Annotated in this window: 53 protein-coding genes (1 of these 53 cut by a window edge); 20 read left to right on the forward strand and 33 right to left on the reverse strand. The window is 69.5% G+C overall.

The genetic code is table 11. From position 1 onward, the window contains the following. Nucleotides 1–215: 215 nt before the first annotated feature. Both ABT009_RS37915 and ABT009_RS37920 read left to right on the forward strand, forming a co-directional pair. Nucleotides 216–788, forward strand: a complete 573-nt coding sequence (locus tag ABT009_RS37915) for a hypothetical protein (RefSeq protein WP_351305628.1) — start codon at nt 216–218, stop codon at nt 786–788. Next, nucleotides 770–1,498: a hypothetical protein gene (locus ABT009_RS37920; protein WP_351305629.1), complete on the forward strand. Its 729-nt coding sequence runs from the start codon at nt 770–772 to the stop codon at nt 1,496–1,498. Before ABT009_RS37915 ends, ABT009_RS37920 begins: the two co-directional genes overlap by 19 nt. A 13-nt stretch (nt 1,499–1,511) precedes the next feature. Here ABT009_RS37920 and ABT009_RS37925 read toward each other — a convergent pair whose 3' ends face one another. Beyond that, the gene (locus tag ABT009_RS37925; RefSeq protein WP_351305631.1) at nt 1,512–2,444 is read right to left on the reverse strand and encodes a DMT family transporter; all 933 of its coding nucleotides are present in this window, start codon (nt 2,442–2,444) and stop codon (nt 1,512–1,514) included. A gap of 69 nt (nt 2,445–2,513) precedes the next feature. On the opposite strand from ABT009_RS37925, the gene ABT009_RS37930 reads away from it, so the two are divergent. From ABT009_RS37930 to ABT009_RS37940, 3 genes are all read left to right on the forward strand, one after another. Further along, the gene (locus ABT009_RS37930) at nt 2,514–3,122 is read left to right on the forward strand and encodes a TetR/AcrR family transcriptional regulator (protein WP_351305633.1); all 609 of its coding nucleotides are present in this window, start codon (nt 2,514–2,516) and stop codon (nt 3,120–3,122) included. A gap of 137 nt (nt 3,123–3,259) precedes the next feature. Continuing rightward, nucleotides 3,260–4,198 carry a hypothetical protein gene (locus ABT009_RS37935; RefSeq protein WP_351305635.1) on the forward strand — a complete coding sequence of 313 codons (939 nt, stop codon included), beginning with the start codon at nt 3,260–3,262 and terminating at the stop codon, nt 4,196–4,198. Beyond that, the gene (locus ABT009_RS37940) at nt 4,182–4,685 is read left to right on the forward strand and encodes a hypothetical protein (protein WP_351305637.1); all 504 of its coding nucleotides are present in this window, start codon (nt 4,182–4,184) and stop codon (nt 4,683–4,685) included. The genes ABT009_RS37935 and ABT009_RS37940 overlap by 17 nt, the downstream gene beginning before the upstream one ends. 71 nt (nt 4,686–4,756) lie before the next feature. Here ABT009_RS37940 and ABT009_RS37945 read toward each other — a convergent pair whose 3' ends face one another. The 4 genes from ABT009_RS37945 to ABT009_RS37960 all read right to left on the reverse strand — a co-directional run bounded on the left by ABT009_RS37945 (nt 4,757) and on the right by ABT009_RS37960 (nt 7,764). Next, complete coding sequence (locus ABT009_RS37945; RefSeq protein WP_351305639.1) at nt 4,757–5,692, reverse strand: GNAT family N-acetyltransferase; 936 nt, start codon at nt 5,690–5,692, stop codon at nt 4,757–4,759. Between the two features lie 115 nt (nt 5,693–5,807). Next, nucleotides 5,808–6,155, reverse strand: a complete 348-nt coding sequence (locus ABT009_RS37950) for a YciI family protein (RefSeq protein WP_351305641.1) — start codon at nt 6,153–6,155, stop codon at nt 5,808–5,810. Continuing rightward, on the reverse strand, nt 6,152–7,087 hold the full coding sequence (locus ABT009_RS37955) for a Vgb family protein (protein WP_351305642.1): 936 nt from the start codon (nt 7,085–7,087) through the stop codon (nt 6,152–6,154). Before ABT009_RS37955 ends, ABT009_RS37950 begins: the two co-directional genes overlap by 4 nt. Continuing rightward, entirely contained in the window at nt 7,084–7,764 is a 681-nt protein-coding gene (locus tag ABT009_RS37960; RefSeq protein WP_351305643.1) for a CatB-related O-acetyltransferase, read from the reverse strand. The genes ABT009_RS37955 and ABT009_RS37960 overlap by 4 nt, the downstream gene beginning before the upstream one ends. Nucleotides 7,765–7,901: 137 nt before the next feature. On the opposite strand from ABT009_RS37960, the gene ABT009_RS37965 reads away from it, so the two are divergent. Next, the gene (locus ABT009_RS37965) at nt 7,902–8,795 is read left to right on the forward strand and encodes a LysR family transcriptional regulator (protein WP_351305645.1); all 894 of its coding nucleotides are present in this window, start codon (nt 7,902–7,904) and stop codon (nt 8,793–8,795) included. 26 nt (nt 8,796–8,821) lie between these two features. Next, on the forward strand, nt 8,822–9,001 hold the full coding sequence (locus ABT009_RS37970; protein ID WP_351305646.1) for a hypothetical protein: 180 nt from the start codon (nt 8,822–8,824) through the stop codon (nt 8,999–9,001). A gap of 241 nt (nt 9,002–9,242) precedes the next feature. On the opposite strand, the gene ABT009_RS37975 is transcribed toward ABT009_RS37970, so the two are convergent. After that, nucleotides 9,243–10,517 (reverse strand): multidrug effflux MFS transporter, encoded by a 1,275-nt coding sequence (locus ABT009_RS37975; RefSeq protein ID WP_351305648.1) that lies wholly within the window; start codon nt 10,515–10,517, stop codon nt 9,243–9,245. A 79-nt stretch (nt 10,518–10,596) separates the two neighbouring features. Here ABT009_RS37975 and ABT009_RS37980 point away from each other — a divergent pair, with 79 nt between their 5' ends. Then, nucleotides 10,597–11,070: a MarR family winged helix-turn-helix transcriptional regulator gene (locus ABT009_RS37980; RefSeq protein WP_351305650.1), complete on the forward strand. Its 474-nt coding sequence runs from the start codon at nt 10,597–10,599 to the stop codon at nt 11,068–11,070. 137 nt (nt 11,071–11,207) lie between these two features. Here ABT009_RS37980 and ABT009_RS37985 read toward each other — a convergent pair whose 3' ends face one another. From ABT009_RS37985 to ABT009_RS38000, 4 genes are read right to left on the reverse strand one after another with little or no spacing between them, the layout of a single operon-like run. After that, nucleotides 11,208–11,978: an SDR family NAD(P)-dependent oxidoreductase gene (locus ABT009_RS37985; RefSeq protein WP_351305652.1), complete on the reverse strand. Its 771-nt coding sequence runs from the start codon at nt 11,976–11,978 to the stop codon at nt 11,208–11,210. Then, nucleotides 11,975–13,276 carry a histidinol dehydrogenase gene (hisD, locus tag ABT009_RS37990; protein ID WP_351305654.1) on the reverse strand — a complete coding sequence of 434 codons (1,302 nt, stop codon included), beginning with the start codon at nt 13,274–13,276 and terminating at the stop codon, nt 11,975–11,977. Before hisD ends, ABT009_RS37985 begins: the two co-directional genes overlap by 4 nt. A 47-nt stretch (nt 13,277–13,323) precedes the next feature. Then, on the reverse strand, nt 13,324–14,271 hold the full coding sequence (locus ABT009_RS37995; protein WP_351305655.1) for a VOC family protein: 948 nt from the start codon (nt 14,269–14,271) through the stop codon (nt 13,324–13,326). Beyond that, nucleotides 14,268–15,233: a fumarylacetoacetate hydrolase family protein gene (locus ABT009_RS38000; RefSeq protein ID WP_351305657.1), complete on the reverse strand. Its 966-nt coding sequence runs from the start codon at nt 15,231–15,233 to the stop codon at nt 14,268–14,270. The genes ABT009_RS37995 and ABT009_RS38000 overlap by 4 nt, the downstream gene beginning before the upstream one ends. A gap of 233 nt (nt 15,234–15,466) precedes the next feature. On the opposite strand from ABT009_RS38000, the gene ABT009_RS38005 reads away from it, so the two are divergent. From ABT009_RS38005 to ABT009_RS38040, 8 genes are all read left to right on the forward strand, one after another. Further along, the gene (locus tag ABT009_RS38005) at nt 15,467–15,805 is read left to right on the forward strand and encodes an antibiotic biosynthesis monooxygenase family protein (protein ID WP_351305659.1); all 339 of its coding nucleotides are present in this window, start codon (nt 15,467–15,469) and stop codon (nt 15,803–15,805) included. A gap of 35 nt (nt 15,806–15,840) precedes the next feature. After that, complete coding sequence (locus tag ABT009_RS38010; protein WP_351305661.1) at nt 15,841–16,965, forward strand: FAD-dependent monooxygenase; 1,125 nt, start codon at nt 15,841–15,843, stop codon at nt 16,963–16,965. Continuing rightward, on the forward strand, nt 16,962–17,966 hold the full coding sequence (locus tag ABT009_RS38015) for an amidohydrolase family protein (protein ID WP_351305663.1): 1,005 nt from the start codon (nt 16,962–16,964) through the stop codon (nt 17,964–17,966). The genes ABT009_RS38010 and ABT009_RS38015 overlap by 4 nt, the downstream gene beginning before the upstream one ends. Continuing rightward, nucleotides 17,963–18,931, forward strand: a complete 969-nt coding sequence (locus ABT009_RS38020; RefSeq protein WP_351305664.1) for a cyclase family protein — start codon at nt 17,963–17,965, stop codon at nt 18,929–18,931. Before ABT009_RS38015 ends, ABT009_RS38020 begins: the two co-directional genes overlap by 4 nt. An 11-nt stretch (nt 18,932–18,942) precedes the next feature. Next, nucleotides 18,943–20,337, forward strand: coding sequence for an FAD-binding oxidoreductase (locus ABT009_RS38025; protein ID WP_351305666.1), 1,395 nt, complete (start codon nt 18,943–18,945; stop codon nt 20,335–20,337). A 3-nt stretch (nt 20,338–20,340) separates the two neighbouring features. Continuing rightward, the gene (locus ABT009_RS38030) at nt 20,341–21,297 is read left to right on the forward strand and encodes a fumarylacetoacetate hydrolase family protein (protein WP_351305668.1); all 957 of its coding nucleotides are present in this window, start codon (nt 20,341–20,343) and stop codon (nt 21,295–21,297) included. A gap of 198 nt (nt 21,298–21,495) precedes the next feature. After that, the gene (locus tag ABT009_RS38035) at nt 21,496–22,512 is read left to right on the forward strand and encodes a LysR family transcriptional regulator (RefSeq protein ID WP_351305670.1); all 1,017 of its coding nucleotides are present in this window, start codon (nt 21,496–21,498) and stop codon (nt 22,510–22,512) included. A 38-nt stretch (nt 22,513–22,550) separates the two neighbouring features. Next, nucleotides 22,551–23,321 carry an SDR family NAD(P)-dependent oxidoreductase gene (locus tag ABT009_RS38040; protein WP_351305672.1) on the forward strand — a complete coding sequence of 257 codons (771 nt, stop codon included), beginning with the start codon at nt 22,551–22,553 and terminating at the stop codon, nt 23,319–23,321. A 326-nt stretch (nt 23,322–23,647) separates the two neighbouring features. Here ABT009_RS38040 and ABT009_RS38045 read toward each other — a convergent pair whose 3' ends face one another. From ABT009_RS38045 to ABT009_RS38055, 3 genes are read right to left on the reverse strand one after another with little or no spacing between them, the layout of a single operon-like run. Beyond that, nucleotides 23,648–25,195: an MFS transporter gene (locus tag ABT009_RS38045; protein WP_351305674.1), complete on the reverse strand. Its 1,548-nt coding sequence runs from the start codon at nt 25,193–25,195 to the stop codon at nt 23,648–23,650. 9 nt (nt 25,196–25,204) lie between these two features. After that, complete coding sequence (locus ABT009_RS38050) at nt 25,205–25,636, reverse strand: VOC family protein (RefSeq protein ID WP_351305676.1); 432 nt, start codon at nt 25,634–25,636, stop codon at nt 25,205–25,207. Between the two features lie 6 nt (nt 25,637–25,642). Further along, on the reverse strand, nt 25,643–26,413 hold the full coding sequence (locus ABT009_RS38055) for an SDR family NAD(P)-dependent oxidoreductase (RefSeq protein ID WP_351305678.1): 771 nt from the start codon (nt 26,411–26,413) through the stop codon (nt 25,643–25,645). Between the two features lie 273 nt (nt 26,414–26,686). Here ABT009_RS38055 and ABT009_RS38060 point away from each other — a divergent pair, with 273 nt between their 5' ends. Then, on the forward strand, nt 26,687–27,409 hold the full coding sequence (locus tag ABT009_RS38060) for a DUF6250 domain-containing protein (RefSeq protein ID WP_351305679.1): 723 nt from the start codon (nt 26,687–26,689) through the stop codon (nt 27,407–27,409). A gap of 34 nt (nt 27,410–27,443) precedes the next feature. On the opposite strand, the gene nhaA is transcribed toward ABT009_RS38060, so the two are convergent. Continuing rightward, on the reverse strand, nt 27,444–29,339 hold the full coding sequence (gene nhaA / locus ABT009_RS38065; protein WP_502990039.1) for a Na+/H+ antiporter NhaA: 1,896 nt from the start codon (nt 29,337–29,339) through the stop codon (nt 27,444–27,446). Between the two features lie 193 nt (nt 29,340–29,532). Here nhaA and ABT009_RS38070 point away from each other — a divergent pair, with 193 nt between their 5' ends. Continuing rightward, nucleotides 29,533–30,237, forward strand: a complete 705-nt coding sequence (locus ABT009_RS38070) for a nucleotidyltransferase domain-containing protein (RefSeq protein WP_351305681.1) — start codon at nt 29,533–29,535, stop codon at nt 30,235–30,237. Between the two features lie 68 nt (nt 30,238–30,305). Here ABT009_RS38070 and ABT009_RS38075 read toward each other — a convergent pair whose 3' ends face one another. The 16 genes from ABT009_RS38075 to ABT009_RS38150 form a co-directional block, all read right to left on the reverse strand. After that, nucleotides 30,306–32,213 carry a cellulase family glycosylhydrolase gene (locus tag ABT009_RS38075; protein WP_351305683.1) on the reverse strand — a complete coding sequence of 636 codons (1,908 nt, stop codon included), beginning with the start codon at nt 32,211–32,213 and terminating at the stop codon, nt 30,306–30,308. 125 nt (nt 32,214–32,338) lie between these two features. Next, a complete protein-coding gene (locus ABT009_RS38080; RefSeq protein ID WP_351305685.1) occupies nt 32,339–33,559 on the reverse strand; it encodes an NAD(P)/FAD-dependent oxidoreductase in 1,221 nt (406 codons plus the stop codon). Continuing rightward, entirely contained in the window at nt 33,556–34,869 is a 1,314-nt protein-coding gene (locus ABT009_RS38085; protein ID WP_351305687.1) for an FMN-binding glutamate synthase family protein, read from the reverse strand. Before ABT009_RS38085 ends, ABT009_RS38080 begins: the two co-directional genes overlap by 4 nt. Before the next feature lie 14 nt (nt 34,870–34,883). Next, nucleotides 34,884–35,567: a GltB/FmdC/FwdC-like GXGXG domain-containing protein gene (locus ABT009_RS38090; RefSeq protein WP_351305689.1), complete on the reverse strand. Its 684-nt coding sequence runs from the start codon at nt 35,565–35,567 to the stop codon at nt 34,884–34,886. Then, nucleotides 35,555–36,427, reverse strand: a complete 873-nt coding sequence (locus ABT009_RS38095; RefSeq protein WP_351305691.1) for a class II glutamine amidotransferase domain-containing protein — start codon at nt 36,425–36,427, stop codon at nt 35,555–35,557. Before ABT009_RS38095 ends, ABT009_RS38090 begins: the two co-directional genes overlap by 13 nt. A gap of 76 nt (nt 36,428–36,503) precedes the next feature. After that, nucleotides 36,504–37,865 (reverse strand): type III glutamate--ammonia ligase, encoded by a 1,362-nt coding sequence (gene glnT / locus ABT009_RS38100; protein ID WP_351305693.1) that lies wholly within the window; start codon nt 37,863–37,865, stop codon nt 36,504–36,506. Nucleotides 37,866–37,932: 67 nt separating this feature from the next. Beyond that, complete coding sequence (locus ABT009_RS38105; protein ID WP_351305695.1) at nt 37,933–38,934, reverse strand: heme-dependent oxidative N-demethylase family protein; 1,002 nt, start codon at nt 38,932–38,934, stop codon at nt 37,933–37,935. Then, nucleotides 38,931–39,872: a PDR/VanB family oxidoreductase gene (locus ABT009_RS38110; protein WP_351305697.1), complete on the reverse strand. Its 942-nt coding sequence runs from the start codon at nt 39,870–39,872 to the stop codon at nt 38,931–38,933. Before ABT009_RS38110 ends, ABT009_RS38105 begins: the two co-directional genes overlap by 4 nt. Then, entirely contained in the window at nt 39,869–40,384 is a 516-nt protein-coding gene (locus ABT009_RS38115) for a dimethylamine monooxygenase subunit DmmA family protein (RefSeq protein WP_351305699.1), read from the reverse strand. Before ABT009_RS38115 ends, ABT009_RS38110 begins: the two co-directional genes overlap by 4 nt. Before the next feature lies 1 nt (nt 40,385). After that, on the reverse strand, nt 40,386–40,745 hold the full coding sequence (locus ABT009_RS38120) for a cupin domain-containing protein (protein ID WP_351305701.1): 360 nt from the start codon (nt 40,743–40,745) through the stop codon (nt 40,386–40,388). Between the two features lie 363 nt (nt 40,746–41,108). After that, nucleotides 41,109–42,458 carry an ammonium transporter gene (locus ABT009_RS38125; RefSeq protein WP_351305703.1) on the reverse strand — a complete coding sequence of 450 codons (1,350 nt, stop codon included), beginning with the start codon at nt 42,456–42,458 and terminating at the stop codon, nt 41,109–41,111. A 213-nt stretch (nt 42,459–42,671) separates the two neighbouring features. Then, complete coding sequence (locus ABT009_RS38130; protein ID WP_351305705.1) at nt 42,672–43,358, reverse strand: helix-turn-helix domain-containing protein; 687 nt, start codon at nt 43,356–43,358, stop codon at nt 42,672–42,674. A gap of 109 nt (nt 43,359–43,467) precedes the next feature. Next, a complete protein-coding gene (locus ABT009_RS38135) occupies nt 43,468–46,518 on the reverse strand; it encodes a trypsin-like peptidase domain-containing protein (protein ID WP_351305707.1) in 3,051 nt (1,016 codons plus the stop codon). A gap of 7 nt (nt 46,519–46,525) precedes the next feature. Beyond that, nucleotides 46,526–46,837: a trypco2 family protein gene (locus ABT009_RS38140; protein WP_351305708.1), complete on the reverse strand. Its 312-nt coding sequence runs from the start codon at nt 46,835–46,837 to the stop codon at nt 46,526–46,528. 315 nt (nt 46,838–47,152) lie between these two features. Beyond that, a complete protein-coding gene (locus ABT009_RS38145) occupies nt 47,153–47,653 on the reverse strand; it encodes a hypothetical protein (RefSeq protein WP_351305710.1) in 501 nt (166 codons plus the stop codon). Nucleotides 47,654–48,079: 426 nt separating this feature from the next. Continuing rightward, complete coding sequence (locus ABT009_RS38150) at nt 48,080–48,805, reverse strand: hypothetical protein (protein WP_351305712.1); 726 nt, start codon at nt 48,803–48,805, stop codon at nt 48,080–48,082. A 208-nt stretch (nt 48,806–49,013) separates the two neighbouring features. Between ABT009_RS38150 and ABT009_RS38155 the strand changes: the two genes are divergently transcribed. Further along, a complete protein-coding gene (locus ABT009_RS38155) occupies nt 49,014–49,487 on the forward strand; it encodes an arsenate reductase ArsC (RefSeq protein ID WP_351305769.1) in 474 nt (157 codons plus the stop codon). Between the two features lie 569 nt (nt 49,488–50,056). Here the strand turns inward: ABT009_RS38155 and ABT009_RS38160 are convergent. The 3 genes from ABT009_RS38160 to ABT009_RS38170 form a co-directional block, all read right to left on the reverse strand. Next, nucleotides 50,057–51,523, reverse strand: a complete 1,467-nt coding sequence (locus ABT009_RS38160) for an APC family permease (protein WP_351305714.1) — start codon at nt 51,521–51,523, stop codon at nt 50,057–50,059. Continuing rightward, nucleotides 51,524–52,891, reverse strand: a complete 1,368-nt coding sequence (locus ABT009_RS38165; RefSeq protein WP_351305716.1) for an aminotransferase family protein — start codon at nt 52,889–52,891, stop codon at nt 51,524–51,526. It lies immediately after the preceding gene. Between the two features lie 178 nt (nt 52,892–53,069). After that, the gene (locus ABT009_RS38170; RefSeq protein ID WP_351305718.1) at nt 53,070–54,077 is read right to left on the reverse strand and encodes a LuxR C-terminal-related transcriptional regulator; all 1,008 of its coding nucleotides are present in this window, start codon (nt 54,075–54,077) and stop codon (nt 53,070–53,072) included. A 459-nt stretch (nt 54,078–54,536) separates the two neighbouring features. Between ABT009_RS38170 and ABT009_RS38175 the strand changes: the two genes are divergently transcribed. After that, nucleotides 54,537–56,725 carry the 5' portion of an ATP-binding protein gene (locus ABT009_RS38175; RefSeq protein WP_351305720.1) on the forward strand. 124 nt of this gene lie beyond the right edge of the window, so the window shows 2,189 of its 2,313 coding nt (coding positions 1–2,189); its start codon is at nt 54,537–54,539; the stop codon falls past the right edge of the window.

Consider the following 56,725-nt stretch of genomic DNA (forward strand, 5'->3'; position numbering starts at 1 on the left):
CTCAAGTCCCTCGCCGACTACCTCGCCAGGATCGCCCCACCCAACAGTCAAACCGGAACCGACTAACCCTCAGGATTTCCGGCGCAGCACACTAGTTCGACGAAGCAGATCAGGGAGTCCGAGCCTGATGCCAGCCACGGTGACGGAAGATCCCTTGGGCCTCGACTGCGTGTTCTTTCGACGGTTCCCGGGCACAGTGCCTGCTGCGGGAAGACGTGCTGCCGGTGCTCGCGCGGCAGCTGCTGCGGGCCTTGGCGGATCTGGTCGTGCCGCACGGCGGGCTGGGCAGCGCGGGCACGGTCAAGGGACGCCTGTCCGGGATTCATCATCTGCTGCGTGGCCTGCACCAATTGGGTTTCACTGGAGACGCGGGTGCGCTCACCCGCACAGTGCTGGCCGAGTACTGGATGGGGCAGGACAACCGGCATGAGGCGCATGACCGGATGCTGTTGCGGCGCTTGGACGATCTGGAGGGTGTGCTCTCCCCGGACGTGCGGCGCATGGTGGACGGGCGAACGTTCCATCCGCGGCTGATCCGCAACCGGCGGCCGTTGCCGACCTACTCCGAGCGGGAGTGGAAGGCGCTGACCGAGGCAGCCGAGCGGTCGGTGGCTCAGGCGTGGGCCGCACACCGGCAGGCGCTCCAGGACGCGGTCCGTGGTTCTTGCTTCGGCGAGCACGCCAGCGGGCCGCCACCCGCCGCCATCCTGCCTCCGCCGATCGCGACCTGCGGCGCCGTGTCAGCGTCGCCCTGGACTTTCTGGCCTGGATGGACCAACGCGGCTTAGCTCTTGCCGACCTCGCCCAGGAGCACATCGACGACTGGATCGCCGGAGCCACCAGTCAACGCCGCTACCTGATCCGGTACTTCCTGAAGTGGACCACGAGCCGTCGGCTCACCCGCGAGCTCACCGTCCCCTCTATCCCGAGGCAGGAGCCCCAGAACCTGCTCGATGAGGACGATCGATGGTCACTCCTCCAGCGCTGTCTGACTGACGATGTCCTACCTACGGACGTCCGGGCGGCCGGCGCGATCTCCCTGCTGTTCGGTCCGTCCAGCGAGCGCCTTTGCCATCTGACGCCCGAGCACCTCAAGTTCGGCGACAAGCACGCCCACCTCGTCCTGGGCCGCCACCCCGTGTTGCTGCCTCCACGACTCGCCGAGCTCCTTCGCGACCTTGCCGAACAGCCCCAGCTACGGCGGCAGCTCTCGCGAGTCCACGCGGGCCCCAGGTGGCTCTTCCCGGGGATGGTCCCGGGCAAGCCGATCTCGACCCACGGCATGACCCAGAAACTCAACCGGCACGGCATCCCGGTTCGCACCGCGCGCAACGCGGCGTTGGCCTCCCTCGCTGCTGATCTCCCCAGCCCGATCCTCGCCGACGTGACCGGGATGCACCGCCACACAGCACTCCGCTGGGTCGCCTACGCCAGGCGCGACTGGGCCGAATACCTGGCGGCCCGGGCCGCAGACGACGAGGAAGCTCGTCCTCTCTAACCAGGCAGAGGTATCAGGCGCCGTACTTGGCTGGCCTCGCGGCCTCGCCCGTGTCCGCATCCCGCGCGCACACCCTGGTGGATGAGGTGTCACCGCGATGGACGATGACGACTGCTGCGAGGCCGACGGCCAGGCCGAGAGCGGTCTGCGGACCGAACGTTTCGCCGAACATGAGGGCTCCCCAGACTGCCGTGACCGGGGCCATGAGGAACATGAGCGTGTTGACCTTGGTAACTCCAGAGCGCCTCAGGATGAGCCAGTACAGCCCGTATCCGCCGAAGGTCGACAAGGCTACGAGCCAGAGGATCGCGGCCCAGAACGAGAGTTCAGCGGGCGGCTTCGCGGCTCCGACGCTCACGGCAAGTGCCGTGAAGATGACGGCACTGGTGGCGCAGTGGACGGTCAGCGACACCGCGGGCGCGACCCGCGTGCGGGAGCGGCTTTCGAGGAACGTGGCCGCCACCAGCGAGAACATGCCGAGGAAGGGGATGAGATAGGCCCACCAGGCCGCACCGGTGCCGACCGCGGCATCGGCCATGGTGACGATGGCGACGCCACTCACCCCCAGGCACAGGCCGAGCCACTGCTTGTGTGAGACGTGCTGACGCAACAACGGTCCGGCAAGTGCTCCGGCGACGAGGGGCTGGACGCCGTCGATCAGGGCTGTGGTGCCGCTGGAGACCCCGAGTTGGATCGCGTAGTAGACGGTGAGCAGATAGCCGCTCTGCGACAGCATGCCGATCATGGCCTGCCGGGCCACATCCCGCACCGCGAGGTCCCGCCACGACGTTCTGGAGACGGTGGCAATGACGATCAGAATGACGGCCAACGGCAGGAACCGCCACATCAGGATCGTGACCGCAGACGCACTGCCCGCGCCGAGCTTGGCTCCGATGAACCCGGAACTCCAGCAGATCACGAAGGCGATCGAGAGCAGGAAGTTCACGCCTCACCCTCCACTAAACAGATCGGTATACCCATCGACTCACTATACAGATCGGTATACTCCTGAGGTATGGGCACTACCGAGAGGCCGCGACGGATCACGATGACGCCTGCCGCACGGCGCGTCCTGGAGGCCGCCGCGAGGCTGTTCTACGAGCGCGGCATCCATGCCGTCGGGGTGGACCTGATCGCCGACGAGGCCGGGGTGACGAAAAAGACCCTCTACGACCGGTTCGGTTCCAAGGAGCAGATCGTCGTGGAGTACCTCGCGGATCGTGATGAACGCTGGCGGGCCTTCCTCGCCCAGCGCCTCGACGCCGCACAGCCGGTGTCGGCAGCGCGCGTCCTGGCCGTCTTCGATGCCTCACGCGCGTGGTCGGCGAAGAACAGTTCGAAGGGGTGCAGCATGGTCAACGCCCACGCCGAGATCAGCGATCCGTCCCACCCGGCCTACGCAATCATCACCGGGCAAAAGCAGTGGATGCTCGCCCTGTTCACCGACCTCGCCGGGGACATCACCCCGGACGGGGCCGACTATCTGGGCCGAACGCTCATGCTGCTTCACGAAGGAGCGCTCGTCGCCCACGGCCTAAACATCCTCGCGGACCCCATCAGCCATGCCCGCGAACAGGCGCAAGCTCTCCTTGCCGCCACTGGGAACTCCGCAGCGAAGCGGTGAGGCGACACCCGAAAGATCGTTTCCGTGAGCCGGAAAGAGGGGGAATAGCGCACGGTCGGAATAAGCCCCCTCCGCCAGTACTGATCGAACTCCCCCTCGACTGCCAGCTCGCGCCCCGCTCCAACGGTCCGGACCGGGTGCGGCACCGCCTCAAGAGCAAGGTCATCAAGAGCCGCGGTCACGGCGGGAGTTGGGACGAGTGGGTCGTGGTCCCCGAGGCATACGAGGCCGCCGACATCGCCCGCAAGCTCGCCGACCCCGGCGCCGCACACCTCTTCCCCGCCCATCTCGACCTATGCGGCCGCTACCGGGACCTGCGGGAGTGGATCAACAGCGACGAGGGACAGCGGCTGGGCCTGCCGCACCTGCCCAACGACGCCATCACACCCCGCGTCCTGCGCCGCACCCTGGCCGTCGAACTCGCCCACCGGCCCGGCGGCCTGTTCGCGGCGAAGCTGCAGCTCAAGCACCTGTCCGTCACCACCACCGAGGGATATGCGAACCGTCCCGGCGGAGCACAGGCCGTCTTCCTGGCCGAGGTTGGCAAGGAAGAAGAGTCCCGCAATCAGACGCTGACGCTGCAGGCGTTCCGCGACTACCAGGCCGGCTGTCGCCCCTCCGGGCCCGGTGCCCGGGACCTGCTGGCGTTCTTCGCCAGTGTCGAGCGCCAGCTGGAGGAGCTGGACGTGACGGCTCCGACGGTGAAACGAAGCGACCAGGAGCTGATCAACCTACTGGCCGGACGGGCCGGGGCCCTGCACCTTGGGCTGGCGAACTACTGCTGGTTCCTCGATCCCGGCAAAGCACTGTGCCTCAAGCTCGCCCGCAGCTCCGACCGCAGCCGGCCGCTGGCCGGAATGTGCGACTCGGCCCGCTGCCCGCAGGCCACCCACCACTCCTGTCACCGCGATGTATGGGCGACCTCGGCCGCCACCAGCCGGGCCTTCATCAGCAAGATCGGACGCGGACAGAGGACCGAGCGAGCACGACTCACCGTCGAAGCCGAACGCGCCGAACGCATCGTCGCCGGCATCGACGCCGCAGATCACGGAGAGTCCCATGGGCCAGATCAGTAGCACCGAACGCCGACGCGCCGAGGAAGCGATCCGGGCAGCCATGGACCGCCTCCTTCGCGGAGAACTCCCATCCGGCGGCCGATGCGACCTCAAGACGCTGGCCGCGGAGGCCGGGATCAACCGCACCGGCTTCTATCCGAAGAAGGACCCCAACGGCACCGTACGGGCCGGCCCATACCAGCACCTCGCCGACGAATTCGTACGCCGACTGAAGGCACTGCACGAAGCGGGCACACTCCCGGACCCCCGAGACGCCCAGATCGCTCGCCTGAAGGCCGAGAACGACACCCTCCGGGACCGTATCGCCCGCCAGAACGCAACGCTCGAGAACCTGACCGAGTTCAAGATCCTTGCGCTGTCCCGCATCGCCGCCCAGCACGAGGAGATCACCCGGCTGCGCAGCCCTCAGCCCGCCACCGGTACGCCACTCGTGGCCCGCCTTACGACCGTTCCCGGCGGCAGCCAGACCATCGGCTCCTGCAGCTGACGCACATGCGAAGGTCTACTGCGCGGGGCGAAGGTCGTTTGGGGAGAGATCCGGAGGCGCAGCAGAGGGGGTCAGTCCCAGACCAGGTTGAGGGAGCGTTCGAAGGTGACGTATCCGGCACGGGCGAAGGCTTGCGCCATGGGGACGTTGCCGAGGTCCGTCGATGCCCTGATCCGGTCGACGCCCTCGGCGGCCAGGATGCGGGTGCCCTCGGCGAGGATCTCGTCGATGTAGCCGTTGCCGCGGTGTGCGGGCAGGACGCCGATGTACGCGATGATCGGGTGGTAGCTGTTGCGGGCCGGGACCACGAAGCCCACCGGACCGCCACCGTCGGGCAGTTCAGCGATGCGCCACCATTCGTGCGGGCTCTTGAACCTAGCGAACTCTCCGTCGTAGTGCCGTTCCGCCGCCTCGCGCGGGCTCAGTCCGGATGCTAGGTCCGCCTGGCCGTGGGCGTCGAGGGTGCCCTCCATGACCGGGGTCATCAGGGCGAGGAGGTCCTCGCGGTCGGCAACCGGGCGGAAGACGAGACGCTCCTTGGGTTCCGGGAGCAGGGACGACGGGGTCCACTGCAGCCGCAGCCGCTCGACCAGCAGCCGTGCGCCCGTGCTCTCCAGCACGCGCGTGCGTGATTCGACCACCTCGCGGGCTGCGGGCTCATGATGCCAGTCGGGCGGGACGAAGCGGCCGTACTCCGGCAGCTTTGCGCCCGCCGGGAAGACGGTCGTCGTCGCCGTCTTGAACAGCCGCAGGCCGATCTCGTCGCGGTCGGCCCGGGGCAGCGTGTCGTCGATGTCGAAGAAGTCGAACTGCAGCGGGATGTCACCGCCTGGGGTCGTCCACCAGGCGAGCCGGGCGAGGAGACGGTCGCCGTCCAGGGCCACCCAGGTCCACTCGGGGCGGCGGCATCCGTTGGCGAAGTCGTCGGTCAGTTCGTGGTCGAGGACGTAGGAGAGCCGGCAGAAGAGGTCGATTTCCTCGGGGCCGGTCAGAGGTCGGTAGCTCACCGATGTCAGTGTCAAGTCAACTCCTGTGAAGGGGTACAGCGCTCTGGAACCGGTGTGTGGTGCTGGTCAGGCACGCCGGGTGTCCGGGCAGAGGGCGTCGTGAGCCGCATGGTGGTCAGGCCGATTCGAGGATCGGGCGGATTTCGAGCGCCTCCGGGGTGGGGAAGCCGCGGGCCAGCTCGATGGCCTCGGCGTGGTCGGCAACGTCCAGTACGAACCAGCCGCCGAGGGTTTCCTCGCCGCTGTGGACGGGCCCCTCGGTCACCGCCACGGAGCCGTCCGCCGTCTTGCGCACGGTGACGGGGCCCTGGTGCTCTGTGTCGAGGGCGTCGCCGCCCGCCAGCTTGCCCGCCGCCGCGAGCTCGCCGATCCACGTCTCGTACGCCTTCCGGTAGGCGTCGCGGTCGGCCTGGATCCGGGCGCGTGACGCATGCGTCTCGAAGATCACGAGGGCGTATTTCATGAGGGGTTCCTCTGTTCGGTGTTCCTGGTGGTGATGTTGGTTGTGGTGGTGGTCGGTTCGATGCGGGCCAGTGCGCCTGTCTCCAGGGCCGTCCACACGGCGCCGTCCGGGCCCACCGTGATCCCATGCGGCTCGGAGGCCGGGGTGGGCAGGTCGTGGACGGTGACCGTGCCGTCGGAGGTGATCGAGCCGACGCGGTTGCCGCCCCACTCGGTGAACCACGCCGTGCCGTCGGCGTCGGTGGTGACGGCGTGCGGCCGGGCCGAGCGGTCGGGCAGCGGGTACTCGGTGATCCGGCCGTCGGGCATTCTGCGACCGATCTGACCGGCCGCAATCTCGGTGAACCAGACGCCGCCGTCCGGGCCCGCGGCGATACCCACCGGCGCGGCCGCCTCGGTGGGCAGCTCGTGGACCGTGATGCGGCCGTCCATGCCGATGTGGCCGATGGCGTTGGCCTGGTTCATCGTGAACCACATCGCGTCCCCGGCCGCGGCGATCGCCGAGGGGAACGCGCCGGTGCGGGGCAGCGGGTACTCCGTGACCGTTCCGTCGGTGGTGAGGCGGCCGATGCGGTCGGCGGCGGTCTCGGTGAACCACAGCGCGCCGTCCGGCCCCGCGGCGATGCCGAAGGGACTGCACTGCGCGGTCGGCAGCGCGAACTCCGTCACCCGGCCGGCCGTCGTGATCCGGCCGATCCGGTGCGCCCGGTACTCGGTGAACCACAGTGCGCCGTCCGGCCCGTTGCTGATGACCGTCGGACCGCTGTCCCCGGCGAGCTGATGTCTGGTCGGCTCCTGTCCCGGGACGAGCCGACCGATCTGGCCGCTGTGCACCAGGGTGAACCACAGCGCGCCGTCCGGGCCGGTGGTGATCGCGTACGGGCCGCTGTCGCGACCGGACACCGCATACTCCTCGACGGTCCGCGTTGTCACTGCTGCTGCTCCAGACCTTCGGCGGCGGCGATGCGCTCGATGTCCTGCGGGGAACCGGCCATGATGGTGCGGGCATGCGCGGTCACCAGCTCGACGGGCCAGTCCCACCAGGCGACGCGCACGAGCCGTTCGATGCCGCTGTCGTCGAAGCGCTGTCTGATCGTCCTGGCCGGGTTCCCGCCCACGATGGTGTAGGGTGGCACGTCGGCGGTGACCATCGCACCGGCCGCGATCACGGCACCGTCGCCGATCCGTACCCCCGGCATCACGGTGGCTCCGTATCCGAACCACACGTCGTTGCCGACCACCGTGTCTCCGCGGCTGGGCATGCCGGTGACGATGTCGAGGGTCTGCTCGGCCCACTGAACGCCGAACATGGTGAAGGGGAAGGTGGACACCCCCATCGACGGGTGGTCGGCGCCCGCCATCAGGAACCGGGTGCCCGTGGCGATCGCGCAGTACTTGCCGATGATCAGCCGTTCCGGACCGTAGGCGTACAGCACATTGCGCTGCGCGAAGTCGGTCGCGCCGTCGGGGTCGTCGTAGTAGGTGAAGTCACCTGCCACGACGTTCGTCCCGGCGACCAGTGGCTTGAGGAAGACGACCCGCTCGTGGGCAGGCAGCGGATGGATGGTGGCCGGGTCAGGTGTCCGGGCAGCGCTCGGGTCAGATGTCACGCGGGAATCTCTCCGTGGGGGTTCGTGCTCGGTGGGCGGGGCCCGGGGTTACCCAGCATGCGTACCGGGCAGCCCGGGAACAACAGCCGATCTTGCTATGGTCGTTAACCCAGAGGTTCACGAATCCGGGGGACAGGATGGAACTGCGGGACATAGAGATCTTCCTGACGCTCGCGGAGGAGCTCCACTTCGGCCGCAGCGCCGAACGCCTGCATGTCTCCCCAGCCCGTGTCAGCCAGGCGATCAAGAAACAGGAACGGGTCATCGGCGCCCAGCTCTTCGAGCGAACCAGCCACCACGTTCGGATGACCCCCGTCGGAGAAGTGCTGCTCCAGCGGCTGAAGCCGGCATACGAGGGCATCCAGGAAGCCATGGCGGAGGTGACCACCATCGCCCGCCATTCGGCCGGCACGCTGACGCTGGGGGTCATGGGCGCACAGATGCATGACATGCGCCCGGTCCTGACCCACTTCCGGGCCCGGCACCCGTCCGTCGAACTCAGGTTCCGGGAAGTGTTCTTCAGCGATCCGTTCGGAGCCTTGCGGTCCGGTGAGGTCGACGCAGTGACCACCTGGCTGCCGGTCCGCGAGCCGGACTTGACCGTCGGAGTGGTGCTGCGCGAGGAACCACTCCACCTGATGGTGGCCGCGGATCATCCGCTCGCCCGGCAGGAGTCGGTGAGCATGGAGGTGCTCGGCGACCACATGGTGCCGCGCCTGAAGGGCCCCATTCCCGCCTACTGGGAGACCGCCGTGCTGCCGGCCCGCACACCCGCCGGACGCCCCGTCCGCCGCGGCCCGGCCGTCGCCACCTTCTACGAGATCCTTGCCCTCGTCGCGGCAGGCGAAGCGGTGTGCACAGTCCCTGACGAGGGACGGCGCTACAACGCGCAGACCGACGTCGTCTACCTCCCCCTCCACGATGCCCCGCCCGTCCAGTGGGCCCTGATCTGGCGCACGGACCGCGCGACCCCACTGGTACGCGCACTCGCCGACGCGGCGACGGACTGCGGCGACGCAACTGCGCGGTAGAGACGGGATGTGCCGGCGTCGGTGTCGTGTCCCTCGGTGCCATCGTCCGCGCCACCAAGCCCGCCACCACCCACAAGCCCGAGGCAAGCGCGGCCAGCGATTCCGGCTGCGGCGTCACCGCCTACTGCACGCCCACCGAGCAGGCAGACGACCCGAACAGCACCGTCTCCGAAGCCAAGAGCGCCGTCGGCAGCAACTGCGGCTGACAGTACGCCGGTTCGGTTCGTCACCCCCGAGGGGTGACGTCCAACAAGCCTGCAGCGCGATACGACCTCCCGCTTCGGCGGGACATGAAGTCCCGCGCTGGTCCAGCTGAACGAGACGCGACCAGCGCGGGACACACTCACTGCGCAAACATGGCCGGCGTCGAAGGCATGAGCGGCGTACGGAGCGGCGGACGAAGCGCCGGAGGGAGGGTGCGCGCGGGGGCCGCGCTGGTGGTTGGCGTCAGCCGCGTGCCGCGGGGCGCGCGGCATTGGCGGCCTCGACGTCCATGGCCGCGCTGTCGGCCGCCGCGACAGGAGCCGCACCACGCGTCACCAGACGTGCCCCCAAGCCCAGCAGGGCAGCGATCACCAGGGTGAGCCCCATCGGCACTCCGGTGTCGTCACCACCCAGCCCCACCAGGGGCGAGACCAGCGCGCCCATGCCGAACTGCAGGGCACCCATGAGAGCAGCCGCCGTCCCCGCCGCGTACGGGGCACGGCCGATGGCCAGCGCCGAGGCGTTGCCCATGACGAAGGCGTGCGAGCAGGTGAGCGCGAACAGGGCCGGCAGAACGGCCGCTGCCGGCAGTCCGGCCGCCAGCAGCGCCAGCAGCACCGCCGAGAAGACCAGGACGGCGGCCTGTCCGGCCCGCAGCAGCGCCTCCGGGGCGAAGCGGCCCACGAGGCGCGAGCTGACCAGCCCGGACGCCACCATCCCGAGGGCATTGGCCGCGAAGTCGAGGGTGTACGCGGTGGTGGACAGGCCAAGGACGTTCCCGACGACGAAGGGCGACGCCGAGATGTAACCCATCAGACTGGCGAAACCGAGCGCGAAGGAGAAGGTGTACCCGAGATAGCCGCGGTCGGCGACGAGGCGGCGCATGACACGGCCCGTCTCGGCGAGGCCGCCCGCGTGCCGCTGCGCCTTCGGCAGTGACTCGGACACGACGAAGAGCGAGCCCAGCAGCATCAGGGCCGATATCCCGGTCAGGACCCAGAAGATGCCTCGCCATCCGGCCGATCCCGCCAGCGCGCCGCCCGCCAGCGGGGCGACGACCGGGGCGATACCGCCGATGCTGGCGAGCAGCGAGAACACCTTGGCCGCGGCGGGCCCCGACGTACGGTCCGCGGCGACCGCGCGGGCGATGACGATGCCCGCCGAGCCGGCGAAGCCCTGGACGAAGCGCAGCGCGACGAGCATCCAGATGTTCGGTGCCAGGGCGCACAGGGCTCCGGCCACGACGGCCACGGCGGTGGCGATGATCAGCGGGCGGCGGCGGCCGTAGCGGTCGGACAGCGGGCCGATGACGAGCTGGCCCGCGGCGAGGCCGATGAGGAAGGTGGTCAGGGTCAGCTGCACGCTGGACGCACCGGTGCCCAGATCGGCGGCGACCTCCGTGAACGAGGGCAGGTACATGTCCGTGGCGAACGGAGCGACGGCCGACAGCAGCGCGAGGACCGCGAGGAGCACTCCGGACACACCGGGCTTGGTCGGGGTGGCGGGGGCTTCGGACACGGGGTTCTCCAGCGGCGAGGGCGGCACATGAGCAAGACAACGTTATTTATGAATCCATAAATAAACTAGCATGAGAGCCATGAGTGGCCGCCATACCTCCCTCAGGGAGTTCACCCCCGCCCTGCGCGACACGGCACGCATCCTGCTGCGTGCCGCCGAACAGCGCGCCGGCGTCCATCCCCTGCCGCCGTCGGAGGCGGACATGATGCGGCTGATCGTCCGCGACCCCGGGGTGAGTCCTGGCCGGCTCGCGACCGAGCTGCTGATGAAGCCCAGCAACGTCAGCGCGGCGCTGCGGCACCTCACCGAGCACGGTCTGGTCAGCCGCGAGACCGATCCGGCGGACCGCCGCGCCACCCGCGTCCTGCCGACGCCGCAGGCCGTCACGAACGCCCGGCGCATCGAGGACACCTGGGCCCACCTGATCGACGAGGTGCTGGACGACCTCGACCCCGGTGACGCCCAAACCCTCCTGCACGCTCTGCCGGCGCTGCGCGCACTGGAGGCCGCCTTGCGGGCACGGCACAGCGCCCCGCAGACGGCCTCCTCATAGCGATATAGCGATATTCGGTTGTCGGGCGCCCACAGATCAGGGCCATAGCGGTTTTCGGTTGCCGGGCGTCCAGGGACCAGCCATGCCCGTGCGCGGTCTACCCGTGGTTCTGACAGGACATCTGCCGGGGACCTGGATCAGGCCGGCGCGATCATCCCCGCCGACAGATCGATGTCGGCCCCGCACAGCCCCGGCATCGCGAGCATCGCCACCAGCGCCTTGGCCACCTCGTCCTCCTCGACCAGCCGGTGGAGTGCGGCCCGTGAGGCGAAGGCCCGCTCGGCCTCCTCCACGGTCGTACCGCTCAGCTCGGCCTCCAGCCGGAAGTTGCGGTCCATGCGCGGCCCGCGCACCGGCCCCGGCGACAGGGAGTTGACGGCGACGCCACGCGGACCGACCTCGCCCGCCAGGGTGCGGGTCAGTCCCAGCAGCGCCATCTTGGAGGCCGTGTACGGGGTGCGGTGGAGCAAGGGCCGTTTGCCGCTGACCGATGCGATGTTGACGATGTCGCCTCGGCCGGCGGCCAGCATCGGCGGCAGGAACGCCCGGCACACCAGGTAGACGCCGCGTACGTTGGCGGCGAACACGTCGTCCCACTCGTCCGGCTCGATGTCCGTGAGCGGCTTCACCGGGCCCGCGACGCCCGCGTTGTTGACGAGGACCGAGATGTCCTCGTCGTCGAGTTCGGCGGCCAGGGCCGTCACGGACTCCGGGTCCGACACGTCGCACACCGCCGCACGCGCCCGTCCGCCCTCCTTGATCACCCGGGCCGACGCGTCCACGAGGGCCTGTTCGTTCCGGCCGACCAGGATCACCCGGGCCCCGGCGCCCGCCAGGGCCAGCGCGAACGCGCGCCCCAGCGGTCCGCCCCCGCCCGTGATCAGCGCCGTACGTCCGTGCAGGGTCATGCGGTGTTCCACGGCAGCTCGTCGCCGGCGGCCTTCGCGGCCCGTACGTCACCGGAGCGCGCATGCCCCTCGAACAGCTCGACGCGCGAGGCGCGCCCGCACAGCCGGCCGAGCAGCGCCTGCGAACCCGTGTCGGTGACCTCCTGGTACGTCACCGTCTTCAGGTACTTGCCGACCCACAGGCCACCGGTGTAGCGGGCGGCTCCGCGGGTGGGCAGAACATGGTTCGTGCCGATGACCTTGTCGCCGAAGGAGACACAGGTGCCCTCGCCGAGGAACAGGGCGCCGTACTGGGTCATCCGCTCCAGTGCCAGACGCGGCTCGGCGGTCAGTACCTCGACGTGCTCGAAGGCGAACTCGTCCGCGAGCGCGTACAGCTCGTCGAGCGAGTCGACGACGTGCACCTGACCGTGGTCGCGCCAGGCGGGCTCCGCGAAGTCGCGGGTCGGCATGGACGGCAGCAGTCGCTCCACCTCGGCGATGGTCTTCTCGGCGACCTCGCTCGATGTGGTGATGAGGACGGCCGGGGAGTCCGGGCCGTGCTCGGCCTGGGAGAGCAGGTCGACCGCGCAGGTGAAGGGGTCGGCGTCGTCGTCAGCGAGCACCAGTATCTCCGTCGGGCCGGCGAAGAGGTCGATGCCGATCTCGCCGAAGAGCTGCCGCTTGGCCTCGGCCACATACGCGTTGCCGGGTCCGGCGATCAGGTTCACGGGCTGCATCGAGTCCGTCCCGACGGCCATGGCGGCCACCGCCTGGACGCCGCCGAGCAGCCAGATCTCGTCCGCGCCCGCCAGGTGCATGGCGGCGACGGTGGCGGCCGGGATCTCGCCGTGGATGGGCGGCGTGCAGGCGACGACGCGCGGTACGCCGGCGACCTTGGCGGTGACGATGGTCATGTGGGCGGAGGCGGTGAGCGGGTAACGGCCGCCGGGGATGTACGCGCCCGCGGCCTGCACGGGAATGTGCTTCTGCCCGAGCCGCACGCCCGGGAGGGTCTCCACCTCGAACTCGCCCAGGGAGTCCAACTGGTGGCGGGCGAAGGTGCGTACCTGGTCCTGGACGAACCGGATGTCGTCGATGACCTGCTGGGGCACCGACGCGACGATCTTCTGGACCTCCTCGTCGCTCAGGCGGAAGGACTCCGGGCTCCAGTTGTCGAACTTCTCGGAGTACTCGCGTACGGCCTTGTCGCCGCGTTCGCGGATGTCCGCGATGACGCCGGTGACGGTCTCGCGTACCTGGTCGAGGGAGGCGGTGACCTGTGCCCGGGGTACGGCGTGCTTCAGGATGGCTGCCACAGCTGCGGCCTTTCTCAAGGAAGTCAGGGAGTCTCAGCGGAGTCGGATCAGACGGGCGGCGCTTCGAAGAGCACGTCGGGGTCGTTGAACTGCTCCTTGGCGACCGACTCGCTCATCGGGTCGGCGGTGCCCCACTGGTCCTGGGTGATCGGGTCGTCGACGTCGTGGCGGCCCGGGTGCCACCGGTCCTCTTCCAGTACGGCGAGTTCGGTCGTGTACTCGACGGTGTTGCCGTGCGGGTCGTGGAAGTAGGAGAAGGTGTTGTCGCCCGCGAGATGGCGGCCCGGCCCCCAGGTGAGCCGCGTCCCCGCGCGCAGCGCCCGCCCCGTTCCGCGCATGTACTCCTCGACGCCCCGCATCTCGAACGAGGCGTGGTGCAGGGAGACATGGGGTCCGCGCGCGATGGCGAACGAGTGGTGGAGCGGGCTGCACCGCAGGAAGTACATGAGGTCGCCCATGTGCGTGGAGTACAGCGTGTCGGTGAGGCGGAAGCCCAGGTGCTGGATGTAGAAGTCCCGCAGCCCTTCCGGGTCCTGGGAGTTGACCACGCAGTGCGAGAGCCGGACGGGGATGGCCTCGCGCTCTTCGATCTTGCGGTGCGTGCGGGTCTCGACTTCCGCGGAGACCTCGACGACCCGCCCGTCCGGGTCGAAGAAGCGCAGGCCGTAGCCGCCGCCGGGGGTGTCCAGGTGCCTCGGCTCATGGACGAGTCGGACTCCGGCCCGCCCGAGCCGCACGGCCAGTTCGTCGACGGCGGCCGGTGAGACGGCGCCGAAGGCCACCAGGTCCATTCGCTTCCGCTTGTCCTTGCGGATCCGCACGACGTACTGCTCGGGGCTGCCCTCGGCAGCGAAGAAGGCGAGGCCGCTGTCGCCGGCGACCTCGGTCAGGCCCCAGGTGGTGCCGTAGAAGGCGCGCTGTCGGTCGAAGTCCGGTACGGCCAGGTCGACGTGGCGCAGATGGGTGATGGGCTGGAAGCTCTGGGAAGTCGTCACTGTCCGCTCCTGACGGTGTTGCGCTGGTGGCCCAGGCCCGTGATCTCGGCCTCCATCACGTCCCCGGGCTTCAGGAAGACACCCCAGTGCGCGCCGTTTCCCGCCGGTGACCCGGTGAGCAGGAGGTCGCCGGGGTGCAGGGTCGTGGTCGTGGAGACGTAAGCGATGAGCCGCGGGATGTCGAAGATCATGTCCTTGGTGGACTCGTCCTGGCGGACAACTCCGTTGTGGCGCAGGGTGATCCGCAGGTCGTTCGGGTCGCCGACGAAGGCCGCCGGGACGAGGAAGGGTCCGGTCGGCAGGAAGGTGTCCGCGTTCTTGGCGGTGAACCAGTCGGTGCCGATGGCCTTCAGGTCCGGCCGGTAGAGGCGGTCGCGGGTGGTGAGGTCGTTGCAGACGGTGTAGGCGGCGACGTACGCCATCGCCTCCTCGGCCGGGATGTTCTTGCCCGACTTGCCGATGACGAGGGCGAGTTCCAGCTCCCAGTCGTGCTGTTCGCCGAGCGTGGGGAGCACGATGTCGTCGTACGGGCCGCACATCGCGCGCGGCGAGCCGAGGAACACGTACGGGATACCGCTGCGGATCCGCTCGTCCATCATCTTCTCGGCGTCGACGCGGGCCTCCTCGGGGGTGGCGCCGTGCACGCTCTCCTTCTCGGCGGCCACCAGATCGACCACGTGCTTGCGGTAGTTGGCGCCGCTCTGCAGGATCTGGCCCGGCTCGATAGGGGTCAGCACGCGCAGGTCGGCCAGGTCGTGCCAGGTGCCGTCGGCCGAGCGGGCCAGGTCGTCGAGGCGGGGCAGCCAGGTGTCCCAGCCGTCGATGAGAGCGCGTACGGACGGCACCTGATCGGACAGGTCGCGTACACGCGCCCCGGTGACCAGGCCGGGGAAGGCGTTTGCACTGTTGCTGAACGTGCCGAGCGCGAACGGTCCGGCGTGGGTCGGTAGTGGATCGGGCACGGGCGGCTCTCCTCGTACGGATTCGGGGGCTCGCCTTCGACGCTAGGCAGCCGCGCGGGGCGGCGGAAATGGCCGTTCGCGATGCCTGCCATCGGCGGGCCCGCCCGGCGCCGAACTGCGGCTCCATCGCCGTACGGGATGGATGACGTCCCCCTTGCCGATGCCTCGATCCGTTGACCCTGCATCGACCGCCCACGCAGGCTCGGAGCACCCTCCGCCATAGCCCTGAAGGCATGGGCGGTTCCCCCATCCCCGAGGAGAGACACGTGGTCGTCGAGCATGCGGAGCTGACCGTCGAGGCCGGCCGGGAAGAGGAGTTCCAGGAGGTCTTCGGCAAAGCGCGGGAGGTGCTCGCCGAGGCCGACGGGTTCCGCTGGGCCGAGCTGCTGCGCTGCGAGGAACGGCCGGGGACCTTCCTGCTACTGGTCGGCTGGGAGTCGGTCGAGGCGCACACGGTGGGCTTCCGGGAGTCCGAGCGCTTCGGGCGCTGGCGGGCCTTGGTCGGACCGTTCTTCGCCGAGCCCCCGGCCGTCGAGCATTACCACGAGCTCGGTACGCGCTTCTCTGGCTGACCCCCACTTCTCTTCTACGTTCGCAAGGATCGCCCATGCCCGTATACAAGGTGCTCGTCGTCGGCGGCGGCATCACCGGAAGCGTGCTGTCCCTCGCGCTCGCCCAGCGCGGCGCCGACGTCGACCTCGTCGAGATCTCCCCCCAGTGGTTCGGTGTGGGCCACGGCATCACCGTCCAGGGCAACGCCCTCAAGGCGCTGCGCTCGGTGGGCGTGCTGGAGCGGGTGCTGGCCCGGGCGGTGCCGTTCGACATCATGCGGTTGCGCCGTGCGGACGGCGGCCTGATCACGGAGCTGTCGACCCCGCACACTGGCGGCCCTGATCTGCCGTCCACGGCGGGCGCGCTGCGCTCGGACCTGCAGAACGCGCTCTGCGACGCGGTGTACGCGCAGGGAGTGCAGGTCCGGCTGGGACTGACCGTGGAGAGACTCGACCAGTCACCCGATCACGTGGACGTGACCTTCACGGACAGCTCCGTCGGCCGCTACGACCTCGTGGTCGGCGCCGACGGCATCAACTCGGCGATGCGCAGGCTCGTCGGCATCACGGAGCGGCCGCGCCCGGTCGGCATGTCGATCTTCCGGGTGGTGGCGGAGCGGCCCGCCGAGATGGACTGCGCCGAGGTGTATTACGGCGGCCCTCGCTTCAAAGCCGGCTACAGCCCGATCTCCCCCGACCAGTGCTACGCCTACCTCCTCGACGAGAACCTCGACGCCTCGCTGATCGGCCCGCGCGCCCCGCTGTCGCTGATGCGCGAGCGCGGCGCCGGCTACGGCGGCACCTGGGGCAAGATCATCGCCTCGCTGCCCGACGACACGGCGGTCGACTACCGCTGGATCGAGGCGGTCCTGGCCGACGAGCCGTGGCACCGCGGCCGCACGATGGTCATCGGCGACGCGGCGCACGCCTGTCCGCCGCTGATCGCGCAGGGCGCCGCCATGTGTATGGAGGACGCGGTGCTGCTGGCCGAACTGGTCACCGGGGACGAGCCGTTGGAGAAGGCCCTCGACCATTTCATGTCCCGTCGGCTGCCGCGGGTGCGGATGGTGCTGGAGAACTCGCTGCGGCTGGCCGAGTGGGAGATCAACCCCGGTACGCCCGGCGCCGACCCCGCCCGCATCATGTCGGAGACGCTCGAGTCGCTGACGGCGGCCGCATGAGCACGCCGGTCGTCGACTTCCACGGTCACCTGGCCGTCCCAGCCGCCGATGCCCTCGTCGCCGGAACCCCGGGCCTCGCCGCCGAGCTGGCGGCGGAACAGCGCGCGCACTCCCCCGCGTCGCTGACCGCCAACCGGGCCCAACTCCAACGGCTGTCGGGGAAGTTGACGGAGGTCGCCGAGCGCCTCACCGACCTCGACGCGATGGGCGTCGACATCCAGGTCGTCGGCCCGATGCCGATGCACCACTACTGGGCGGAGCCCGACCTGGCCGTGCGCCTCGCCCGCACCGTCAACGAGGCCGTGGCCGCGCACTGCGCTCAGGCGCCCGAGCGGCTGTACGGGCTGGGAACGGTTCCCCTCCAGCACCCGGACCTCGCGGTCGCCCTGCTGGACGAGGCGATCACCGAGTACGGCCTGTACGGGATCAGCGTCTCCACGACCGTCGACAGCCGGGAACTCGCCGACCCGGCGCACGACGAGGTGTGGCGGAAAGCCGAGGAGCTCGGCGCGGTCGTCTTCGTCCACCCCTGGGCCTGCTCGCTGGGCGAACGGCTGGCGACCCACTACCTGGGCAACACCGTCGGCCAGCCGGTCGAGACGACAGTCGCGCTCTCGCACCTGATCTTCACCGGTGTCCTCGACCGCTTCCCGCGCCTGAAGCTGGTGGCGGCGCACGGCGGCGGCTATCTGCCCACCTATGCCGGCCGCTCCGATCACGCCTGGCACGTACGCCCGGACGCTCGCGGCTGCGCCGAGCCGCCTAGCACATACCTGCGGCGCATGTGGTTCGACGCGCTCGTGTACACCCCGCGCGCGCTGCGCCGGCTGGTCGAGGAGGTGGGTGCGGACCGGGTGGTGCTCGGCACCGACTACCCCTTCGACATGGGTGTGGACGACCCGGTGGCCCGCCTGGACGCGGCGGGCCTCTCCCCCGCCGACCGGGGCGCCATCGCCGGTGAGAACGCTCTCGGCCTCCTTCTGAAAGGACAGATTCGATGACGCTCGGCCCCATCGAGGAAGAGCTCGCCAAGGCCCGTTCCGCCTACCGGAACTGGGGCCGCTGGGGCGAGGACGACGTGCTCGGCACGCTCAACTTCATCGACGACGCGATACGGGCCCACGCGGTCGGCCTGGTGCGGCGCGGACGGGCCTTCTCCCTCGCCCAGGAGTTCAACGAGTCCGGTCCGCAGCGTGGTTTCCGCGGCCGCATCAACCCGGTCCACTACATGAAGGACACCGGCTCCGACGCAGCCGCCGGCACGCAGGGCTTCCCGCACGGCTTCGGCGGCGCCGACGACCACATCGTGATGCCTCTGCAGGCCTCGACCCAGTGGGACGGCCTGGGCCACATCTACGACAACAAGCAGGCGTGGAACGGCCGTCCGTGCACCATCGTGAACGGTGACGGCGACTCCGTCACCGGTATCGAGCACATGAAGGACGCGTTCACCGGCCGCGGGGTCCTGCTCGACGTGGGCCGGACGGTGGGCGACGAGCACGGTGAACTCCCCGACGGGTTCCCCATCCTGGAGGAACACCTGCGCGCCACGATCGAGGCACAGGGCGCGACGTCGAGCGTCCGCCGCGGTGACCTCGTCCTCGTCCGCACCGGGCAACTCGGCCGCGTACGGCGGCTGGGCGAATGGGGCGGCTACGCGGCCGGCGACGCGCCCGGGCTCTCCTTCACCACGCTCGGCTGGCTGCACCGCACGGAGATCGCGGCGATCGCATCCGACACCTGGGGACTGGAGGTGCGCCCGTACGAGTTCGCCGAGCCCGCGATGTCCCCGCTGCACCAGATCGCGATCCCCAACATGGGCCTCCCGCTGGGCGAGATGTGGGACCTGGAGGCGCTGGCCGAGGACTGCGCGGCCGACGGTGTCTACGAGTTCCTGCTGGTCGCGGCGCCGCTGCCGGTGACCGGCGCGGTGGGCGCCCCCGTCAACCCCATCGCGATCAAGTGAGCAGCCCGGCCATGACTGCAACCTCTCCCGAACCGCCACGAGACGACCGCTTCTCCGGCACCCTCCACTTCCCCGGCGACGAAGACTTCGACGAGGCCTGCTTCGGCCGCGTCTTCAACGCCCGCCGACCCACCGACCGCGCTCCCACCGCCGTACTGAAAGCCGTCACCGAACAGGACGTCGTCGCGGGAGTGCGGCTGGCGGTCGAGCACGGCTGGCAGGTCGCCGTGCGCTCCGGTGGGCACAGCTGGGCCGCCTGGTCGGTGCGCGACGATGCCCTGCTGATCGACCTCGGCGGGTTCCGCGAGATGGCGTACGACGACACCACCGGCATCGTCTCGGCCACTCCGAGCGTGAAAGGCGGCGACGAACTCAACCCGTATCTCGGACAGTTCGGGCGCTTCTTCAACGGCGGGCACTGCCCCTCCGTCGGCATCGGCGGGTTCCTCCTCCAGGGCGGCCAGGGCTGGAACGCGCGCGGCTGGGGCTGGGCGGCCGAGAACATCACCGCCATCGACGTCGTCACCGCCGAGGGCGAGCTGGTGCGCGCCGACGAGACGCGGAACAGGGACCTGTTCTGGGCGGCCCGCGGCGCGGGCCCCGGCTTCTTCGGCGTGGTCACCCGCTTCCATCTGCGCACGCGGCCCCTCCCCCGGCACCTCGCGCACACCGTGCACGCCTACCCGCTCGACCTTTTCGACGAGGTCATGACCTGGCTGCACAAGACCCACCACACGATCTCGGACCTGGTGGAGATCGTCGCGCTGACGCAGACACCGCCGGACCACGACGAACCCGTACTGCTGGTGACGGGCGTCTCGATGACGGACACGCCCGAGCAGGCGGCCGAGGCGCTGGCTCCGCTGCACGCCAATCCGTACGCGGACCAGGCGCTCTTCCGCGTCGAGGCGCAGCCGACCACGCTCCCCGAGCAGCTGGACATGCAGCGCACGGCCAACCCCGAGGGCCACCGCTACCTCGTCGACAACGCCTGGCTGACCGGCCCAGCCCACGAGGTCGTCCCCGCGATCCGCAAGGCCTTCACCGACCACCCGACACGAGGCACCTTCACCATCTGGTTCTCGATGGCACCGCTGCGCGAGCTCCCGGACATGGCGTTCTCCCTCCAGTCGGAGATCTACTGCGCCACGTACGTGGTGCACGACGAGCCGGAGCGGGACGGCGAGCTACGGGCCTGGCTGGACGAGGCCATGGCAGACATGCAACCGGTCACGGCGGGCCAGTACCTCGGCGACTCCGACTTCACCGTCCGGCAGCTGAAGTTCATGGGCGACGAGCACTGGCGGCAGCTTCAGGAGATACGTGCCGTGCGCGACCCGAAGGCCCTCTTCGCCGGCTATTTGAGCGCCGGCAGCGTCACCAACACCAACCACTGGGAGCAGTGAGCGATGCGTTTCGCGACATACGAGCACGAGGGCGCGGAGCGCGCCGGGGCCGTGCGCGACGGGGTGATCCATCCATTGCCCGAGGGCGTGACCGTGCTGTCCCTGATCGAGCAGGAGACCCTGCACGAGGCGGGTGCGCAGGCACTGGCGCGCGGCAGTGACCTGCGCGTGGGCGAGGTGCGGTTGCTGCCGCCGCTGAAGCCGCCGTCCATCCGGGACTTCGTCGGCTTCGAGGCCCACATCGAGGGCGTGTCCAAGTCCCTGGACGGCCTCGAACACGTGCCCGAGGAGTGGTACCGGGCACCGAACTTCTACTTCACCAATCCGCACGCGGCATACGGCGCGCACGACGACGTGCCGGTCCCGGCCGGATGCTCGGTCCTCGACTTCGAGCTGGAGGTCGGCGCGGTCATCGGCCGCTCGGGCCGGGACCTCACCCCGGAGCAGGCCCGCGACCACATCGTGGGCTACCTGGTCTTCAACGACTGGTCGGCCCGCGACCTGCAGAAACCGGAGAAGAACCTCGGCCTCGGCTTCTCCAAGGGCAAGGACTTCGCGAACACCCTCGGCCCGTACCTGGTGACGGCCGACGAGGTGGAGGACCGCAGGGACGGGGACGGCTTCCTCGACCTGGAGATGACGGTCACGCTGAACGGCGAGCTGATCGGCCGCGACACCCTCGCCAACGTCTCCTGGACCTTCGAGGAGATGGTCGCCTACGCCGCCCGCGACACCTGGGTGCGCCCCGGCGACGTCCTCGGCTCGGGCACCTGCGGCTGGGGGGCGCTCGCGGAGCACTGGGGCCGCGCGGGGGAACGCACTCCTCCGCCGCTTCAGCCCGGCGACGAGGTGACGCTGACTGTGGAACGCCTCGGCAGCCTCTCCAACCACATCGTCCCCGGACGGACGGACGTCTATCTGCCGCGCGCCCGCAAGCGGGGCCGGACGCCGCGCCCGTAACCGCCCCCGCCTCAACGGCCTGTGCGGCCCGAGCGCGCCGCACAGGCCGTTGAGCTGCGCGTATTCCCGCCCCCGATGTCTTGCATCGCGTCTTCCTGAGAATCGGCTTACATCGGCCGCCAGGGGTTCCTCAGCCCCGCACCCGTAGTTACGCTCCGGTTCACCGAGCTTCAAAGACGCGGCCGGAAGGGGACATCCGTGGGTCTCGGAGCGATCGACCTGAATCTTCTGGTGGCGCTGGAAGCACTCCTCGAGGAGAAGAACGTCACGCACGCCGGCGTCCGGCTCTCCACCAGCCAGTCCGCGATGAGCGGCTCGCTCGCCCGGCTGCGCCGCCACTTCAACGATGAACTGCTCGTGCGCGTGGGCCGCGAGTACGAGCTGACGCCCCTCGCGGAGCGACTGCTGCCCGTCGTCCAGGCCTCCCTCTACAAGGCCGAGGAGGCCATGTCGCTGACCCGGCACTTCGATCCGGTGCGCAGCAGGCAGCGCTTCTCGGTCGTGATGTCGGACTACGTCATGACAGTGTTCGTGGAGCCGCTGCTGCGGGCCATCGCGCAGGAGGCGCCAGGCGTACGGATCGACTTCCACCCGCTCGTGCACGGCCAGCCGGAGAGCGAGACGCATCTGCGCTGCCACGACCTGATGATGGTGCCGCTCGGCTACCGGCTGCCCGGTATCAGCGAGGCCGTGATGCACGACCGGTTCGTGTGCATCGTCGACCCCGACAACCCGCGCCTGGTGGACGGGCGGCTCACCCTGCGCGACCTGGCCGACATGCCGCATGCCGCTTCGGCCTTCGGCAAGAGCATGACCCCCGCGGACCGCCAGCTGGAGACGCTCGGCATCACCCCGCGCGTCCAGGTCAGCGCGCCCGGCTTCAGTGTGCTGCCGTTCCTGGTGGGCGGCACGGACCTGGTGGCGCTCGTGCCGGAGCGGCTCGCGCTGCGGTACGAGGGGTTCGCGCGCTGCGTCGCCGTACCGACGCCGTTCCCGGACGTGCCGCTGGTGGAAGCCATGTACTGGCACCACAACCGGCACTCCGATCCAGCGCACCGCTGGCTGCGAGAGACCGTACGCAGGGTGGGCGCGTCGCTGGACGAGCCCCTGGAGCAGACCGCGGAGCCCGAGGGGCCCGAGGGGCCCGGGGTGATCGCCGTCGCGGATGCCAGCCATGACGAACGCGCGTTTCCGGAGCTGTCCGCGGCTTCCTAGCGTGGACGGGAGACATCCCGTAGCCACTGGAGGAAGCCGTGAGCCGCACGCGTCTGGCGGGCCGTACCGTCGTCGTCACCGGAGCCGCACAGGGCCAGGGAGCCGCGGAGGTGGAGGCGGCGGCCCGTGAGGGCGCGACGGTGGTCGCGACCGACGTGCTGGACGAGGCCGGCGAAAAGCTGGCCGCGTCCCTGCGTGCCGACGGCCTGGACGTGCGCTACCAGCACCTGGACGTGGCGTCGCCCGACGACTGGACGGCGCTGGCCTCCTCCCTGTCCGTCGTGCACGGCCTCGTCAACAACGCGGGCATCCCCATGCGGGCCCGCCTCGGCGAGGTCGAACTGGCCGACTGGAACCGGGCGTTCACCGTGAACACCACGGGCGCGATGCTCGGCATCCAGGCCCTGGTCCCGCTGATGCCGTCCGGTTCGTCGATCGTCAACGTCGGCTCGGTCGCGGGCCTCACGGCCCATCACGCGGTCGCGTACACGACGAGCAAGTGGGCGCTGCGCGGCTTGTCGAAGGTGGCCGCCCTGGAGCTGGCGCCGCGCGGCATCCGTACGAACGTGATCCACCCCGGCTACATCGAGACGCCGCTGATGGCTTCCGCGAACCCGGTGTTCGTCCAGGCCCACCTCACGATGACCCCACAGGGCCGCCCCGGCACGGTCGACGAGGTGGCGCCGCTGGTCGTCTACCTGCTCTCCGACGAGGCGTCGTACGTGAACGGCGCGGAGATCACGATCGACGGCGGGTACGCGGCACACGGCGGGGTGAAGGCGATCACCAACGCACTGGACGGGCAGTAGCCGGTGAACGGCGGGGCCACGGCGTGGCCCCGCCGTTCCTGCTGCAGCGCCGCCTCGACGAAGACCGCCGCACCGACGAACGCTTACGTCGATCGACACTCCGCGAGCCGCTTCTCCAGAAAGCGTCGCTCGGTCTCGTTCTCCACCATCTTCAGCGCCCTCGCGTACGCCTCGGCGGCCTCGCGTGCACACAACCGACGAACGGCCCGGCGTCGAATCGACACCCTTCTTCCGCCATGGTGAGCATTTCTCGCCTGCGCGAGGGCGGACACGAGTGAGCCGGGGTCCGCGGCCCCGGCTCACCTTCTCCTGCAGTTCCTCTGCCGCTACGCGGACGCCGCCCCCACGGCCGGCTCGTCCGTCGCGCCGACCGTCGCACGGGCGGTGTTCTTGCGGACCAGCAGCAGGGTGACGAGCGCGCCGAGCAGCGAGGCGCAGCCGCAGATCAGCACGCCCACGGCCATGCCGTGGCCGAGCGCGGTCTGGGCGGCCGCCCTGGCGCTGTCGCTGCCCGCGTTGACGACGGCGAGCGGGCCGGCCGCCGCCTCCATGCCCGCGTCGGTTCCGCTGAGCTTGCCCACCAGCGCCGACGACGCGGCGCTCATCGCGATCGTGCTGATCACGGCCGGGCCGAGGCCCTGGCCGAACTCGCGCACCAGGCTGGTGGCGCCGCTGGCCATACCGGTCATCTCGATCGGCACGGCGTTCACGGCGGCCGAGGTCAGCGAGGACACGACGCAGATGAAGCCGATGCCGAGCAGCAGCACCGGGCCGATGAAGGCCGCGAGGGAGGTCGTGGTGATCGGGATCGCGGCGATCCAGAACTGTCCCGCGGCCATGGGCAGCAGGCCGCCCATCAGGAGCCAGCGGGCGTCGATGCGGGTGAGCATCTTGCTCAGCACGGGCGCGAGCAGCAGGGGGATCAGTTGCAGGATCACGAACGGCATTCCGGCCCGTAGAGCGCTCAGATGCATGACCGCGCCGAGCCGGATCGAGACGCAGTACGCGGTGCCGATGAAGCCGAACATGCCGGCGAGTGCGACGACGGCGGCCGCGGCGAACGACGGGATCTTCAGCAGGTCCAGGTTGAACATCGGCGAAGCGGCGCGCTTCTCGGCGATGACGAACCCGACGAGGGCCACGGCGGCCAGGGCCAGCGAACCGACGATCGCCGGGCTGCTCCAGCCGCGCTCGCCGCCCTCGATGATGCCCCAGAGCAGCGCGGTGAGTCCGACGGCGATGGTGATCTGCCCAGGCCAGTCCAGCGACCGGCCCTCAGGGGCCTTGGAGTCGGTGACGAGCTTCCAGCACGCGACCGCGACCACCAGGCCGAGGACGACCGGCGGTACGAACGCCCAGCGGAAGTCGGCGACCGTGGCGAGGACGCCGGACGACAGGGGCCCCGCGGCTGAGGCGATGGAGATGCTGAGTGCCCAGGTGGAGACCGCCTTCGCGCGGTCCTTCGCGTCGGGGGTTGCGGCCGCGATCACCGCGAGGGAGCTGGGGAAGAGCGCGGCGGCACCGATGCCCGCCAGGGCCTGACCGATCCACAGCATGGTGATGCTCTGGGCGGTGGCGTTGAGGAGTTCGCCGAGCGCGAGGACAAGTCCGCCGAGCACCAGCAGTCGCTTACGGCCGAAGAGGTCACCCACCACTCCGAAATTCAGCTCGAGAATCGCGGTGGGGAGAATGAAGGCGGAGGTCACCCAGGCCACCTGGGAACCGGATGCCCCGAATGCGGCCGTGATTTCGCCATTGATCGGCGAGGGAACGGTGATACACAGTTGTGCGGCGGCGACCGCGAGACAGCAGGCTATGAGCGTGCCGCGGTCGAGTCTTTTCAGGGAACCGGTGGAACCAGTCAATTGCGACATGGCACGCCCTCACACAGAATTCTTCTCGATGAGCTCAATGAGATTTCCCTCGGGGTCCGTCACCCAGGCCATGCGTACGCCCGGCTCGGGTGAGGGCCCCGGTTTCATCGCCTCGCCGGCGCCGTGGGCCACCAGGGCCTCGTAGACGGGGTCGAGTTCGGGGGTGGTGACCGCGAAGTGCCCGTATCCCTCGGTGAGGGCGGCGGTCAGCGGGTCGGGGGCACGGAGTCCCGGCTCTGATCCGGGCCTGGCGAGCAGCTCGATGCGCCAGCCGTGCGGGTGTTCCAGGACTACGCCCCTCAGTCTGGGGCCTTCGAGGTGGAACTCGAAGACGGTCTTCAGTCCGAAGGCGTCCTTGTACCAGGCGGTTTGGGCGGGCAGATCGCGTACGTTGACGCCGACGTGGTCGAGTCGCGTGTTCGCGGCGTTCGATGGGGTCATCGCGGCTCAGCCCGCCATCGCGCTGTCGCCGCCGTCGACCATGAGGTTGGCGCCGTTGACGAAGGCCGCCTCGTCGGAGCAGAGGAACGCGGCGGCTCGCGCGATGTCCTCGGGCTGTCCGATCCGGCCCACCGGGATACGCGCCTCGAGCTGGGTCTTCGGACCGTTCGGGTCGTCGAGGAAGGGCGCGGTCGCGGAGGTGCGGGTCATGCCGGGGGCGATGGTGTTGACGCGGATGCGGTGTGGGGCGCCGGCCGCGCACAGGTGCTTGCTCATCGCGAGCACCCCGCCCTTGGCGGCGCCGTGCGGCACCATCGGCATGAACGGCGCGCCCCGCACGGCGGCGACCGACGCGACGTTCAGCACAGCGCCGCCGCCCCGCGCGATCAGGTGCGGCCAGGCCGCCTGCGTGCAGAAATACGGGATGTCGAGCTCGTTCTTGATGGTGAAGTACCAGTCGTCGGCGAGCATCGTCTCGAACGGTCCGTTCCGCAGCGCCGAGGCGTTGTTGTAGAGGATGTCGATCCCGCCGAGTGCGGCGATTCCCGCTTCGATCCACTCCCGTGCGCCGTCCTGGGTCGACAGATCGACGGGGGCGAGGGTCTTCATCACTCCCCCGGACTTCTCCACCAGTTCGACCGTTTCTTCCGCTGCGTCGGAATCGATGTCGCAGCCGAATACGGAGGCGCCTTCCTCAGCGAATATCTGGGCCGCTGCCCTTCCAATTCCGGCTCCCGTGCCGCTGATGAACGCGATTTTCCCGTCCAGTCGACCCATGATTGCTTTCGTCCCTTGTCCCGGTACCGCCGGAGTGCGGTGTCAGGCAGCGTAGGTACGCCCATTGGCCGGAACAAGAATTCGGACTCGCCGGGGCCATCGCGGCTTCGGATGGCTGGTATGGCCGCAAGCCCCGGTCGAGCCCGTGCTGTTCGATCGTGCGCGGAACCTTGCGCTTCTGTGGGGCGCGAGAGAAGGTGTGGGCCGTTGAATCGTTCCAACCCATGCCCCACCCGTGCCGTACGGCCCCGACCCGCAGGGAGACACCACGCCATGACGCCCTCACGCAGAGGCTTCGCCGCCCTGGCTACCGGAGTTGTGCTGTCCGCCGCCCTGCCGACGACACCCGCCGCCGCGGCGAGTTCCCGACGCGGACCGCGTCTGGCCCACGACGACTTCCGGCACGGCCTCGGCAAGTGGGCGGTCGAGCTGGAGAGCGGCGGCAGCGTCACCGCGGAGCGCGGGGTGCTCGACATAGACGTGCCCGGCGGTGCGACGGTCTGGTTCAGGCAGCCGCTCGTCGGCCCGTACGTCCTCGAGTACACCGCGACACCCGTCTCGGCGGGCGGCGCCAACGACCGTGTCTCCGACCTCAACAACTTCTGGAACGCGACCGACGTCCGCTCCCCCGACGACATCTTCGCCACGCAACGGGGCGGCACCCTGGCCGAGTACGACTACCTCACGACGTACTACGCGGGCTACGGCGCCAACTACAACACCACCACCCGCCTGCGGCGTTACGTCGGTGAGCCGGGCGTCCGCCCGCTGATCTACGACTACACGGAGCCGCTGCTCACCGCGAACGAGCCAAACCACGTCCGGATCGTCTCGAACGGCTCGACGGTCCAGTGGTGGAACAACGGCCGACTCGTCTTCGACTACACCGACCCCGAGCCGTACACGAGTGGCCACTTCGCCTTCCGTACGGTGTGGAGCCATTTCCGCATCACCGATTTCGCGGTGTGGCGGCCGCCGACGGCTGCTGCCGCCTGAGTGGGCGGACGCAGCACGGGACACGTGTGGCGCGTCACCCCGTTTCGAGCAGCGCGCGTGTCTTGGCCGTGTGTACGGCGGCGGTGAGGGCGTCGATGTCGTAGGCGCCCATGTGGCGGCGGCCGTTGATGAAGAAGGTGGGGGTTCCGGACACGCCGCTCAGGTCCGCGGACTCGACGTCCTCTGCCACCTGGGCGGCCCCGACACGTTCGCGCAGGCACCGGCGGAAGCGCTCCGTGTCGAGGTCAAGCTGTTCGGCGTACCGCACGAGGTCGCGGACCTCCAGGGCACCCTGGTGGTCGAGGAGCAGGTCGTGCATCTCCCAGAAGGCGCCCTGCTCGGCCGCGCACTCCGCCGCCTCGGCGGCCAACTCGGCATGGGGATGGACGTCGGTCAGCGGCATGTGCCGCCACACGTACCGCACCGATGCATGGCCGGCGAGGAGCTCGCGGATGACCGGCTCCGCCTGCCCGCAGAACGGGCACTCGAAGTCGCCGTACTCGACGATGGTCACCGGCGCGTCCGCGGGACCGCGTACGTGGTCGCGGTCCGGGTCCACGGGGACGGCGAGGTCGATGATGGTCTCGGCCGTGCCGATCAGGGCCTTCGCCCGGCGGCGTGGCGGGAGGGCCCTGATAACCAGGGCGACCACCCAGGTGGCGGCGAAGGCGCCGATGACCGCGCTGAGGATGCCGATCTTCGCCTCCTCCAGCTGGTCGCCCTCGAAGGCGAGCGTGACGATCAGCAGGGACACGGTGAAGCCGACACCGGCGATCGTGCCGCCGCCCACCACGGACCCCCACCCGACCTGCGGCTTCATACGGCCGCGGCTGAGGCGGCTGGTCAGCCACGCGGCGCCGATGATGCCGATCGGCTTGCCGACCACGAAGCCGCACAGGATGCCCAGCGTCACCGGGGATGTGAAGGCGCGGGCCAGCAGGTCGCCGCTGATGGCGATGCCCATGTTCGCCAGGGCGAACAACGGCACGATCACATGGCTGGTCCAGGGGTGGTACAGCTGCTGCAGCCGCTCGTTGGGCGATACCGCCGATCTGAGCCCCTGGCGCACCGACCGCTCGAGCTCGGGTGTCGGCTGTTCGCGGAAGGCCCGGAACAGGCCGGTGGCCCGTTCCAGCTCGCTGCGCGGCGCGGGGTACGCGTACGTCAGCAGGCCGAGCGCGAGGCCCACCACGACCGGGTCCACACCGGACTTCACCAGCGCCACCCACGCCGCCGCGCCGAGCAGCGCGTACGCCCAGCCGCGGTGCACCCCGGCCGCGCGCACCAGCAGGATCACGCAGAAGATGCCCAGTGCCGCGAGCAGCGCGGGCAGGGCGACGTTCTCGCTGTAGGCGACCGCGATCACCACGAGCGCGAGGAAGTCGTCGACGACCGCCACCGTGAGGATGAAGGTGCGCAGGCGCTCGGGGAAGCGCGAACCGAGCAGCGCGAGCATGCCGAGCGCGAACGCGGTGTCCGTGGACATTGCGGCGCCCCAGCCGTGCACCGAGTCCCGGCCGGCGTTGATGGCGAGATAGACGACGATCGGCACGATCATGCCGCTGACTCCGGCGATCACCGGCAGCGTCACGCGCCGCCGTTCCCGCAGCTCGCCCATGTCGAACTCGCGGCGCGCCTCCAGCCCGACGACGAAGAAGAACAACGTCATCAGGCCGCTGTTCACCCACTCCCGCAGGGGCAGTGAAACACCGCTCTCCCCGATCGTCACCGAAAGGCGCGTGTGCCAGAAGCTGTCGTACGACGCATGCGAGATGTTGGCCCACACCAGCGCGGCGACCGTCGCGGCCAGCAGCACCATGGCACTGCCGGTCTCCGTACTCAGGAAGTCGCGAAGCGGCGTCCGGACGCCGCCGCCTCTGATCGTGATACGTCCGGAGGAGGAGGGCGGGGAAGCCGAGGAGTCCGTCACCACGGCATTGTCCCTCGCTTTCCCGATCACGGCATGGTGCCTCACATTTCCGATCACGACATGGCTTGTCGCTCTTTCGCTCATCTCTTCCGGTCATCACGGGGTGGTTCCTGGCGTTCCCGGCGGGCCGCTTCCTGGTGCCGGGACGGAATCCGCGTGCCCCGTCCGGCGCGCTCCGTCAAGATGAGGGCCCATGAACAGACTCGGACCCGTGGAGGCCGCGCGTCGGATCGCTGCGGAGCGTCACCCGGAGGCCGTGGCCGCCTTCGTGTGCGGAAGCGTGCTCACCGAGCACCGCACCGCGTACTCGGACCTCGACCTCGTGGTGATGCTGGACGGCGCGCCCGCCCCGTACCGCAGCAGCTTCGTCGAAGCCGGCTGGCCGGTGGAGATGTTCGTGCACACCGACGAGACCTGGCACGACTTCGTGGAGCGAGAGACGGCCGGTCGAAGCTCGCCGCTGCTCTTCATGTGCGCCCACGGCGAGTTGCTCCTCGACCACGACGGCTCGGGCGCCCGGCTCGCCGAGGAGGCCAGGAAGCGGCTCGCGGCCGGCCCACCGCCGGCCACCCCGGAGGAGCTGGAGCACCGCCGGTACGCACTGACCGATCTCCTCGATGATCTTGCCGGCTGCGCCGATCCTGCCGAGCGCCTCTTCATCGTCACGGCGCTGGCGCAGCGCGCCGCCGAACTGGCGCTGCTCGTCCGCGGGCGCTGGCTCGGCGGCGGGAAGTGGCTCGCCCGGCGTCTCCAGGCGGCCGAACCCGGTCTCGCCGAGCGTCTCGATCCGGCGGTGCGCAACGCTCTCGAGGCTCGCCCTGAGGCACTGGTCGCGCTGGTCGACGAGGTGCTGGAGAGCGCGGGCGGACGCTTGTGGGACGGGTTCAAGAACGCCTGACACCTGGAATGGCCGGGCGCGTCAGGCGTGGGCCGCGCCAGGTGTGGACCGCGTCGGCGTGGGCCGCGTCAGGTGTGGGCCGCGGCCCAGGAGGCCAGTTCGGACCTGGCGGCGCTGAGTAGGGCGGCGGGCGGGGCCGTCGCGCCGTTGGTGACCAGGGCGTAGTGGAGGGTGCCCGAGTCGGGGGCGGTGATGAGGAGGCGGCGGCTTCCGGTGCCGCCCGGTTCCGGGGCGACGGCGATGGGAGCGCTCTCGGTGTATGCGGGCGGTCCGGTCACCGTGCCCAGGTCGGAGACGATGGTGGTGGTGGATGTCGGGAAGGACGCCGGGAGGTGCAGCTCGGTGGGTGCGCGGGTGCCGTCCGGGCTGGGCTCGGAGCGCCAGAGCAGCAGGCCGTACTGGCCCGATCCCACCAACTCGGCGACGTGAGGTAGGGAGTCCGGTACCGGGTTCCAGGCCAGGGTGGTGGAGCCGTCGCGTGAGCGGTCCTCGTAGGTGAAGGCGACGGTGCGGCCCGCGGTGGCGCTGGGGTAGAGGCGGTCCAGGAGGCGGGCGTCCTGGCGCAGCTCCGCCCGGCCGGAGTCGTCGAGGTGGACGGCGGAGAGGTCCTCGTCGTTCCAGGCGTCGCCCTCGGTCTGCACCTTGTCGGGGTTGCCGTTCATCAGCTCGTGGTGCCGGCCGTTGTAGATGTCCCATTGCCACTGGGTGCCGGACAGGACGGCCCCGGATTCGGTGGGGCTGGACCACCAGTCGGCGCCGGGCAGGCGGGAGTCGAGCGCCTGGTACATGGCCTTGAGGACGGTCGGCGCCTTGTCTGAGACCGCTCCCGACAGCGGGTGGCCGAATTCGCTCACGACCGCCGCCGTACTGGTGGCGGTGGCACGGTCGCGGACGGTGGCGAAGTCGGTGGCGTACTGGCCGTCGCCTGCCTTGCCGGGCATGAAGACGCCTGAGATCGCTTTCTGGTCGTAGAAGTGGGTGTTGAAGACGTAGCGCGGGCCGAGGGTTCCCGCGTCGAGGAGGCCGCCCTCCTGCTTCTGGAAGGCGAGGTTGGCGTTCCAGAAGAGGTTCGGTTCGACGAAGGCCGGCTTGTTCTGCCATCCGGCCTTATCCATGCGGGCCCGGAACTTCTCGTAGAACGGCCAGAGGACGTCGCGCTCCCACGTGCGGCTGGTCTGCCCGGAGTCGTACGTGCCGGCGTGCGGCTCGTTGTATGGGTCGAAGCCCGCGACGCGAGCGAACTGGTCGGCGGTGAGGTGCCCGGCGAGGTAGGTCATGGTGGTCTGCGCGGTGTCGAGGAAGGCGTCCTGGACGCCGCGGGCGCTGTGCCAGAAGTCGTACGACGCCTGCTTCACCGCCTCGTTCTGGGTGATGTTCTGGCCCCAGAAGAGGCAGATCCCGCAGAACTCGTCCGGGTAGTCGCCCGCATCGACGACCCACTTGGGCGCGCCGTCCCCCGTGTACCAGCTGTCCTCGTCGAACAGGTAGCGCGAGTGCAGGTCCTGGTGGAAGTCGGGGAAGACTCGGATCCCTGCGTCCAGGAAGGCTCGCATCTGATCGGTGGCGGCGGCGAGATACGCGGTGTCCACCTCACCGCGTACCGGTTCGGCGTGCGCCCACGACAGCAGGAAGCGCACGGTGTTGCCGCCGCCGAGCGCCCGTAGCGCGATCGCGGACTTCCGGGCGTCGGCGGCGGACGCGAAGGGCAGGCCGCCGTTCTCCTCCAGCTTGGTCTCGCCAGAGACGTTGTAGCCGCGCAGCACCACTTCGCGGCCGAGGGCGTCGATGAAACGGCCGTCGGCGGCGGTGAGGGTGGCGGCGGCAGGGCCGTCGAACCAGAGGGCGTCGGTCAGCGTTCCTGCGGCGCCGGCAGTGTCGGCCATGTCGGCAGCGGAGGACGGCGCGCCGGCCGAGGTCACGAACCCGGCCAGGAGCGCGAGTACACCGATCAGGCGACGCACCACGCTATTTGACATGTATATAACAGTCCGCGGGAAACCTTGCCCCGTCAACACTGCGGGCGCAGGGCCGGTTGGCGGCTCTTGGACGCGGCGCACCGGGACACCGCGTCCAAGAGGGCGGTTCGTGGCGTTCGGCGTGCTCAGCGCATCTCGCCCGCCCCGACATACGGATGAGGGCTGACGAGCGGCCGTCCTTCTGCGAAGCGGCTGAGACGGAAGTCGTCCGCCGGGACGGCTGGGTTGTTCGAGCGGCTGTCGATGACGAGGTCCGCGAGCAGTTCTCCCACGGCCGGAGCGATCTTGAAGCCGTGGCCGCTGAAACCGGCGGCGACGATCAGCCCGTCGATGCCCGTGGGACTGATGACCGGGTTGAAGTCCGGGGTCACGTCGTAGCAGCCCGCGTAGGTGCTGGCCACCGAGGCGTCGGGCAGGCCGGGCAGGCGATGCGCGATCTTCATGACCGCGGCCTCGAGGAAGTCCGGGTCGGCATGGTTGGCGTAGCGGTCGGGGTCGGCGGGTTCGATCTCGCTCAGATCGCTGTTGCCGAAGAGGAGTTCACCGGCGGTCTCGGCCCGGATGTACTGCAGCGACACCAGGTCGGAGAAGACGGGGACCTTGGCGGCGTCGAAACCGGGACTGGCACCCGCACCCGCACCCGCACCCGGCGATATGAGCACGATCTGCTCCCGGTGCACGGTGATCGGCAGCTCGACGCCCAGCGGCGCCAGCAGCCCCACCGACCACGGCCCAGCCGCGACCACCACCGAGCGGGTGGCGATCTCCTCGCCGTCCGCCAGCCGGACCCCGCGTACTCCGCCGTCCCCGACTAGCACCTCCGCCACCGCGGCCCCCTGCCGGATCCGCACGCCGTCCCGGCGGGCGGCCGCGGCGAACGCCTGGGCCGTCCGGTACGCGTCCCCGTATCCGCCCCGCGGCTCCCAGCCGAACGCGGCGAAGTCGCTCAGCTCGGCGACGGGCCACAGTTCGGCCACCTCGTCGCGGGAGATCGTCCCCGTCTCGATGCCGAGGGCGCGCTGCGCCTTGAGGCTGGCCTCCAGTGCGTCGACGTTCTGCTCGCCGACGCCGACGACGTAACCGGTCTGGTGGAAGCCGATGTCCTCGCCCAGGACGTCCTCGGCGTTCTCGAAGAGGTGCAGGCCCTTCCAGGCCATGGCGGCCAGCGAGGGTACGCCGTAGTGGCAGCGCACGACGCCGCTGGACTTGCCGGTCCCGCCGGAGCCGACGGTGTCGCGCTCGCAGACCACGACGTCGGTGACTCCGCGTCGGGCCAGCGCCCACGCCGTGGCAGCTCCCTCGATACCGCCGCCGACGATGACGACCTCTGCAGTGGATGTACTCACAGTCCACCCCCCGGAATCCAGGACGTACCGGCCAGCGGCACGCGCGCCATCGCCGCCGCCTCGATCGTCAGCGCCACCAGGTCCTCCGGCTCCAGGTGGCGCAGGTGCGCCTTGCCGCAGGCGCGGGCCAGGGTCTGCGCCTCCATCGTGAGGACGCGCAGGTAGTTGGCGATGCGGCGGCCGCCCTCCACCGGGTCGAGGCGGGAGGCCAGTTCGGGGTCCTGCGTGGTGATCCCGGCAGGGTCGCGTCCGTCCTGGAAGTCGTCGTAGAACCCGGCGGCGGAGCCGAGCTGTTCGTACTCCTGCGCGTACCGCGGGTGGTTGTCGCCGAGGGCGATGAGCGCGGCGGTGCCGATCGCGACGGCGTCGGCGCCGAGCGCCATCGCTTTCGCCACGTCGGCGCCGGTGCGGATGCCGCCAGAGACGATCAGTTGGACCTTGCGGTGCAGGCCCAGTTCCTGAAGAGCCTGAACGGCCTGTGGGATCGCGGCGAGGGTCGGGATGCCGACGTGTTCGATGAACACGTCCTGCGTTGCGGCGGTGCCGCCCTGCATGCCGTCCACCACGACGACGTCCGCGCCCGCGGCCACGGCGAGCTTCACGTCGTAGTACGTCCGCGTGGCGCCGACCTTGACGTAGATCGGCTTCTCCCAGTCGGTGATCTCGCGCAGTTCGAGGATCTTGATGGCGAGGTCGTCGGGGCCGGTCCAGTCGGGGTGGCGGCAGGCGCTGCGCTGGTCGATGCCGGGTGGGAGGGTGCGCATGCCGGCCACGCGGTCGCTGATCTTCTGGCCGAGGAGCATGCCTCCGCCGCCGGGCTTGGCGCCCTGGCCGAGCACGACCTCGATGGCGTCGGCCTTGAGGAGGTCTTCGAGGTTCATGCCGTAGCGCGACGGGAGGTACTGGTAGACGAGGTGCTTGGACTGGCCGCGCTCCTCGGGGGTCATACCGCCGTCGCCGGTCGTGGTGGAGGTGCCGACCTCGCTCGCGCCGCGCCCCAGCGCCTCCTTGGCCTGCGCTGAGAGCGCTCCGAAGCTCATGCCCGCGATGGTGACGGGGATGTCGAGGTGCAGCGGGAAGGAGGCGTGACGGTCGCCCAGCACGACGTCTGTGCCGCACTTCTCGCGGTAGCCCTCCAGCGGGTAGCGGGACATGCTCGCGCCGAGGAACAGCAGGTCGTCGAAGTGCGGGAGCGGCCGCTTGGCGCCCCAGCCGCGGATGTCGTACACGCCGGTCTCGGCGGCGCGCTGGATGCCGGCGATGGTGGCGCGGTCGAAGGTGGCGGACTCCCGCAGATGTTCGGTGGTCATGGTGGAAGTCCTCCTTAGTACGCGGCGGAGTTGGCGGCCGCGAAGTGGTACAGGGTGCGGGCGGAGCCGTAGCGTCGGAACTCGGCCGGGTCGTGGTCGAGCCCGGCTGCGGCCAGCAGCTCGGCGAGTTCGGCGCGGTGTTCGTCGCGCATCGGCTTCTCGACGCAGTCGGCGCCGAGTGAGGCAACCGTGCCGCGGACGTACAGGCGGGCCTCGTAGATGGAGTCGCCGAGCGCCTCGCCCGCGTCGCCGCACACCACCAGCCGGCCCGCCTGCGCCATGAACGCGCTCATCGGTCCGACGTCGCCGCCCACGACGATGTCGATGCCCTTCATCGAGATGCCGCAGCGCATGGAGGCGCTGCCCTCGATCACGAGCAGTCCGCCGCGCCCGGTGGCACCGGCCGACTGGGAGGCGTCGCCCTTCACGCGGACGGTGCCGGACATCATGTTCTCGGCGACGCCGACACCGGCACTGCCGTGCACGGTCACCGTGCCGCCGTCGTTCATGCCCGCGCAGTAGTAGCCGGCGTGGCCGCGCACGTCGACGGTCACCGGGTGGCGCAGGCCGACCGCGAGGGCGTGCTTGCCCTGTGGGTTGAGCACCTCGCAGGTCTCGACGGAGCCGGTGTGCAGCTTCGCGTTGAGGTCGCGTACGGGGCTGGTCGCCAGGTCGATACGTGTGGTCAGCGGCTCCATGCGTAGACCCTCTCCGGCTCGGGCTCGTAGATACGGGCGGTGTCGATGCCCGGCAGGACGGCCAGGGCGCGGAACTCCGAGGCCATCGCGACCCAGGCGTCGGTCTCGGCGATGATCGCGGGCTTGCAGGCGATGGCGTCGCGCACGACGGCGAACCCGTCGCCGTTCGTCACGAGCAGCGTGTAGAACCCGTCGAAGCGCTCGCACAGCGCCCGCAGCGCCTTCTCCAGGTCCTCGCCCTGCGCCAGCCGCGCGGCGACGAAGCGGGCGCCGACCTCGGAGTCGTTCTCGCTGTCGAACTCCACGCCCTCGGCGACCAGTTCGCGGCGGATGGTGGCGTGGTTGGCGAACGACCCGTTGTGTACGAGGCACTGGTCGTCGCCCACGGAGAAGGGGTGGCAGCCTTCCGGTGTGACGGCCGACTCGGTGGCCATACGGGTGTGGGCCAGGCCCTGCCAGCCCTGGGCTTCGGCCAGACCGTAGGTGGCGGCGAGCTCGCGCGGGTTGCCGGTGCCCTTGTAGACGGTCAGATCGGTGCCGGTACCGACGATCAGCGCGTCCGGTGCGGCCGTGCGGACGGCCGCCGCCAGTACGTCGGGGGCGACCGGCGCGGCCACGATCGTGGTGTCGCCCGCCTGGGTCACCAACACATCTGGCAGACCGGGGAGTTCGTCCGGCAGTGTGCCGATGACCGACACCGCGGCATGGCCCTCCGGACAGCGGCGCCGGTCGCCGTAGACGGCGACACCGGCCGAGTCCGGGCCGCGTTCGACGATCTGGCCGAGCATGGCTTCCAGCAGGGTGCCCAGCTGCGGATGCAGTCCGGGGTCACGCAGATGAAGACCGACGATCCCGCACATCGGCACATCCTTTCTCGCGTTCGTGCAGCATTTCTGGTGAGAACTCGCGGTTAGAACTTCCGGGTTAGAGAGCGGTTCAGAAAGCGGTGAGGTAGCGGTCGACCTCCCACGGGCCGACCGTGTTGTGCCAGGCGAAGAACTCCTCGCGTTTCAGCCCGGCGAAGTAGTCGCAGACTCCGGGTCCTGCGGCGTCCAGCGCGCCGCCCACCACCGGGTCGGCGTTGAGTGCGTCGACCGCGTGGAGCAGGGTCAGCGGTAGTTCGGGGCGCTTCAGGCCGTCGTCCGCTCCGGGTGCGCCCGGGTCCAGGCCGCGGTCGATCCCGTCGAGGCCAGCGGCCAGCGCGCCGGCCAGCGCCAGATACGGGTTGGCGGAGCCGTCGCCGCCGCGCATCTCGATGCGGTTGCCGTCGGGTACGCGTATGAAGTGCGTACGGTCGTTGCCGCCGTAGCTCGCGTGCCGGGGCGACCAGGTGGCGCCCGAGCGGGTCGACACCGCGCCGGTGCGCTTGTACGAGTTGACGGTCGGGGCCAGCACGGACTGCAGCCCGGGTGCGTGCTCGAGGATTCCCGCGAGGAACGAGTACGCCAGTTCCGACAGCCCGAGCGCGCGCTCGTCAGCGCCGTCGGGGAACAGCGCGGCACCGTCCCGCCACAGCGACAGGTGCAGGTGCATGCCGCTGCCGGTGCGGTCGGTAAACGGCTTCGGCATGAACGTGGCCGTCATGCCGCGCTGTTCGGCGAGCACGGAGATGAGATAGCGGGCGGTGATGACGCGGTCGGCGGTCGTCAGCGCGTCCGCGTAGGCGAAGTTCTGCTCGAACTGGCCGTTGCCGTCCTCGTGGTCGTTGGCGTAGTTGGCCCAGCCGAGGGCGTTCATCGCCGTCGAGACGGCGGTGAGGTGCTCGTACATCCGGGTCAGGCCGCGCGCGTCGTAACACGGCTGGGCGCCGGTGTCCTTGGCGTCCGCGGGTGCGATCCGGCCGTCGGCGTCTCGCGAGACGAGGAAGTACTCGACCTCGGCGCCCGCGAACAGCTCGAGCCCTTGTGTCCGGGCGCGCTCCAGCAGCGTCTTGAGGATCACGCGGGGCGCGTACGGCCAGGGCTTGCCCTCGACGTGCGGGTCGCAGTGGACGAGCGCGAGGCCCTCGCGCACCCACGGGAGCGGGGTGTACGAGGCGAGGTCCGGGAGGGCGATGAGGTCCGGGTCGCTGGGCTGCTGGCCCATGGCCCCGGCCGCGTAGCCGGCGAATCCGACGCCCTCGTATTGGAGCTCGTCCGCGGCCTCGACCGGGACGAGTTTGGCGCACGGCTTGCCCGTCAGATCGACGAAGAGGGCCAGCAGGAACTTCACGCCGTCGGCGCGGGCGAGTGTGGCGAGGTCCTTGGGAGCCTCATCCCGAGCGGCTTCGGCTGGTGGCGTGGAGACATCAACGGTCATGGGGACTCCCGGTTCCGGGTCGGGCTGCGGTCAAGAGGAGAAGTGGCGGGACTAAGGCAGAGGGTGATCAGGAGTCGGTCAGCAGCCAGTCCGCAGCGGCTCGGCGGAACCGGGTGAGGCCCTTGTACTCGGCCATGTCGTCGGGCAGTTCGGAGAGGACTCGGCCGAGCCGGACCCGCCAGGCGGGCACGTGCGCCAGCTCGGCCAGCGACAGCAGATAGGTGCGGATCAGGAAGAGCACTGCGCCTGAGGCCCCGAGCCGGATGAGGTGCTGCACCTCGACGCGCAGGTGCAGTCGCTCCGCGAGCTCCTCCGCCGGCGCCTCGGCGATCAGCCGTCGGTCCCTGCCCCACTCCGGATAGATCTCGGTGGACTGATCGAGACGCCGGTCCACCGACATGCTCCAGTTCGTACGCCGGTATTCCTGCCCGGGCTCCAGCCGCATCAGAAAGCGCTCGGCGCGCGTGATGACGCCCTCCTCGTGGACCCGCGGCACGGGACCGTGCACCTCGAGGAACCGCATGCCGACGTCGAAGCGCAGCGACCAGTCGGCGGCGAAGGTGACCAGGCCCGCGTCGGCCCACAGAGAGCCCTCGCGCTGGTCGAGCAGCACGATGTCGTCCTGGATCTGGCTGCCGAGGAACCCGAGCGGGCCGCCGGGCAGGCTGTCATCGTCGCCGTCTCGGAAGCGCTGCTCGATGCCCAGCAGGTCGTTGCGCCAGACGAGTTCGTCGCCGTCCCTGCGCAGCTGGATCACGTCGGGATGCTGGGAGGCGAGCTCGCGCAGCAGGGTGCGCAGCGCGTCCCAGCAGGCGGGGCGCATGTGCGGCAGAACGGTGAGCCGGGTCGGATCGGCGGCGAGTATCCGCTGCCGCTCGGCCAGCTCGGCCGCGTACTCGCCGTCGATGTCGAGGATGCCTCCGCCCCAGCTCCCGGCCTCGGTGGCGACCGGCACCCGCGCGGGCTCGACATTCGTGGCGTACCGGTAGGTGTCCGCGCGGAACGGGAACGGGAAGCCCGCGATCCGCGAGGGCAGCGCGGCAGGGGGCAGTGCGGCCGCAGTCGTCACAGGTCCACCTCCAGGGTCTCGGTCTCGCTGCGGGACACGCAGCACATGACGCTGTCGCCCGCAGCCCGCTCGTCGTCGGACAGATACTCATCGCGGTGCAGCGGCCGCCCCGCCAGCACCGGAACCCGGCATTCGCCGCACACTCCCTGCCGGCACATGCGGGGCACCATGACCCCGGCCCGTTCCAGCGCGTCGAGCAAGGTGGCGCCCGCCGGTACGGACACGTGCAGTCCCGAGCGGGCGAGCCGCGCCGTGAAGGGCTGCCCCGGATCGAGCTCGGCCGGGGTGAACCGCTCCATGTGAAGCCGCTGCGGGGGCCATCCGGCCGCGGCGGCCTGGTCGAGCACCTCGTCCATCAGCGCCGGCGGACCGCAGACGTACAGATGGGTGCCCATCGGCTGGGAGACCAGCGCCTGCCGCAGGAGAACATCGAACTCGCCTTTGCGATAGGCTAGTTGGGCACGCTCACCCAGCAGCTCGGCGAGCTCACCGGCGTAGGCTCCGGCACCGGCCCGGTGGACGTACAGCAGCCGTACGTCCGTACCCCACCGCACCGCGTGGCGCGCATGGCTGAGCATGGGCGTGATGCCGATGCCGCCTGCGATGAGCAGATGTCGGCGGGCGGTGGACACTGGGGCGAACGCGCTGCGCGGCGACGACACTACGACGCGGTCACCGGGCCTGAAGCGGTGCATCTGCTCCGAGCCTCCGCCTGCGCCCTCGGCTGCTGGGCGGCGCAGGACGGCGACGGTGTACTCGTGCGGGTCGATGCCGCAGTTCGTGAGTGAGTAGGCGTTGCGCTGCGGGCCGCAGTCGACGACGACATGGCTGCCCGGAGGGTGGGCGGGCAGCGGTCCGTCGTCGGGGCGGGCGAGGGCGATCTCGCGGATGCCCTCGGCGATCTCGGTGCTGCGGCGGACGACGAGCTTCAGGGTCACTGCAACTCCTCCGCATCGACCTGGAACCCCAGATGAGTGCCACTCCGCCGGGAGACGTGGTGGTAGACGTACAGGGACCGTCCGCACCCCGAGCAGCCGGCGGTCTCTCCGATGGCGGCGTCCGCGAGCGTCGTGGCCCCGCAGTGCGCGCACCACACCCGCGTCCGCGCCGCGTCGGTGACGAGGACGGTGATCTCCGCCTCCAGGACGCCGCCCGCGAGGGCTTCCGCATGGGCCCGCAGGACGTCGCACTGCGGGCCTGCCAGCATCAGGCGCCACCCCACGGTGGCGGACTCGACCTGCCCCCGGAGCTCGGCGAGGCAGCCGTCGCCAGCCTCCTCGCCGTGCCACGACCACACCGGCCGTCCGAGGGACCGCAGCTCGCTCTCCCAGCCCGCGGCGACGGGCGCGGCATCCGGACCGAAGGACATCACCGCATACGCCTGGCCGGTGCGGTCCACGCCCGGATCCTCCGTCGGCCAGCGCGGGACACTCGTGTGCTGGAGGCCCATGTCAGGGAGCGAAGCTACGGTGGCCGGCGTAGAAGCCGAGGGCGTGGTCCGGTGTCTCGAACTTGACGGTGGTGCCCTTGGGGAAGAACAGCACGTCGCCCTGGGCCGCATGGACGACCTGCCCGGTCGCCATGTCGGTCAGGGTGAACTCCCCCTCGACAACGAACTTAGTCTCGTCGTAGGTGTACTCGTAGACGAGCGGCTCGGAGTGGAACAGCTCGAAGAAGCCCGAACAGATCACCGCGCCGGCCGGGTTGGCGAACGCGTCACCGATGAAGGCCTTCGAGCCCTCGACGTTCATGCTCGGGAGGTTGGCGGCACCGTCCTGCACCTTCAGGATCGCGCCTTCGGTCGTGGTCATCCTCGCCTCCTTGCTCGTATCCTGTCGTGAAATTGAGTATCACACGAGGAAACAGCTTGCGGGTTACGCGACCGTAAAAGCGCGTTACAGGCCCGCGCGACGCCAGTCGACGTGGCCGCCACTGTCGGGCTCGCACCTGCCGAGCCCGCCGCCATCCCGCCAGACCCCCTTCCCATAACCCGTAAATGCCGCATCTGCACAGAAATCGTTCAGTTGGTGAGCCGTTAGGACCTGCCACCATGCGCAAAAACCTCAACAAGCGGAGAACCCGGCCCCGTTGAGGTCCGGGGCCGGGTCGAGTAGCCAGATGGGCCGAGGCAAACGATGCACCCGGGTGAGGTTGCGTCCCGGGCCGCGCCGGCCTCAGCCCTTGCCGCGCTCGGCCGCGGCCGACGCGAGTGCCTCCGCGGACTCCACGACCTCGCGGCTACGCTCGGCGAGCTTGGGCGCGGGCCCGTACATGGCGCCCTCCAGGTCCCAGGCCACCTCGCCGTGGACGGTCACGTCGACGCCGTTCTCCTCGGCTTCCGCCTCCAGCCGCATGCCCATCGTCTTGTCGATGGCCTTGACCAGCAGCCAGGTGACGACGAAGGAGTACGCGAGGACCGCCAGCACCGCCACGGTCTGGATGCCGAGCATCCGGAAGCCGCCGCCATAGAACAGACCGGTCACCCCGCTCGGCGCGTCCGGTGTCGCGAAGAGGCCCACCATCAGGGTTCCGGCGATGCCGCCGACCAGGTGGACGCCGACGACGTCGAGCGAATCGTCGTATCCCAGCTTGTACTTGAGGCGGATGGCGAGCGGGCAGAGGGCGCCGGCGATCGCGCCGACGGCGAGCGAGCCCATCGGGGACACGGCGCCGCAGGCCGGGGTGATCGCCACGAGACCGGCGACGAGGCCCGATGCCGCGCCCAGCGCGGTGGCGTGCTTGTCCATGATCCGCTCGACGCCGAGCCAGGCCAGCATGGCCGCGAAGGCCGCGTTCATGGTGGTGAGGACGACCACCGACGCGCTGTTGCCCGACGCGAGCGCCGAGCCGCCGTTGAAGCCGAACCAGCCGAAGAACAGGATGCCGGCGCCCAGCGCGGTGAGGGGAATGCTGTTCGGGCGCGGCTGCCGGGGCCAGCCGCGCCGGGCACCGAGGGCCAGTACCGCGGCGAGCCCCGCGACACCGGAGTTGATGTGCACGGCGGTGCCGCCCGCGAAGTCGACGGCGCCGAGCTTGTTGAGGATCCACCCGCCCACGACCGAGCCGTCCTCTGCACTGAGCGAGAACACCCAGTGCCCGATGGGCAGATAGACGAGCGTGACCCACAGGGCCGAGAACACGATCCACGCGCCGAAGCGGACGCGGTCGACGAGCGCACCGGCGATGATCCCCACCGTGAGCGCCGCGAACAGCGCCTGGAACGCGGCGAACAGGGCGGGGGGAATGGCCGCTTCCTTGTCCCCCTTGAGTACGTCCGAGAGGCCGGCGTGTTCGGTGATGTCACCGAGGAGGCCGAGGCCGCCGTAGGAGTCACCGAAGACCGCGGAGTAGCCGTACAGGGTCCAGACGACGGCTCCGGCGGCGACGGCGCCGAACACCATCATGATCATGTTGAGTGTGCTCCTGGAGCCGACCATGCCGCCGTAGAAGAGCGCGAGGCCGGGCACCATGAGGCTCACCGCCGTGAAGGCGGCGAGAATCCATGCGGTACTTGCTGCGTCCATGCTGTCGTCGTCCTCCAGATCGGGCGACGGCCGGATGCCGCCTGCCGTCCTGTCTCCTGACGGGAGACCGTTTCCGTCTCCTGAAGAGAATCAATGTTGAGAGACAGTGGACGATCGGTGTTACGGGACGCCGTGCGCTGGATAAAGAACGTGTTGCCCGGAGCCATAGAACAGCGCAGGCACACCATCTGACGCTGTGCCGCCTGGCGAGCGTCAGGGCTCGATGTCCCCGTACGCCACCACGGAGAGGAAGCGGATCGGCAGCTTCACCAGCTCCTGCGGGCCATGCACACCCTCGCCGTCCAACTGGAGGGCATCCCCGGGCTCCATCCGGTAGCTGGCGTCGCTGTGCCCGTACACCATCTCGCCCTCGAGCATGAAGATGAGTTCGGTGCCGGGGTGCTGGAAGAGCGGGAACACCTCGCTCTGCTCGGTCAGCGTGACGAGGTGGGCCTCCATCCGCTTGTGCGGTCCGCGCAGCGCGCCGAGGAGCGTGTAGTCGTGGCCGACCCGGGTCCCGCGCTGCACGATGCGCGCACCCGACCCCGCCTTGGTGAACACCGCCTCCCGCTTGGCGTCCGCTCCCCGGAACAGGGCCGTGACTGGCACGTCCAGGGCGGCGGCCAGCCGGGCGAGCGTGGTGAGGCTGCAGGAGGTCTGGGCGTTCTCGATCTTCGACAGCATCGCCTTGGAGATCCCGGCGCGCGTCGCCATGTCACCGACGGTCAGCCCGATGGCCTGACGATACCGGCGCACCTGTGCCGCGATCGCCCGCTCCAGGGCACCCTCCACGGGCGCGGGCTGATCGATCTCCCGCGCGGCCGGACCGTGCCCGGCCCGCTTCCCCGCCTCGGGAGTCTCCTGGTGCTCCTGCGCCTCGCTCATCGCCTCCCCGTCCATTCGTGCAGCATAACCAAGGGGGTGAGGCGACCGGAGACGGGCGGGGAAGGGCTGGGCGTCGGGGCCGGGCCGGCCGTCGGATCTGTGGCGGCCGTCGGTGCCGCCTGCGTCAGGCCTCGCCTCGCAAGCGCTGCGCGTGCTCGGTGAGCCATGCCGGGCTGACCATCTCGACGTTGCGCCCGACGCCGTCGGCCGCCCGGATCAGTGCGTCGGCCGCCGCCTGGGTGTCGTCCGCGGCCCGGGCGCGGGCGGCCTCGGCCAGCGCTTGCGCGGCCGCCGCTTCCGCCGCCCCGGCGATCTGCAGCGACATCGCGGCTCGCTCGGCTGCCTGGGACGACTGCTCGTACTGGCCGTCGGTCCAGTACGCCCAGGCGCGGTTGTAGAGGCAGAGTCCCTCGGCGCGTGGATTCTCCATCAGTGAAGCCTCGTGGAGCGCCGCCTCCAGTTTGGCCACCGCTTCCGCCGCCCGCCCCAGCGCTATCAAGGCGAGACCCTGAGCGTTCAGTGCGTACGTGATCGCTTCTTGGCTGCCCGCGTCGCGATAGGCACGCGCGGCCTGCTCGCCGGCCGCGATCGTCTCCTCCCAGCGACCCAGAGTCAGCAGCGCGGTCGTCCGGGCGTTCCACGAACGGGCCTCGGTGAGCATGTCTCCTGACGTCCGTGCGAGTTCGGTCAGGCGGTCGGCACCGGCCAGGGCCTTCTCCCCGTCGCGCAGGGTGCTGTGGGCAAGACTGAGACTGAGGATCGAGTGCACTTCGTTCTCGAAGTCGCCGATCTCATGGGCCAGGTCGGCGGCCCGGGCCAGTGGCTCCACCGCGGCGTCGAGGCGGCCCAGCTGCCGGTAGGTGTCGCCGAGGCCGAACACGGCGTTCTGCAGTGCGCGGCGGTCGCCGAGACGCTCGGCCAGGTCGGCGGCCTCGGTGAACAGCTCGACCGCGTGGGACATCGGGCCGCCACTGAGCCGGGCGTGCCCGAACGCAGCCAGGTGGGTAAGACGCGCTCGTTCGTCGCTCAACTTTCCCTCCAAAATGAGATGCATCGAGAGAGCGTTCAGCACCGAGCCTTCCCACACCATCCATTCGCTGATCGCACCAAGGACCAAAGCGGCTTCATCGAACTGTCCAGCACGCACCCGGTGCTTGAACTCCCGCCGGTACGGCTGGATGTCGTCCAAGGTCCGCCAGTCCGAGCGGGGCGGCGCCACACTCGCGTACCAGTCGGCGGCCCGCCGCTCCACGGACTGCCGCCCGAGCACGCCGTCCCGTGGCATGGCGCCGTACGCGAGGTCGGCGTCCATCGGGTGCAGCGCGAAGGTGCGGCTGGCCCGGTCGACCGACACCATGCGCACCCGTACCAGGTGGGACAGGATCGGTGCGACGTCGAGACCGGAGTCGAGGCCGGCCACGATCCACTCGATCGCCTCCCTCGATACGGGCGTGCGCAGCACTGCCAGGACGTTCAGGACGGCGCGACTGTCGGGGTCGAGCCGGCGGTACCGGTCCTGGGCGAGGCCCGCGACGACGTCGCCGCGCAGGGTGAAGCTCTCCAGCACTTCCTGGAGAGTCGGCAGGACCAGGGTGTCGTCGGCCATCGCGCCCACCAGCAGCTCCAGCGCGCGCGGGACCCCGTGGACCCGGACCGCCGCCTGCAGCAGCTGCTCGTTGGACAGCTGCGCGAGACCCAGGCTGCCGTCCTGGTCGAGTTCGCGCAGCAACGCGACGGCCTCCTCGGGCGGCAGCCCTTCGGACAGTTCGACTTCTGCGGCGAAACGGCGCAGCTCGGGCGCTAGCCGTAGCGGCACCTGCGACGTGACCAGCAGTCGCGGCGTGGATCTCGCCCGGAAGAGGCAGTCGAGAAAGACCGTGAGTTCCTCGTCTTCGAGCCCGCCGTCGTCCTGCAGGAGATCTTCGAAGTTGTCGACCAGGATGACGAAGAGCCGGTCCCCCATCGCGGCGAACAGCTCGCCGAGCTTGTCGTGGATGGATCGATTCGTGGCCCAGACGCCCTGCAGCCGCGCTTCTTGTTCGGGACCGAGCAGGTGGGCGCAGTCGAAGTAGATGCGCTCCAGGGAGATCCCCGACGTACGGGTACTCAGATTGACCAGCCCCGAAGGCGGTGGCGCCTGGAGGTGGCCCGGCCACTCGCCTTCCTCCAGCATGGCCATGACCTTGGCGGCGACCGCGCTCTTGCCCATGCCGCGCCGTCCCGTGACCGTCACCATGCGGATGGCCGGATCGGCGAGGTGGCGGCCGATCATTTCGCGCTCATGAGCGCGGTCCTTGAACAGTTCGAGCCCATGAGCCACCGGCAGCCCGATGACCTTGGAACCTCCGTGGAGGTCCCCCGAGTTCACACTCATGGCATGGGCCGTCGGGCCCGGCTCGCCTCCCACCTCGGGCAGCGGCTCAAGGCCCGGCATCCCCAACAACCCGGCCAGCTCCACCCGGCGCGGTTCGTCGACCCGGCGCAGGATGTGGTCGATACGGGCCGCGGTCAGCCGGGCCATGCCTTCCCAGCGGTGGTGTTCCGCGACCACCCCGACGATGTGGGTGCCCACCCATACCGCCGACCCCGACATTCCCGACCATGGCGACGTGTGCGGATCCGGGTCGGCGGCCGCCGCCGCCACGGTGATCTCCAGGGTGCCGGTTCTCAGATTGGACAGGGCCGCCACGGTGCCGTCGGCCTGGTGCAGTTCACGGAACCGTCGGCCGTCGGGGCGGCGGCGCTGCTTCCACAGCGGGAACCCCGCGGCATGCACGTCGACGACGGCGTGACGGTCGTCGGCGATACGGCCGAACCGCGCGGGCGCGACGGCCGCGGAACCCGCCGGCGGCGCGAAGGCCAGGACGGCCACATCGGTGTCGGCGTCCGACCAGGACACCGTCGCCGGCACCATCCACTGGCCCGGCCGGTCTGCGTCGAAACGTACCTGCACGCCGACGGCGTCGGCCACCACATGGGCCGCCGTCAGCACCGCGGTGTGGGTGACCCGGTACCCCGAACCGCGCCGCCCGGCACCGGCAGTGGTGACGACGATGATCTCGGCGATGCGGTGCGCGTCCAGTCCGACGTCGACCGGCCGGGCCGTCACCGGCTTCCCCGCCTGGCCCGGGACCGGCTGTGTCACCTGGTCCGGGGTCGGCTGCGTTTCCGTCATGATCCGGTCAGTCCTCGTCGGCCAGCTCGTCGCCCGAGATCAGCGCCACTTCGTCCGGGCTGTCCGCGCGTACCGGCTGCAGCGTCAACGTGATCCGCTGAGTGGTCATGGCCGACCGCCGCGCCGTGGCGCCGGCGTCGAACACCCAGAAACGCACCTTCACCCCGGGCTCGGTGGTCCGCTCCACCCCCACGGTCAGTTCCAGCTCGAGCTTCTCCGCCTTGAAACGGAGGTCGGTGTGCTCACCGGCCCACATCGCCTTGCTCAACTCCTGGCGAAGCTGCCAGATCATGTCCGCCAACTCGACCGCGTCATCCACCAGCGGGCCCCTATCAACTTGCCTGACAAACCACTCACATGCTGCACCTCATCATCACCCGGCAGTCCCAGGGCAATTGACTCTTGCAGCGCATCTGTGACACAAGGGCCGCAAGCCGAGCAAAGGCGTCGCGCGGAGCAAATTCACCACGTTCTCGAACGATTGAACTCCCACGCGGATCATAGCGGCACCTGTTGGCGGCACCTGTTGGCGGCACCCCCTGTCCAACTTCCCTGAGCACACCGCGAGTTCCGGTCGCATGGGGAGGTCCGGTGAAACCAGGGGGTGCTGCCCGGAGCAGTGCCGCTATCCACGTCAGCGCTCCTCTTCCAGTGAACGTGGTGTGGCCGCAGCCTCGTTGTCAAAGGCCCGGTGGTAAGTCGCTGGCGGCGCAAGGTAGCTGACGGGCAGGCCGCCCGTGTCGACGACGATCTGGTCGACGGCGATGGCGGGGTCGACCATCAGCATACGGAGCACGTGCTCCCCAGGGGCGGTGACCGTCAGCGCGCCGGTCAGCTTCTCGATGCCCTCCTCGACGTTGCGCGCCCAGGCATCGCCCCGGTTGGCGGTGGCGATGGCCTGCCCCGTCAGCACGACGGGCTCCAGGTCGTCGAACGCGATGGCGACCCGGCCGGCTCCGCGCTCGTCGAGGGACGGCAGGCGGAACACCGTCACCGGGAACGTGCCGGTGTTGGTGAAACGGATCCGGTACCGCAGTTCGGGGTCTTTATAAGCCCGCTGTCGACTCCCGGAGGCTCCCTTGACCCTGTCCCTCGTGAATCCGTCCCCTGAACCCGACGACGTACGGGCCTGCATGACGTGCTGCGAGCGGGCGAGGCTGCGAGGCGCAGAGTCGCCGAAGTTCCTGACTCCCCTGCGTGCGGGAGTGCCCGGAAGGACGCCGATGATCGCAGGCGAGCTGCTGGAGAGAGCTGGTCACGGCAGGTTCGACCACCCGGAGCTCACTTGCTGCTAGTGCAGTACTACGGTCTACGGCCGGTGTCCGCGCTGTCCGTGTCGCCCGACCCGACCCGCTCGTAACAGGAGGGGAAGAGATCGGCTGCTCCTTTCGGCGGTTCAGGGGGTTTTGGGCAGGACGAACGGAAGGAAGGCGAGCTTGATCTCGCGGGATCGGTCACTGCTCGAATGAAGGACGAAGTCGCGCCTATCTTCCGTCGCATGCTGGCCGTCACGCTTGAAGTTGGGGTGCTCCTGGATCATTCCGTGCGCCTCGCCGCGACCTCAGGCGGCCTCGTATTGGGCGTCGTCGAGTGCCGGTTCAGGTCGGAAGGGGCTGACCGCATCCGTGGACCGGACTGCCACGATCTTCTTGCGGGTGACGGGAACGGTGTAGGTCGCAGCGTCGGACCGCTTGCGCATGGGGAATCCGAGAGCCGATTCGAGGTCGCGTCTACCCAGGATCCGCGCCTTCTGGGATTGGATCTCCTGCGTGATCTTTTGCCTGACCTGCTGGTTGTAGGTCTCGATCTGGCTAGCGCTCCAGCCCAGCCACTTCCGGATCTCTGCCAGTTGTTTCTCCAGGCCCTGCTTGATCGCGCTGGGGTCCGGGTTCAGCGGGCCGGTCCAGTAGATCAGCAGCTCGCCGTCTCGCAGATCTGCGTCCGGAGCGCTGAATGTGAACGTGCTCGGCTGGAGAGCGAACACGGATCGGTCACCGCTGAAGGGAACGGCGAAGGTCACCGCCGTCTGAAGGATCCGAACCTCTTCCCCGAACTGACGAGCTCGGGTGAAGCCGTCCTCCACTGACTCGGTGGTGATGCCGTCCTGGTCGAGGACTGGCACCTCGACCAGGAATTCACGTTCCAGAGGTTCGGCCAGATCATGTTCAGGGACGGTCAGGAGCCGGTCCTCATTCACTCCCGCGACGACGTTGGCGATCCTGTCGAGCTGCTGTGCCAGCGACACAGCCAACTCGCCATTGCTGAAGAGCCTGCTTCCCGGTTTCATCCCGACAGTGTCGCGAACACCACTGACATCGGCTGCTAGTTGGGACCTGGAGGACAGATTCACCAGCACCGTTTGCTACCTCGCTCAGTCCCCCCGGCCGTAGCACGAATTGCTGCCGGACGCCCGCCCTGCCCGAGGACCGGCAGTTGTGCCGCGGCAGCAGGTTGGCGGCACGGACGACGTCTGCGTGCACGCCGTCGGCCACCGCATGGTGGGCTCGTCCCCGTCCGCGCCGCTCGCCTCCGTGCTCTTCGTCTGCGTCCACAACGCGGGCCGCTCGCAGATGGCCGCCGGATTCCTCGACCACCTCGCGGGCGACCGCATCGAGGTCCGCTCCGCAGGCTCCATCCCCGGCGACCAGGTCAACCCCGCCGCCGCCGAGGCCATGAAGGAAGTCGGCATCGACATCTCCTCCGCCACTCCCAGGATCCTCACTACCGAGGCGGTGCAGGCGTCCGACCACGTCATCACGGTGGGCTGCGGTGACGCCTGCCCGATCTCGATCGGCATCGAACGGCGGCCGGCGCAACCCGACCGCACCAAGGCCCTGGCCGAAAACCAGATCGCCGCCCTCTGGCGCCTGGACGTCCCCCTGCGGGAGAAGACGCCGTGGAAGATGCTCTACGACCCTGTACCCGCAGGACAAGCGCGGGAAGATCATCGCCAAGGGCGGGGCGACTGAGTGGATTCGCTGGCAGCCCGGCACCGCCCAACTGCTGCCCCGCCTGATCGGCCGCCGTACCCGCGGCCCGCGGGCCTTGCAGAGAATTCCTAAGCCGCAGGTCAGCGGCTTGTCCCAATCGGCCCCAGGAACGGCCCTCTTTGATTTCGGGAACGCGTCGGGCGTCTTCGCAGGTCAGGTCTGCTGCTCTGGGTAGCTGCGGAACGCTGTCGTCTGCTGCCGCAACAAGGGCAGTACCTAGTTTGGGGAGTGGGGTTGCCGCTGCGAGCGGGGCTCTCCGCAGAGCTGCAGTTGGCCGGCGGCAGACATGCGTGGGAGGGACGTCTCCCCGTTGCGGGGCGGGCGGTCAGCCCCTTATCGCCCAAAGATCTGAAGCGACCCCGCGGGTCCATCCCGGCCTGCTGTGAACAACGGCCTCGGCGCCCACCCTGGCGGGCGCTCCTCGAATACGGCACGTACCGCAGCGATGCCCACCCGTTCATGAGCTTCATGAAAGCGATGGCCTCCTCCAAGGCGGCGCGGGTCGTCTCAGACGATCTCGGCCTCACGGCCACCGCGAAGTGGGAGAGTCAGCCACGGTCGGCGGCCGTCAACGAATTGGCGGGGTTCGAAGTGGCGGAATTCCGGCCGGCGCTCACCGGGAGCAGGACGCCGATGAGGATCACCGCGGGAACGATCCACGGCAGGTAGCCCGAAAAACCCGTGCCCGCGCCGACGAGCACTCCCCAGTTCTTGAGCGCCAGCACGATCGCGGCGACCAGGCCCGCGCCGCCCAAGCCGGGCGCGATCAGCGTGCGCCACACACTCAGCCCGGTTCTGCGCCGTCGGAAGAACGTGATGATCGCAAGGCAGGTCAACGCCTGCAGCACGATCACCCCGAGGGTGCCCAGGCCGACTGTCCAGGAGAACAGCGCGGTGTAGGGGTCGAGTTTGGCCACCACGAAGATCCCCACGATGACGGCGCCGACGACGCTCTGGACCACGCCGGCGACGTGCGGAGACTGGTACTTCGGGTGTGTGCGGGCCAGCAGGCTCGGGCCCCAGCCGCGGCGGCTCAGGTTCAGCAGGTAACGGGCGATCGTGTTGTGGAAGGCCAGCAGCGCCGCGAAGAAACTGGTGATCAGCAGGTACTGCATGACGTCCGTCCACACGGGGCCGACGTAGCGGCTGGAGAGCGTGAACACGAAGGCGTCCGGACTCTGCCGCGCCGCACCCTGGACCTTGTCTGCGCCATGGCCGATGACGAAGCTCCAGACGGTGAATACCAGGAACACCGTGATGAGCAGAACCGACGCGTAGGTCGCCCTGGGAATGGTGCGGTCCGGGTCACGGGCCTCCTCACTGTAGATCGCGGTGGCCTCGAACCCGATGAACGACGCGGACGCGAACATCAGCGCGATGCCCAGCGCGCCGCCGGTAACAGTGGCCGGACTGAAGCTGGTGAACGTGACACCCTGCGCACCGCCCTTGCCGACGATCGCGAAGTCGACCACCAGTAGGACGACCACCTCGCAGATCATCAGCACGCCGAGAACCTTGGCGGACAGGTCGATCTCGACATAGGCCAGCACACCGACCAGCACCATGGCGATGAACGCCCACACTGACCAGGACAGGTCGACCCCGAGTTGCCGGCCGAACACCACATGGGCGAAGAAACCGAAGATGCCGTAGAGGCCCACCTGCATGGCGACGTACGACACGGTGGCCAGGTACGCCGCACCACGGCCCATCCTGGTGCCCAAGGCCTCCTGGATGTACGCCGCGAAGCCGCCGCCGACAGTGACGTACCGGCTCATCGCCGCGTATCCGACGGAGAACAGCAGCAGCATGACACCGACTGCCAGATACGCGCCGGGCGCACCGGCTCCGTTGCCTGCACCGACCGCCGCCGGGCTCCCGCCCAACGCGGCCGACAGCGGTGACGCGGCCGCAACGACGAAGAACACGATGCCGGCCGCGCCCACAGCATTGGCCCGCAATCCGCCGGATCCAGCCGCTGCGACATCTATCCCCGCGTCCGTATCCGTGATCATTCAGCTCCTCGCCCTCACGGTGCCGTCGGCGTCCGTCCGCCGCAGCACGTCACCGATGGCCTGCACACAGGCATCCAGCTCGCCCTCCTCGATGATCAGTGGCGGCGACAAGATCAGCGCCGACCCGACCGAGGGCCGGACGATGGCACCGTGCGCGGCACGGATCTCGGCCGCGATCGCGTCGACGGATCCCATGGGGCGCCGGGTCTTCCGATCGGTGACCACCTCTACCGCTGCCATCAGGCCGACGCTGCGCACTTCGCCGACCAGCGGCACGTCCAGCAGGGTATTCAGCCGGGTGGCCAGGAACTCGCCCATCTTCGCCGCCCTGCCCACCAACCCCTCGCGCTCGATGATGTCCAGGTTGGCCAGGGCGACTGCGGCCCCGGCCGGGTGTCCGGCGTAGGTGTAGCCAATGGGGAAGCCATGGTCCCCGCTGGTGATGCCCTGGGCAACCCGCTCGGTCATCAACACGGCGCCCACCGGGAAGTATCCGCTGGTGATGCCCTTGGCGGTGACGATGATGTCCGGGCGCAGGCCGAACCGTTCGGCGGCGAAGTGGTGGCCGGCCCGGCCATAGCCGGTGACCACCTCGTCCAGGATCAGGAGGATGTCGTGCTCCCGGAGGACCGCCTCGACCCGCGGCCAGTAGTCGTCCGGGGGCACGAGCATGCCGCCCACACCCATGATCGGTTCGCCGACGAACGCTGCGATCTTCTCCGGGCCGATCCGGTCGATCGTCTGCTGGAGCTCGGCGATGAGGAAGTCGCTCGGGTCCTGGTCGCCGTACAACTCCGAGTGGTACGGCCATGGCGGCGTCAGGTGCGCGAAACCGCCCGGCTGGGGCCCGAATCCGTGCCGGAGCCAGTCGAAGTCGGTGGCTGCGGTGGAACCGTACCCAACGCCGTGATAGCTGCTGCGGCGGGACAGGATCCACTGCTTTTCCGGGTGCCCTGACTCGAAATGGAACAGCCGGGCCATCTTCAGCGCGGCCTCGATCCCCTCGGTGCCGCCGGCGGTCAGGTTGACCTTGGCGATACCTTCCGGGGCGAGCTCGACAAGCCGCTGGGCGAGCTGGATCTGGGCGGGGTTGGAGAACTCCCAGAACGTGCAGAAGAATCCGAGCTCGGCCAATTCCCTGCGGGCAACGTCGGCGAGCTCCTCACGGCCGTGACCGACCAGGTTGGCCCAGAGGCCGCCACCGGTACCGTCGATGTACTCGCGGCCGGCCGAGTCCCAGATCTTGGCTCCCTTGCCCCGGGTGACGATCATCCGCTCCCCGGGGCCGGGCGCGCCGTGCGGATGGATCAGGAACTCGGCGTCGATCGCCGCGAGCTCCTCGCTGGTCTGGTTGGAGGCAACTGCCATGGCTCCGCTCCCGTACTCGATGGTCGGTCCCGGCGCGCAGCGTTCGGCGGAAACAGGCCCGTTCCTCATCGGTGGTCACTGCAGCGCCGCTCGGGTAGTCCGGGACATTAGGCCCGGCGGACCCGGCCGGGTCAGGCGCACATGGGCGGTCTTTGCCACCCCCCTCGAAAGAGGGGGGTCACCGCTCCTTGTCGGCGGCCAGCCGGGTCAGCTCCACCCGGGACCGGACCTCGAGCTTTTGGTAGATCTCCCGCAGGTAGCCCTTGACGGTGTGCGTGCTCAACACCAGGTGCCGCGCGATCTCTCCATCCCGGTAGCCGCGGGCGACCAGCGCCGCGACCTCGGCCTCGCGGGGCGTCAGCCGTTGCAAGAGCCACGCCGGTAGCCTCTCGCCGCCCTTGCCGGCTTGCAGGAAGGTGACAAGCGCGTCGCTGTCCTCCAACGTCACCGAGCGTTTGACCAGCGCGCTCGACCGCTCGACCGACCCGGCGGCGCGGGCATGATGGAGCGCCATCTCCTCGTCCAGCGAGGGTTCTGCGGGGGAACGGCCGGCAAGGATCGCGGCGGCCGAGGGGTTGACGTGCCGCTCACCCTCGCGCAGGTCCGTAACCACCATCGCCTCGTCGCACAGGTCGATGGCGGCGGCGTACTGGTCCGCCCGCCGGGCGAGGGTGTCAGCCCGCCGCTGAGAGCCCAGCACGGCGCCGAGGAGGTCGGCGAGGGCCCCGGCCTGCTCCAGATGGGCAGCGTCGAATCCGTCGGCCCCGTCCTCCCGCCCGAGGTTGAGCGTCGCGACCACCCGGTCGTCGGCCACCACCGGCGCGTACACCAGGCTCGTCATCCTGTGCAAGGAGAACACTTCCTGGTAGATCACCAAGGACCGCCACTCGGCAGACGACATCATCGACAGGTTGTAGGTGACCGCCCGGTGGTCGATCGCGGAGTTGAGCACAGGGTCGGTACGCCGCGCGAACCTGTCGTACCGGGCCATGAAGTAGTCGCTGACCCCACGCGCGGAGGTCCGCCGCACCTCGCGCGTGTCCGGGTCCAGCAGGTCGAAGCCGACGCACACCGGCCCGAAAAGGTCATCGATCCCGCCATACAGCCGTCGCGCGAGCTCGTCGAACGAACCCGCACGAACCAGATCTGCCGCGAGCGCAATAGCGCTACGACTGCTGGCCATCATGTATGTCCCTCGAACCGACCACGCCACGAGCAAAGATTCTCTGACCCACTGGGAGTCGAATGTACCTGCCGGGGGAACGTCCGAACAGTGTCTGAGGATCGCTCAGCACTCGGAGGAATCAGGACGCGCGATCGGTGCGGCCGCCGTCATCGGCCCAGCCTGGCGAACGGCAGACCTGCTTGGCAGTTCGACTTGGACGCGTGCCCAGAAGCATGGCTCGACGCCCTCCGGTGGCCCGGAACGTGAGTACTCCTGGAGCTGCGCAAGATCCGGAGGCACGATGCTTTCGGACCGAAATGGCTGGATGTCATCATGAGGCGCAAACGCACAGAACAACTCGTTGGATCACCGCCCCCCTGTCCCCTGCCCTTCGGGGATGCCATGACCGGCACACCCATCGGCGCCCTGCTGAGACACCGAACGTAGCGGGCCGGGCGTGGCCGAGATGCGAGGACTGAATTGATCGACGCCACAGTCGGGGCGCGCCCTGCCCGCTACGCCACCTCCTTTGTCGGCAGGGAACGCGAGAGGGAAACCCTGCAGCGTGCTGTGCAGTCCAGTCGTTTCGTCGGGCTCATAGGGCCTGGTGGTGTGGGTAAGACACGGCTGGTCACGGAGGTCGCCCAGGAGTGGTCTGAGCAGTACGACAACGGCGTCTTCGTCGCCGACCTGTCTGCGGTACGGGAGCCCGAGGACCTGCGCTCGTGCATCGCCGCTGCCGTGGGCATGCGGGAGAACGCCTCGCTGCCTCTGAAGCAGATCGTGGAGGGCCTTCGGCAGCTCGAAGCCGTGGTCGTACTGGACGGTAGCGAACTGTTGAGTGCCGACTGCGTCGCAACGCTTCAGGAGCTTCTGAGAGCCGGTGACCGCACCCGGTTCGTGGCAACAAGCCGCCGCGCGCTCTATGTCGATGGGGGCACGCTCATGACGCTCGCACCGCTGCCGGTTCCGTCAGCGGGCGCATGGACAACGGCCGAAAGCGCGACGAGCTACGCGTCCGTCCGGCTCTTCGTGGATCGGGCCCGACTCGTGCGCCCGAACTTTGGTGTGACGGAAGACAACGCTGAAGCCGTCGCGTCACTGTGTCGGCGTCTCGACGGACTGCCGCTGGCCATCGAGCTGGCGGCCCCGTGGGTGCGGGCTCTATCGGTGGAACAGATCATCGACCGGATGCAGGGGAGCCCGGACTTCCCGCGTGCTGGTACCCAAAACGTCGCCCCGCGCCATCGCGAACTGCGTTCCCTGACGGCCGGCACCTACGAACTCTGCTCGGATGTGGAAAGACTTTTGTGGTGTCGGCTTACCGTGTTCGACGGCACGTTCGACCTGTCTGCGGTCGAGGCGGTTTGCGGGGCTCCTCCCCTGGCCAGAGTGGATCTCCTGGACGTCCTCGTCTCCCTGGTCGACCAGTCCGTGGTCGTGGTGGACGACATCGCAGGCCTGAGCCGCTACCGGCTGCTGCGCGTCACCCGTGAATACGGTGACGAGAAGTTGGACGGCGTGGACAACCGTCAACAGCTGGCAGCCCTCCGCATGGAGCACTACGAGCGCGTGCTGTCGCGGTTCACCCGCGACTTGCCAGGCCCAGGGCAGTTTCGCCGCTTGGACCAGCTGCAGCTCGACTACGCCAACGTCATGGCAGCCATCGACCACAGCCTGGCATCCTCGCAGGGGGATACTGCAGTGCGTATGGCCGCCGACCTTTGGGATTTCTGGTTCATCAGCGGCCGCCTGGCCGAAGGCCGCGATGTCCTGCGGCGGGTTCTGGCCCATCCCTCCGGGGACGCGGCCGCACGTGCCCGCGCACTGTACGTGCAGGCGTACTTGTGTGTGCTCCAGGACGAACTGCGCTCGGCAGAAAGGCTTCTGCGGACCGCCAGATCCGAAGATCACGGGGCGGGACACGGGCTCAACGCAGGACTCAGTCTGCAGGTCGATGCCATGGTCGAGATGGCGTACGGCCGGCTGGACACCGCACGGAATCGGCTGGACCAGGCGCTGGCGATCTACGAGCGGCTGAATGATGCGCGTGCTCGCGTACTGTTCATGGACGCAAGTGGCGTGGCCGTTTTGCTGGCCGCGCTGTCAGGGGACTCCGCCCAGGCTCTTGTGCTCGCTCATCGCGGGCTGACCACCTGTGATGAGTACGAGGACGTGATGTGGCGCGGCTACATCGAGTACGCACAAGGCGTGAACTCGTGGATGCAGAACGATTTGCAAAGCGCACGGCACTCAGCGCTCTCGGTACTGCGGTCGTCCCGCGACCAGCTGCTTCTCACTCACTGTGTTGAGCTGCTGGCCTGGTGTGATTCCCGCGAGGGCCGGCATCAGGCCGCCGCCCGGCTGTTCGGCGCCGCCGACCGCATGTGGAGCGTGCTCGGCGGCTACTTCTCCGGTTTCCGGGTGGTCGGGGAGCACCGGGAGCGATGTCAGGGCGCCAGCCGTGGTGCGCTCGGCGGGCCGGCGTTTGAGAAGTCCTACAGTGAAGGCGGGCGGCTCAGCCGCGATGAGCTGCTGAGGGCCGCGTCGGAGCACAGCCCCGCCCGTTCGCAGAAGACGGTTGCCGCGCCGTTGACGGCGCGGGAGCTGGAGGTCGCCCACCTGTTGACGCAGGGAATGAGCAACCGCGAGATCGCGCGCGCCCTGAC

Source organism: Streptomyces sp. NPDC002896 (assembly GCF_040295225.1).
GTDB lineage: Bacteria > Actinomycetota > Actinomycetes > Streptomycetales > Streptomycetaceae > Streptomyces.

Excerpts from the sequence above, each read along its gene's own strand:
- ABT009_RS37920 (WP_351305629.1), top strand. The coding sequence starts at position 770 with ATGGACCAACGCGGCTTAGCTCTTGCCGACCTCGCCCAGGAGCACATC.
- ABT009_RS37930 (WP_351305633.1), top strand. The coding sequence starts at position 2,514 with ATGGGCACTACCGAGAGGCCGCGACGGATCACGATGACGCCTGCCGCA.
- ABT009_RS37940 (WP_351305637.1), top strand. The coding sequence starts at position 4,182 with ATGGGCCAGATCAGTAGCACCGAACGCCGACGCGCCGAGGAAGCGATC.
- ABT009_RS37950 (WP_351305641.1), bottom strand. The coding sequence starts at position 6,155 with ATGAAATACGCCCTCGTGATCTTCGAGACGCATGCGTCACGCGCCCGG.
- ABT009_RS37965 (WP_351305645.1), top strand. The coding sequence starts at position 7,902 with ATGGAACTGCGGGACATAGAGATCTTCCTGACGCTCGCGGAGGAGCTC.
- ABT009_RS37980 (WP_351305650.1), top strand. The coding sequence starts at position 10,597 with ATGAGTGGCCGCCATACCTCCCTCAGGGAGTTCACCCCCGCCCTGCGC.
- ABT009_RS37985 (WP_351305652.1), bottom strand. The coding sequence starts at position 11,978 with ATGACCCTGCACGGACGTACGGCGCTGATCACGGGCGGGGGCGGACCG.
- ABT009_RS38005 (WP_351305659.1), top strand. The coding sequence starts at position 15,467 with ATGGGCGGTTCCCCCATCCCCGAGGAGAGACACGTGGTCGTCGAGCAT.
- ABT009_RS38010 (WP_351305661.1), top strand. The coding sequence starts at position 15,841 with ATGCCCGTATACAAGGTGCTCGTCGTCGGCGGCGGCATCACCGGAAGC.
- ABT009_RS38015 (WP_351305663.1), top strand. The coding sequence starts at position 16,962 with ATGAGCACGCCGGTCGTCGACTTCCACGGTCACCTGGCCGTCCCAGCC.
- ABT009_RS38020 (WP_351305664.1), top strand. The coding sequence starts at position 17,963 with ATGACGCTCGGCCCCATCGAGGAAGAGCTCGCCAAGGCCCGTTCCGCC.
- ABT009_RS38025 (WP_351305666.1), top strand. The coding sequence starts at position 18,943 with ATGACTGCAACCTCTCCCGAACCGCCACGAGACGACCGCTTCTCCGGC.
- ABT009_RS38030 (WP_351305668.1), top strand. The coding sequence starts at position 20,341 with ATGCGTTTCGCGACATACGAGCACGAGGGCGCGGAGCGCGCCGGGGCC.
- ABT009_RS38045 (WP_351305674.1), bottom strand. The coding sequence starts at position 25,195 with ATGTCGCAATTGACTGGTTCCACCGGTTCCCTGAAAAGACTCGACCGC.
- ABT009_RS38050 (WP_351305676.1), bottom strand. The coding sequence starts at position 25,636 with ATGACCCCATCGAACGCCGCGAACACGCGACTCGACCACGTCGGCGTC.
- ABT009_RS38055 (WP_351305678.1), bottom strand. The coding sequence starts at position 26,413 with ATGGGTCGACTGGACGGGAAAATCGCGTTCATCAGCGGCACGGGAGCC.
- ABT009_RS38060 (WP_351305679.1), top strand. The coding sequence starts at position 26,687 with ATGACGCCCTCACGCAGAGGCTTCGCCGCCCTGGCTACCGGAGTTGTG.
- ABT009_RS38070 (WP_351305681.1), top strand. The coding sequence starts at position 29,533 with ATGAACAGACTCGGACCCGTGGAGGCCGCGCGTCGGATCGCTGCGGAG.
- ABT009_RS38075 (WP_351305683.1), bottom strand. The coding sequence starts at position 32,213 with ATGTCAAATAGCGTGGTGCGTCGCCTGATCGGTGTACTCGCGCTCCTG.
- ABT009_RS38085 (WP_351305687.1), bottom strand. The coding sequence starts at position 34,869 with ATGACCACCGAACATCTGCGGGAGTCCGCCACCTTCGACCGCGCCACC.
- ABT009_RS38090 (WP_351305689.1), bottom strand. The coding sequence starts at position 35,567 with ATGGAGCCGCTGACCACACGTATCGACCTGGCGACCAGCCCCGTACGC.
- ABT009_RS38095 (WP_351305691.1), bottom strand. The coding sequence starts at position 36,427 with ATGTGCGGGATCGTCGGTCTTCATCTGCGTGACCCCGGACTGCATCCG.
- glnT (WP_351305693.1), bottom strand. The coding sequence starts at position 37,865 with ATGACCGTTGATGTCTCCACGCCACCAGCCGAAGCCGCTCGGGATGAG.
- ABT009_RS38115 (WP_351305699.1), bottom strand. The coding sequence starts at position 40,384 with ATGGGCCTCCAGCACACGAGTGTCCCGCGCTGGCCGACGGAGGATCCG.
- ABT009_RS38120 (WP_351305701.1), bottom strand. The coding sequence starts at position 40,745 with ATGACCACGACCGAAGGCGCGATCCTGAAGGTGCAGGACGGTGCCGCC.
- ABT009_RS38125 (WP_351305703.1), bottom strand. The coding sequence starts at position 42,458 with ATGGACGCAGCAAGTACCGCATGGATTCTCGCCGCCTTCACGGCGGTG.
- ABT009_RS38130 (WP_351305705.1), bottom strand. The coding sequence starts at position 43,358 with ATGGACGGGGAGGCGATGAGCGAGGCGCAGGAGCACCAGGAGACTCCC.
- ABT009_RS38135 (WP_351305707.1), bottom strand. The coding sequence starts at position 46,518 with ATGACGGAAACGCAGCCGACCCCGGACCAGGTGACACAGCCGGTCCCG.
- ABT009_RS38145 (WP_351305710.1), bottom strand. The coding sequence starts at position 47,653 with ATGCAGGCCCGTACGTCGTCGGGTTCAGGGGACGGATTCACGAGGGAC.
- ABT009_RS38150 (WP_351305712.1), bottom strand. The coding sequence starts at position 48,805 with ATGAAACCGGGAAGCAGGCTCTTCAGCAATGGCGAGTTGGCTGTGTCG.
- ABT009_RS38155 (WP_351305769.1), top strand. The coding sequence starts at position 49,014 with ATGGTGGGCTCGTCCCCGTCCGCGCCGCTCGCCTCCGTGCTCTTCGTC.
- ABT009_RS38160 (WP_351305714.1), bottom strand. The coding sequence starts at position 51,523 with ATGATCACGGATACGGACGCGGGGATAGATGTCGCAGCGGCTGGATCC.
- ABT009_RS38165 (WP_351305716.1), bottom strand. The coding sequence starts at position 52,891 with ATGGCAGTTGCCTCCAACCAGACCAGCGAGGAGCTCGCGGCGATCGAC.
- ABT009_RS38170 (WP_351305718.1), bottom strand. The coding sequence starts at position 54,077 with ATGATGGCCAGCAGTCGTAGCGCTATTGCGCTCGCGGCAGATCTGGTT.